50 protein-coding genes, 1 other RNA gene and 1 pseudogene (1 of these 52 running past the window's edge) are annotated in these 57,671 nt (G+C 41.6%); 37 read left to right on the top strand and 15 right to left on the bottom strand.

Going from position 1 to position 57,671, the window contains the following annotated elements; genetic code table 11:
- The 7 genes from hisA to D0T87_RS20300 all read left to right on the top strand — a co-directional run.
- On the top strand, window positions 1-581 hold the 3' portion of the coding sequence (gene hisA, locus D0T87_RS20330) for a 1-(5-phosphoribosyl)-5-[(5-phosphoribosylamino)methylideneamino]imidazole-4-carboxamide isomerase (protein WP_163177535.1). It extends 142 nt beyond the left edge of the window; 581 of the gene's 723 nt are visible here — the last part of the coding sequence; its start codon lies beyond the left edge, outside the window; its stop codon occupies window positions 579-581.
- Window positions 582-646: 65 nt separating this feature from the next.
- On the top strand, window positions 647-1,402 hold the full coding sequence (hisF, locus tag D0T87_RS20325) for an imidazole glycerol phosphate synthase subunit HisF (RefSeq protein ID WP_163177533.1): 756 nt from the start codon (window positions 647-649) through the stop codon (window positions 1,400-1,402).
- Window positions 1,403-1,429: 27 nt separating this feature from the next.
- Entirely contained in the window at window positions 1,430-2,044 is a 615-nt protein-coding gene (hisIE, locus tag D0T87_RS20320) for a bifunctional phosphoribosyl-AMP cyclohydrolase/phosphoribosyl-ATP diphosphatase HisIE (RefSeq protein WP_163177531.1), read from the top strand.
- Window positions 2,029-2,718: a cell division ATP-binding protein FtsE gene (locus tag D0T87_RS20315; protein WP_163177529.1), complete on the top strand. Its 690-nt coding sequence runs from the start codon at window positions 2,029-2,031 to the stop codon at window positions 2,716-2,718. Before hisIE ends, D0T87_RS20315 begins: the two co-directional genes overlap by 16 nt.
- A 31-nt stretch (window positions 2,719-2,749) precedes the next feature.
- Window positions 2,750-4,066, top strand: a complete 1,317-nt coding sequence (locus D0T87_RS20310) for an aspartate kinase (RefSeq protein WP_163177527.1) — start codon at window positions 2,750-2,752, stop codon at window positions 4,064-4,066.
- A 169-nt stretch (window positions 4,067-4,235) separates the two neighbouring features.
- Window positions 4,236-5,396, top strand: a complete 1,161-nt coding sequence (gene lysA / locus D0T87_RS20305; protein ID WP_163177525.1) for a diaminopimelate decarboxylase — start codon at window positions 4,236-4,238, stop codon at window positions 5,394-5,396.
- A 102-nt stretch (window positions 5,397-5,498) separates the two neighbouring features.
- Entirely contained in the window at window positions 5,499-5,981 is a 483-nt protein-coding gene (locus D0T87_RS20300) for a ferritin (protein WP_163177523.1), read from the top strand.
- Between the two features lie 81 nt (window positions 5,982-6,062).
- On the opposite strand, the gene D0T87_RS20295 is transcribed toward D0T87_RS20300, so the two are convergent.
- Both D0T87_RS20295 and kbl read right to left on the bottom strand, forming a co-directional pair.
- Complete coding sequence (locus D0T87_RS20295; protein ID WP_163177521.1) at window positions 6,063-6,479, bottom strand: DUF2721 domain-containing protein; 417 nt, start codon at window positions 6,477-6,479, stop codon at window positions 6,063-6,065.
- A 7-nt stretch (window positions 6,480-6,486) separates the two neighbouring features.
- Window positions 6,487-7,674: a glycine C-acetyltransferase gene (kbl, locus tag D0T87_RS20290; protein ID WP_163177519.1), complete on the bottom strand. Its 1,188-nt coding sequence runs from the start codon at window positions 7,672-7,674 to the stop codon at window positions 6,487-6,489.
- 204 nt (window positions 7,675-7,878) lie between these two features.
- Here kbl and D0T87_RS20285 point away from each other — a divergent pair, with 204 nt between their 5' ends.
- The 10 genes from D0T87_RS20285 to D0T87_RS20240 all read left to right on the top strand — a co-directional run bounded on the left by D0T87_RS20285 (window position 7,879) and on the right by D0T87_RS20240 (window position 22,288).
- Entirely contained in the window at window positions 7,879-8,733 is an 855-nt protein-coding gene (locus D0T87_RS20285; protein ID WP_163177517.1) for a DUF4348 domain-containing protein, read from the top strand.
- An 84-nt stretch (window positions 8,734-8,817) separates the two neighbouring features.
- Window positions 8,818-9,828 (top strand): UDP-N-acetylmuramate dehydrogenase, encoded by a 1,011-nt coding sequence (murB, locus tag D0T87_RS20280; RefSeq protein ID WP_163177515.1) that lies wholly within the window; start codon window positions 8,818-8,820, stop codon window positions 9,826-9,828.
- On the top strand, window positions 9,828-10,592 hold the full coding sequence (locus D0T87_RS20275; RefSeq protein ID WP_163177513.1) for an MBL fold metallo-hydrolase: 765 nt from the start codon (window positions 9,828-9,830) through the stop codon (window positions 10,590-10,592). The genes murB and D0T87_RS20275 overlap by 1 nt, the downstream gene beginning before the upstream one ends.
- 653 nt (window positions 10,593-11,245) lie before the next feature.
- Window positions 11,246-12,844, top strand: a complete 1,599-nt coding sequence (locus D0T87_RS20270) for a DUF3352 domain-containing protein (RefSeq protein WP_163177511.1) — start codon at window positions 11,246-11,248, stop codon at window positions 12,842-12,844.
- 141 nt (window positions 12,845-12,985) lie between these two features.
- The gene (locus D0T87_RS20265) at window positions 12,986-13,969 is read left to right on the top strand and encodes a site-specific integrase (protein WP_163177509.1); all 984 of its coding nucleotides are present in this window, start codon (window positions 12,986-12,988) and stop codon (window positions 13,967-13,969) included.
- A 563-nt stretch (window positions 13,970-14,532) separates the two neighbouring features.
- Window positions 14,533-15,954 (top strand): DUF3575 domain-containing protein, encoded by a 1,422-nt coding sequence (locus tag D0T87_RS20260; RefSeq protein WP_163177507.1) that lies wholly within the window; start codon window positions 14,533-14,535, stop codon window positions 15,952-15,954.
- Window positions 15,955-15,962: 8 nt separating this feature from the next.
- Entirely contained in the window at window positions 15,963-16,904 is a 942-nt protein-coding gene (locus D0T87_RS20255; RefSeq protein WP_163177505.1) for a DUF5119 domain-containing protein, read from the top strand.
- A 112-nt stretch (window positions 16,905-17,016) separates the two neighbouring features.
- Window positions 17,017-18,786, top strand: a complete 1,770-nt coding sequence (locus D0T87_RS20250) for an SUMF1/EgtB/PvdO family nonheme iron enzyme (RefSeq protein WP_163177503.1) — start codon at window positions 17,017-17,019, stop codon at window positions 18,784-18,786.
- A gap of 74 nt (window positions 18,787-18,860) precedes the next feature.
- Window positions 18,861-20,738 carry an SUMF1/EgtB/PvdO family nonheme iron enzyme gene (locus D0T87_RS20245; protein ID WP_163177501.1) on the top strand — a complete coding sequence of 626 codons (1,878 nt, stop codon included), beginning with the start codon at window positions 18,861-18,863 and terminating at the stop codon, window positions 20,736-20,738.
- Window positions 20,739-20,746: 8 nt separating this feature from the next.
- Entirely contained in the window at window positions 20,747-22,288 is a 1,542-nt protein-coding gene (locus D0T87_RS20240; protein ID WP_163177499.1) for a fimbrillin family protein, read from the top strand.
- 633 nt (window positions 22,289-22,921) lie between these two features.
- Here the strand turns inward: D0T87_RS20240 and D0T87_RS20235 are convergent.
- Entirely contained in the window at window positions 22,922-23,290 is a 369-nt protein-coding gene (locus tag D0T87_RS20235) for a DUF3127 domain-containing protein (protein ID WP_163177497.1), read from the bottom strand.
- 255 nt (window positions 23,291-23,545) lie between these two features.
- Between D0T87_RS20235 and dnaN the strand changes: the two genes are divergently transcribed.
- The 6 genes from dnaN to D0T87_RS20205 all read left to right on the top strand — a co-directional run bounded on the left by dnaN (window position 23,546) and on the right by D0T87_RS20205 (window position 31,036).
- Window positions 23,546-24,667, top strand: coding sequence for a DNA polymerase III subunit beta (dnaN, locus tag D0T87_RS20230; RefSeq protein WP_163177495.1), 1,122 nt, complete (start codon window positions 23,546-23,548; stop codon window positions 24,665-24,667).
- A gap of 139 nt (window positions 24,668-24,806) precedes the next feature.
- Window positions 24,807-25,601, top strand: coding sequence for a 3'-5' exonuclease (locus D0T87_RS20225; RefSeq protein ID WP_163177493.1), 795 nt, complete (start codon window positions 24,807-24,809; stop codon window positions 25,599-25,601).
- A gap of 2 nt (window positions 25,602-25,603) precedes the next feature.
- Window positions 25,604-26,806, top strand: a complete 1,203-nt coding sequence (gene coaBC, locus D0T87_RS20220; protein ID WP_163177491.1) for a bifunctional phosphopantothenoylcysteine decarboxylase/phosphopantothenate--cysteine ligase CoaBC — start codon at window positions 25,604-25,606, stop codon at window positions 26,804-26,806.
- Window positions 26,807-26,854: 48 nt separating this feature from the next.
- A complete protein-coding gene (recN, locus tag D0T87_RS20215; RefSeq protein WP_163177489.1) occupies window positions 26,855-28,525 on the top strand; it encodes a DNA repair protein RecN in 1,671 nt (556 codons plus the stop codon).
- A 62-nt stretch (window positions 28,526-28,587) separates the two neighbouring features.
- Complete coding sequence (gene rlmB, locus D0T87_RS20210) at window positions 28,588-29,328, top strand: 23S rRNA (guanosine(2251)-2'-O)-methyltransferase RlmB (protein WP_163177487.1); 741 nt, start codon at window positions 28,588-28,590, stop codon at window positions 29,326-29,328.
- 4 nt (window positions 29,329-29,332) lie between these two features.
- The gene (locus tag D0T87_RS20205) at window positions 29,333-31,036 is read left to right on the top strand and encodes a serine protease (protein WP_163177485.1); all 1,704 of its coding nucleotides are present in this window, start codon (window positions 29,333-29,335) and stop codon (window positions 31,034-31,036) included.
- Between the two features lie 86 nt (window positions 31,037-31,122).
- Here D0T87_RS20205 and D0T87_RS20200 read toward each other — a convergent pair whose 3' ends face one another.
- The gene (locus D0T87_RS20200) at window positions 31,123-31,407 is read right to left on the bottom strand and encodes a type II toxin-antitoxin system RelE/ParE family toxin (RefSeq protein ID WP_163177483.1); all 285 of its coding nucleotides are present in this window, start codon (window positions 31,405-31,407) and stop codon (window positions 31,123-31,125) included.
- Window positions 31,398-31,682 (bottom strand): hypothetical protein, encoded by a 285-nt coding sequence (locus tag D0T87_RS20195; protein ID WP_163177481.1) that lies wholly within the window; start codon window positions 31,680-31,682, stop codon window positions 31,398-31,400. Before D0T87_RS20195 ends, D0T87_RS20200 begins: the two co-directional genes overlap by 10 nt.
- A 444-nt stretch (window positions 31,683-32,126) precedes the next feature.
- Here D0T87_RS20195 and D0T87_RS20190 point away from each other — a divergent pair, with 444 nt between their 5' ends.
- Entirely contained in the window at window positions 32,127-32,501 is a 375-nt protein-coding gene (locus tag D0T87_RS20190; RefSeq protein ID WP_163177479.1) for a RidA family protein, read from the top strand.
- On the opposite strand, the gene D0T87_RS20185 is transcribed toward D0T87_RS20190, so the two are convergent.
- Window positions 32,469-33,770, bottom strand: coding sequence for a folylpolyglutamate synthase/dihydrofolate synthase family protein (locus tag D0T87_RS20185; RefSeq protein ID WP_163177477.1), 1,302 nt, complete (start codon window positions 33,768-33,770; stop codon window positions 32,469-32,471). The two genes, D0T87_RS20190 and D0T87_RS20185, sit on opposite strands and share 33 nt — an antisense overlap.
- A gap of 200 nt (window positions 33,771-33,970) precedes the next feature.
- Here D0T87_RS20185 and D0T87_RS20180 point away from each other — a divergent pair, with 200 nt between their 5' ends.
- Together D0T87_RS20180 and D0T87_RS20175 are read left to right on the top strand one after the other, a co-directional pair.
- Window positions 33,971-35,296 (top strand): PhoH family protein, encoded by a 1,326-nt coding sequence (locus D0T87_RS20180; protein WP_163177475.1) that lies wholly within the window; start codon window positions 33,971-33,973, stop codon window positions 35,294-35,296.
- A 223-nt stretch (window positions 35,297-35,519) separates the two neighbouring features.
- Window positions 35,520-37,418 (top strand): annotated as a pseudogene (locus D0T87_RS20175) (polysaccharide biosynthesis protein); the annotation flags it as partial.
- A 361-nt stretch (window positions 37,419-37,779) separates the two neighbouring features.
- Here D0T87_RS20175 and D0T87_RS20170 read toward each other — a convergent pair.
- From D0T87_RS20170 to D0T87_RS20160, 3 genes are all read right to left on the bottom strand, one after another.
- A complete protein-coding gene (locus tag D0T87_RS20170) occupies window positions 37,780-38,763 on the bottom strand; it encodes a dihydroorotate dehydrogenase-like protein (RefSeq protein WP_163177471.1) in 984 nt (327 codons plus the stop codon).
- Between the two features lie 70 nt (window positions 38,764-38,833).
- Window positions 38,834-39,529 (bottom strand): YggS family pyridoxal phosphate-dependent enzyme, encoded by a 696-nt coding sequence (locus D0T87_RS20165; RefSeq protein WP_163177469.1) that lies wholly within the window; start codon window positions 39,527-39,529, stop codon window positions 38,834-38,836.
- A gap of 18 nt (window positions 39,530-39,547) precedes the next feature.
- Window positions 39,548-40,009, bottom strand: coding sequence for a DUF4494 domain-containing protein (locus D0T87_RS20160; protein WP_370526942.1), 462 nt, complete (start codon window positions 40,007-40,009; stop codon window positions 39,548-39,550).
- A gap of 200 nt (window positions 40,010-40,209) precedes the next feature.
- Here D0T87_RS20160 and D0T87_RS20155 point away from each other — a divergent pair, with 200 nt between their 5' ends.
- The gene (locus D0T87_RS20155; RefSeq protein ID WP_163177465.1) at window positions 40,210-40,806 is read left to right on the top strand and encodes a master DNA invertase Mpi family serine-type recombinase; all 597 of its coding nucleotides are present in this window, start codon (window positions 40,210-40,212) and stop codon (window positions 40,804-40,806) included.
- Between the two features lie 68 nt (window positions 40,807-40,874).
- A complete protein-coding gene (gene tpx / locus D0T87_RS20150; protein WP_163177463.1) occupies window positions 40,875-41,375 on the top strand; it encodes a thiol peroxidase in 501 nt (166 codons plus the stop codon).
- 86 nt (window positions 41,376-41,461) lie between these two features.
- Here the strand turns inward: tpx and D0T87_RS20145 are convergent, their stop codons facing one another.
- From D0T87_RS20145 to D0T87_RS20135, 3 genes are all read right to left on the bottom strand, one after another.
- Window positions 41,462-42,112 carry a DedA family protein gene (locus D0T87_RS20145; RefSeq protein WP_163177461.1) on the bottom strand — a complete coding sequence of 217 codons (651 nt, stop codon included), beginning with the start codon at window positions 42,110-42,112 and terminating at the stop codon, window positions 41,462-41,464.
- 74 nt (window positions 42,113-42,186) lie between these two features.
- Window positions 42,187-43,683, bottom strand: a complete 1,497-nt coding sequence (locus D0T87_RS20140) for a lipopolysaccharide assembly protein LapB (protein WP_163177460.1) — start codon at window positions 43,681-43,683, stop codon at window positions 42,187-42,189.
- 3 nt (window positions 43,684-43,686) lie between these two features.
- Complete coding sequence (locus D0T87_RS20135; protein WP_163177458.1) at window positions 43,687-45,411, bottom strand: glutamine--tRNA ligase/YqeY domain fusion protein; 1,725 nt, start codon at window positions 45,409-45,411, stop codon at window positions 43,687-43,689.
- A gap of 293 nt (window positions 45,412-45,704) precedes the next feature.
- Here D0T87_RS20135 and phoU point away from each other — a divergent pair, with 293 nt between their 5' ends.
- The 4 genes from phoU (at window position 45,705) to D0T87_RS20115 (ending at window position 49,210) form a co-directional block, all read left to right on the top strand.
- The gene (gene phoU, locus D0T87_RS20130; RefSeq protein ID WP_163177456.1) at window positions 45,705-46,400 is read left to right on the top strand and encodes a phosphate signaling complex protein PhoU; all 696 of its coding nucleotides are present in this window, start codon (window positions 45,705-45,707) and stop codon (window positions 46,398-46,400) included.
- 409 nt (window positions 46,401-46,809) lie between these two features.
- Window positions 46,810-48,468, top strand: a complete 1,659-nt coding sequence (locus tag D0T87_RS20125; RefSeq protein ID WP_163177454.1) for a tyrosine-type recombinase/integrase — start codon at window positions 46,810-46,812, stop codon at window positions 48,466-48,468.
- A gap of 74 nt (window positions 48,469-48,542) precedes the next feature.
- Window positions 48,543-48,839: a type II toxin-antitoxin system HigB family toxin gene (locus D0T87_RS20120; RefSeq protein ID WP_163177452.1), complete on the top strand. Its 297-nt coding sequence runs from the start codon at window positions 48,543-48,545 to the stop codon at window positions 48,837-48,839.
- Window positions 48,840-48,844: 5 nt separating this feature from the next.
- Window positions 48,845-49,210, top strand: coding sequence for a type II toxin-antitoxin system HigA family antitoxin (locus tag D0T87_RS20115; protein WP_163177450.1), 366 nt, complete (start codon window positions 48,845-48,847; stop codon window positions 49,208-49,210).
- A gap of 14 nt (window positions 49,211-49,224) precedes the next feature.
- Here the strand turns inward: D0T87_RS20115 and D0T87_RS20110 are convergent, their stop codons facing one another.
- The gene (locus D0T87_RS20110) at window positions 49,225-49,377 is read right to left on the bottom strand and encodes a hypothetical protein (RefSeq protein WP_163177448.1); all 153 of its coding nucleotides are present in this window, start codon (window positions 49,375-49,377) and stop codon (window positions 49,225-49,227) included.
- A 734-nt stretch (window positions 49,378-50,111) separates the two neighbouring features.
- On the opposite strand from D0T87_RS20110, the gene D0T87_RS20105 reads away from it, so the two are divergent.
- The 3 genes from D0T87_RS20105 to D0T87_RS20095 all read left to right on the top strand — a co-directional run bounded on the left by D0T87_RS20105 (window position 50,112) and on the right by D0T87_RS20095 (window position 52,355).
- On the top strand, window positions 50,112-50,333 hold the full coding sequence (locus D0T87_RS20105; protein ID WP_163177446.1) for a helix-turn-helix domain-containing protein: 222 nt from the start codon (window positions 50,112-50,114) through the stop codon (window positions 50,331-50,333).
- 880 nt (window positions 50,334-51,213) lie between these two features.
- On the top strand, window positions 51,214-51,813 hold the full coding sequence (locus D0T87_RS20100; RefSeq protein ID WP_163177444.1) for a riboflavin synthase: 600 nt from the start codon (window positions 51,214-51,216) through the stop codon (window positions 51,811-51,813).
- A gap of 2 nt (window positions 51,814-51,815) precedes the next feature.
- A complete protein-coding gene (locus D0T87_RS20095) occupies window positions 51,816-52,355 on the top strand; it encodes a nitroreductase family protein (RefSeq protein WP_163177442.1) in 540 nt (179 codons plus the stop codon).
- A gap of 101 nt (window positions 52,356-52,456) precedes the next feature.
- On the opposite strand, the gene D0T87_RS20090 is transcribed toward D0T87_RS20095, so the two are convergent.
- Window positions 52,457-53,785 carry a YihY/virulence factor BrkB family protein gene (locus D0T87_RS20090; RefSeq protein ID WP_163177440.1) on the bottom strand — a complete coding sequence of 443 codons (1,329 nt, stop codon included), beginning with the start codon at window positions 53,783-53,785 and terminating at the stop codon, window positions 52,457-52,459.
- Between the two features lie 188 nt (window positions 53,786-53,973).
- Window positions 53,974-54,341, bottom strand: an RNA gene (rnpB, locus tag D0T87_RS20085) — RNase P RNA component class A.
- A 114-nt stretch (window positions 54,342-54,455) separates the two neighbouring features.
- Here rnpB and D0T87_RS20080 point away from each other — a divergent pair.
- Together D0T87_RS20080 and D0T87_RS20075 are read left to right on the top strand one after the other, a co-directional pair.
- Complete coding sequence (locus tag D0T87_RS20080) at window positions 54,456-55,286, top strand: lysophospholipid acyltransferase family protein (RefSeq protein ID WP_163177438.1); 831 nt, start codon at window positions 54,456-54,458, stop codon at window positions 55,284-55,286.
- Between the two features lie 84 nt (window positions 55,287-55,370).
- On the top strand, window positions 55,371-57,569 hold the full coding sequence (locus D0T87_RS20075) for a patatin-like phospholipase family protein (RefSeq protein WP_163177436.1): 2,199 nt from the start codon (window positions 55,371-55,373) through the stop codon (window positions 57,567-57,569).
- Window positions 57,570-57,671: the final 102 nt, after the last annotated feature.

Genomic DNA, 57,671 nt, shown 5'->3' with positions numbered 1-57,671 from the left:
TGCACGTGGTAGACCTTGACGGGGCGGCCTCGCACCACATTGTCAATTACCGCACGTTGGAGCAGATTGCTTCCCGCACTTCCCTGATCATTGACTTTGGTGGCGGGATCAAAAGCGATGAAGACCTTATCCTCGCTTTTGACAATGGAGCCGAAATGGTTACCGGAGGAAGCATCGCCGTGAAGAACCCCGAACTATTTACCCGCTGGTTAGACCGCTATGGAAGCGGGAAAATCATTTTGGGAGCCGATGTGAAAGACCGCATGATTGCAGTAAACGGGTGGAAAGATGAAACAGCCGTAGAGCTTTTCTCCTTCCTGGACGACTATATACATAAAGGCATCGAAAAAGTGATCTGCACGGATATTAGCCGGGATGGCATGCTGCAAGGCCCTTCTACGGAACTCTATAAGGGGATTCTGGAGAAACATTCCAACCTCTACCTAATGGCGAGCGGCGGCGTAAGCAGCATGGCAGATATCATTGCCCTTGATGAGGCCGGAGTACCCGGAGTCATTTTCGGCAAAGCCCTTTACGAAGGCCGTATCACCATGAAAGAACTCTATGATTTTAGTAGCTAGTAGTCAGTAGTCAGGCTTTGTGTTTTCAATCGTAAATAGTAAATCGTTAAATCGTAAATAAAATTGTGTTAGCAAAAAGAATCATTCCTTGCTTGGATATCAAAGACGGACAGACCGTAAAGGGAACAAACTTCGTCAATCTTCGCCAGGCCGGTGATCCGGTTGAGTTAGGACGTGCTTACAGTCAGCAAGGAGCTGACGAGTTGGTATTCCTGGATATTACCGCCAGCCATGAAGAACGTAAAACCTTCACCGAGCTGGTAACCCGCATTGCTGCCAATATCAACATACCCTTCACCGTAGGTGGTGGTATCAACGAATTGAGCGATGTAGACCGCTTGCTGAACGCCGGTGCCGATAAAGTATCTATCAATTCCTCGGCTATCCGTAACCCCGGGTTGATTGACGAAATAGCCAAACACTTCGGTTCCCAGGTTTGTGTACTGGCTGTAGACGCCAAGCAGACTTCCGATGGCTGGAAATGCTACCTTAATGGTGGTCGCATAGAAACAGATAAGGAGCTAATGAGCTGGACGCGCGAAGCCCAGGAACGTGGCGCCGGAGAAATTCTTTTCACCAGCATGAATCACGATGGAGTAAAGACCGGATATGCCAATGAAGCCTTGGCCGAACTTGCTACCGGTTTGTCAATTCCTATCATAGCCTCGGGCGGTGCAGGAAAGAAGGAAGATTTCCGTGATGTCTTTATCCAGGGAAAAGCGGATGCTGCGCTGGCAGCCAGCGTTTTTCACTTTGGAGAGATTAAAATTCCCGAATTAAAATCGTATCTTTGCAGTCAGGGTATAACTGTAAGATTATAACCAACAATAAAAACAGATAAAAACGAGATGAATATAGACTTTGATAAAATGAACGGGCTTGTTCCGGCTATCATACAAGATAATACCACGTTCAAGGTTTTAATGTTAGGCTATATGAATAAAGAAGCTTATGATAAAACCCTTGAAACAGGAAAAGTAACCTTCTTTAGCCGTACGAAAAACCGTTTGTGGACCAAAGGAGAAGAAAGCGGAAATTTCCTTAACGTTGTATCTATAAAAGAAGACTGTGATCAGGATACGTTGCTGATTATGGCGGATCCGGTTGGCCCGGTTTGTCATACAGGAACAGACACCTGTTGGGGCGAGAAGAACGAGATAAACGATATCATGTTCCTCAAACACCTGCAAGACTTTATTGATAAACGTCACCAGGAGATGCCCGAAGGATCATATACCACCAGTTTGTTCCAATCCGGTATAAACCGTATGGCGCAGAAAGTGGGTGAAGAAGCGGTAGAAATGATTATCGAAGCAACCAACGGAAGCGATGACCGCATGGTTTACGAAGGTTCCGATATGATTTATCACCTGATTGTATTATTGACATCCAAAGGTTATCGTATTGAAGACCTTGTGCGTGAACTGAAAGAAAGGCACAGTGATACATGGAAGAAGCATTAATTCACTATACAAATGTAGATATACATCAACAAGACCTCTGTGTACTCAATGAAGTAAACCTGAAACTACACAAAGGTGAATTTGTGTACCTGATCGGCAAAGTCGGAACAGGTAAAACAAGTCTGTTGAAAACCATCTATGGTGAATTAGATATAAAAAGCGGTGAAGCGCAGGTCTTAGGTCATTCTATGGCAAAGATCAAGCGTAAGCACATCCCGCAACTCAGGCGTAAACTGGGTATTGTTTTTCAGGACTTCCAACTCCTGACGGACCGTACCGTTTATGACAATCTGGAATTTGTTCTCCGGGCTACCGGTTGGAAGAGCAAACAACAAATTAAAAATCGTATTGAAGAAGTGCTCCTGCAGGTTGGCATGGAGAACAAAGGATATAAAATGCCGAATGAACTGTCGGGTGGGGAACAGCAACGTATTGTGATTGCGCGTGCTATCCTGAACTCACCCGAAATCATCCTGGCAGATGAGCCTACCGGAAACCTCGATGTGGAAACCGGTAGAGCCATAGTAGAATTGTTACACTCTATTTGTCGGTCAGGTTCGGCTATCATTATGACCACACACAATATACGCTTTCTGGAAGAATTTCCGGGCATTGTGTATCGTTGCGACGGCCATCAGATAACAGATGTAACCCGTGAGTTTGTAGAAAAGTAGGTTTAGACTAACAATTAACACAGTATCGAAAATGAAAGTATTAAAGTTTGGAGGAACTTCTGTTGGTTCTGCGCAAAGAATGAAAGAAGTGGCCAAATTGATTACCGATGGCGAAAGAAAGATAGTTGTTCTTTCGGCTATGTCCGGCACAACCAACGCCTTGGTAGAAATTTCGGATTATCTGTACAAAAAGAATCCGGATGGTGCGAATGAAATCATCAATAAGCTGGAGGCTAAATATAAACAGCACGTTGATGAGCTTTATGCTACCGCTGAATATAAACAGAAAGGACTTGAAGTCGTAAAATCTCATTTCGATTATATCCGTACGTTTACCAAAGACCTATTTACTCTATTTGAAGAAAAAGTAGTATTGGCTCAGGGTGAGTTAATCTCTACTGCTATGGTAAACTACTACCTGCAGGAATGCGGCGTAAAATCTGTATTGCTTCCTGCATTGGAATTTATGCGTACCGATAAGAACGCCGAACCCGATCCTATATATATAAAGGAGAAAATACACGTGCAACTGGAACTTCATCCGGATGCCGAAATCTATATTACACAAGGATTCATCTGCCGCAATGCTTACGGTGAGATCGACAATCTGCAACGTGGCGGTAGCGATTATACTGCTTCTTTGATTGGTGCTGCTGTAAACGCATCCGAAATCCAAATCTGGACGGACATTGATGGTATGCACAATAACGATCCGCGTATTGTCGACAAGACGGCTCCTGTTCGTCAGCTTCACTTTGAAGAAGCGGCAGAGTTGGCTTACTTCGGTGCCAAGATCCTTCACCCCACTTGTATCCAACCGGCTAAGTATGCAAATATTCCGGTTCGTTTGTTGAATACTATGGACCCTACCGCTCCTGGAACATTGATATCCAACGATACGGAGAAGGGTAAGATCAAAGCTGTAGCAGCTAAAGAAAACATTACGGCTATTAAAATCAAATCAAGCCGCATGTTGCTGGCTCACGGATTCCTTCGCAAGGTATTCGAAATCTTCGAAAGCTACCAGACATCTATCGACATGATTTGTACTTCCGAGGTTGGTGTATCTGTTTCTATTGATAACACCCGCCATCTGAATGAAATCCTTGACGATTTGAAGAAGTATGGTACCGTAACCATAGATTCGAACATGTGTATTGTTTGTGTGGTAGGCGACCTGGAATGGGAAAACGTTGGTTTCGAAGCCAAAGCATTGGATGCAATGAAAGACATACCGGTACGTATGATCTCGTTCGGTGGTAGTAACTACAACATATCCTTCCTTATCCGGGAATGTGATAAAAAAGCGGCGCTTCAATCTTTAAGCGACATACTGTTTAACGAATAACTCAAATTTTAATAAATGGAGCTATCTCAAAACTCCTCCCCCTGGCCCCCTCCAAAGGGGGATAGGCTGCGCTGTATAGCGTTTCCGCAAGGTATCCCCCTTTGGAGGGGGTAGGGGGAGGAGTTCTGAGATAGTTCTTTTTTACTAACTAAACAAAGAAGAACCTGGTATGAAAGGTACATTTCCAATCAATAAATTCCGTGAATTAGAAACACCCTTTTATTATTATGATACCCAAGTATTGCGCGACACGCTGGCAGCCGTAAACCGTGAGGTTGCTAAATATGAAAAGTTTGTTGTGCACTATGCCGTAAAAGCCAATGCTAACCACAAAGTACTGAGCATCATTCGCGAAGGCGGACTCGGAGCCGACTGTGTGAGCGGTGGTGAAATCCGCGCAGCAATTAAAGCAGGCGTGCCTTCCAATAAGATCGTATTTGCAGGTGTAGGTAAATCCGATTGGGAAATTAATCTGGGATTGGATCACAATATTTTCTGTTTCAACGTAGAGTCCATTCCTGAACTCGAAGTGATCAACGAATTGGCAGCAGCAAAAGGTAAAATTGCTAATGTAGCTTTCCGTATCAATCCTAATGTAGGTGCCCATACCCACAAAAACATCACTACCGGTCTGGCCGAAAACAAATTTGGTATCAGTCTGGAAGATATGGACAATGTGATTGATGTGGCTCTTACCATGCAAAACGTGAAGTTTGTAGGTATTCATTTCCATATCGGTTCTCAGATACTGGATATGGGCGACTTTGTGGCGCTGTGTAACCGTGTCAACGAACTACAGGAAAAGCTATATGCCCGTCAGATTATTGTGGAACATATCAACGTAGGTGGTGGCTTGGGCATTGACTACGCACACCCTAACCGTCAGCCGATTCCTGATTTTGCTGCTTACTTTGCTACATATGCACAGCATCTTAAACTGCGTCCGCAACAAACATTGCACTTTGAACTTGGGCGTGCTATTACCGGTCAGTGTGGAAGTCTGATTAGCAAAGTATTATATGTAAAACAAGGAACTAATAAACAATTCGCAATACTTGATGCCGGTATGACAGACTTGATTCGTCCGGCGTTGTATCAGGCTTACCATAAAATAGAAAACATCACTTCCGAAGAGCCGATGGAAGCCTACGATGTTGTAGGTCCTATCTGCGAATCATCCGATGTGTTTGGTAAGGCTATCGACTTGAACAAGGTGTATCGTGGTGATCTGATTGCACTTCGCTCCGCCGGTGCTTATGGAGAAATTATGGCTTCGGGCTATAATTGTCGTGAGATTCCTAAGGCATATACATCCGACGAGTTGGTTTGATCTTATTCCTTAATTTTAAGGAAAAAACCGTTAACGTTGAACAAATTTAGAGAATGCTTGTTATCTTAGTAAAGGCTTTAATAAACTAAAATACATACTACTATGATTTCAAAGAAACTTCAAGATGCGTTTAACAAACAGATCAATGCTGAGATGTGGTCAGCTAATCTTTATCTTTCAATGTCCTACTACTTTGCAAAAGAAGGTTTTGAAGGATTTGCTCATTGGATGAAGAAGCAATATGGCGAAGAGATGGAACATGCCTGCAAATTGGCCGATTATCTTATCGTACGTGAAGGTACCGTATTACTTGATAAACTGGATGTTGTTCCAACCGGCTGGGGAAGTCCGCTGGAAGTATTCGAACATACTTTTGATCACGAGAAGCGCGTTTCTAAAATGATCGACGAACTTGTTGAACTGGCCGTTGAAGAGAAAGATAAAGCAACCGAAGATTTTCTAAGCTGGTTCGTTAGCGAACAGGTGGAAGAAGAAGCTACAGCCCGTAGTATTATTAAGAAGATTAAGATTGCCGGCACAACAGGTGGAATTTACCTGATTGATAATCAGTTAGGAGAACGATAGTTCATATAAAATAAAGAAGGCCTCGGAAGTATTTATTATACTGTTCGAGGCCTTTTTGTATTATGGCACAATATGCCGCTTTTACTTCTTCTTCTTGCTATCTTTCAGTATATCTTCCATTGTTCCCAGATAAATCTCCAATGAATGGGTAGATATATATGTTTCCTGTATGGATACTCCCAGCGATGCAATCAGTAACACTAGCGCTACTCCGAAAACATAGACCGACAGCAAATTAAGTCCGATATAAACCAGGAACATACTCACTACGCATAGAAATAAGCTGCTGATCCCTAGTACCTGCATGGTCCGGGTCAGATATAAACGTTTGCGCAGATTTACAATCTGTGCTGCGGTAATATCCGAGGGATCTTCCATATACTTGTCTTTCAATGTACGCACCAGTTGTGCATACGATAGAAACCGGTTGGTGTATGCCAGCATAATCAGCGATATGGCCGAAAATAGTAGGGCAGGGGTAGTGAGGTCTAGTTCCATATATTTATCATTTTAGTACGTTTAATTCCTTGCCAACTTTAATAAAGGCGGCAATACATTGGTCCAGATGCTCCCTCTCATGTCCGGCGGATAGTTGTACGCGAATACGCGCCTGATCTTTAGGTACTACCGGATAGTAGAATCCTGTAACATAGATGCCTTCTTCCTGCATCTTAGCAGCAAATACCTGTGATAGTTTCGCATCATACAGCATCACCGCACAGATGGCACTTTGTGTAGGTTTAATATCAAAACCTGCTGCCAGCATCTTATCACGGAAGTAGTTCACGTTCTCTACCAATTTGTCGTGTAGCGTATTGCTTTCTTTCAACATGCGGAATACCTCAATGCTTGCGCCGATAATTCCGGGAGCCAGCGAGTTGGAGAACAGGTATGGGCGGCTCCGTTGGCGAAGTAAATCAATGATTTCTTTGCGTCCGGTAGTAAATCCGCCGAGTGCACCGCCAAATGCTTTACCCAGTGTACCGGTATAAATATCTACTCTGTCATATGTATTATATAATTCACTCACTCCGTGTCCGGTAGCGCCAACCACACCCGCCGAGTGCGATTCGTCTACCATTACCAGTGCGTCATATTTTTCTGCCAGATCGCATATCTTATCCATTGGAGCCACATTGCCATCCATTGAGAATACACCATCTGTTACGACGATTCGGAAGCGTTGCGCCTGAGCCTCTTGCAGACATTTTTCCAGTTCTTCCATATTTGCATTCGCATAACGATATCTTTTCGCTTTGCACAGGCGTACCCCGTCGATAATAGATGCATGGTTCAGCGAATCGGAGATGATTGCGTCCTCTTCGGTAAAGAGCGGTTCGAATACTCCGCCGTTCGCGTCAAAACAAGCAGCGTACAGAATGGTGTCTTCTGTTTTAAAGTAACCCGAGATAGCTGCTTCCAGCGTTTTATGTATATCTTGTGTACCACAAATGAAACGTACGGACGACATACCATATCCTCGTTCATCCATCATTTTCTGTGATGCAGATATCAGATTCGGGTGGTTGGAAAGCCCCAGGTAGTTATTGGCACAAAAGTTCAGTACTTCTTTGCCATTCACTTTGATTGATGCTTTCTGGGGGCTTTCGGTCAATCGTTCTTCCTTATAAAGTCCTGCTTCTTTAATCTCAGCAATCGTATCGCTCAGATACTTCTTCATTTTCCCGTACATGATTTAAGTTTTTAAGTATTTAAGTTTTTGAGTCTTTAAGTTTACTGCCGCATGGAAACCTGGGAGCGGCACCTTGCCGCCGTCCGCATGGAAATCTGGCAGTCCCGCCTCGGGACCTTGCTGCTGCAAAGGACATTATTTTTCTTGGAATAAACAACAAGTTATTGCTATATTAGAGAAAAAAAATTGCTTACCTTTGCCGTGATGTTAAGAAGGATATGTATCTCTGCTGTCGTATTTCTCTTTCTTTTTTCGTGCGAAAACAAGAAGAGAATGGTTGAGCCTGCTGTCGTTATAGAAGATACGGTAGATTCTATTGATTTTGTGGAAGATACAATCTTTTTGATAGATCCGGAAGAGCCTTCTTTACCCACTACTGGCGATGAATCTTTCGATGATTTTATTTACGTTTTTGCCGGCGATACAGCTTTCCAGCGTAGTCGCATTGTTTTCCCGTTGCCTTATTATGAAGAAGATACTCCTTTGAAAATTGAAAAGGATGATTGGGTGCACGATGCTTTGTTCGTAAAACAGAGTTATTATACACTATTGCTGGATGGTGAAGAAGAACTTGACCATCCGCACGATGATTCTCAGACCTCCGTTCAGATTGAGTGGATCTTTATGAAGGATCGTATGGTGAAGAAATACTATTTTGAGCGCGTTGATGGTCGTTGGATGCTTGAAGCCATCAACCGGCGTCCCATCGTGAAAAAGAAGCGCGCCGAATTTGTCGATTTCTTTGTTCGTTTTGTAGCAGATAGCTTATATCAGCTTAAACATATCCGTGAGCCTCTGGAATTTATCACAACCGACCCTGACGATGATTTCAGTATCATCGAAACTACTCTGGATACCGAACAATGGTTTGCTTTCAAGCCCATATTGCCCGATGATAAACTATCTAATATCATTTACGGGCAAGAGGTTCTGAACGAATCGCCCTATAAAATCATGCAGTTTAAAGGTATAGGCAATGGTTTTCTGAATACGCTATTCTTCAGGCAGAAGGCGAACGGTAAATGGGAACTATATAAATTTGAAGATACGAGTAATTAAATAAGTTGAAAGTTGAAAGTTGAAAATTAGCCATGCGGCATTGTAACTTTCAATTTTCAATTTTCAACTTTCAACTAAACAATTATGATTACTGAAAAGAAAGATTTCTCACTTTTGCATTACAATACATTTGGGATAGATGTCACTACCTCGCGTTTCATTGAGTACGATACCATCGATGAACTTAAAGAACTGATTTCCGGCTCTTATCTTTCAGAACCTTTTTTGCATATTGGCGGTGGGAGCAACCTGCTTTTCCTGAACAATTACGAAGGTACAGTGTTACATTCTTGTATAAAAACCATTGAGGTGGTGGATGAAACCCCCGATGCTGTTTGGCTGAAAGTCGGTTCCGGTGTGGTGTGGGATGATTTCGTGGACTATTGCGTGAAACATAATCTATATGGTGCGGAAAATCTTTCTATCATTCCCGGTGAAGTAGGTGCCAGTGCCGTGCAAAATGTCGGTGCTTATGGTGTTGAGGCCAAAGACCTGATTACGGAAGTACATACCATCAATCCGGAAGGCGAGGAGCGTATCTACTCCAATGCAGATTGTAAGTTTGCTTATCGGTATAGTATCTTCAAAGAACCATCCGGTAAGAAAGTCATAGTAACCCATGTCTGCTTCCGGCTGAGTAAACAAGAATCTTATACGCTTGATTATGGTACGATACGTAAGGAGTTGGAGAAATATCCTGCTGTTACGCTTGAAACTGTGCGCGAGATTATCATCCGTATCCGGGAAAGTAAACTTCCCGATCCGGCAGTCCTGGGAAACGCTGGTAGCTTCTTTATGAATCCTGTGGTTTCTGAATCGAAGTTTGAAGAGATACAGCGTGATTATCCTTCTATGCCTTTCTATGTAATGGGAGAAGGTCGTATGAAAATCCCTGCTGCTTGGCTGATCGAGCAAAGCGGATGGAAAGGAAGGTCATTAGGTCCTGCTGCTGTACACGATAAGCAGGCATTGGTGTTGGTCAATAAAGGAGGCGCCACAGGACGCGATATTATCGCATTGTCCGATGCTGTCCGTTTATCTGTCAGAGAAAAGTTTGGGATTGACATCCACCCCGAAGTTAAAACTATAAACTGATGAAGATTAAGATATTAGGAAGTGGAACGTCTACCGGTGTACCCGAAATCGGATGCACTTGTCCGGTTTGTACCTCTATAGATCCTCGCGACAACCGATTAAGAACCTCGGCACTCGTCTATACGGATGATACCACGATACTCATCGATTGCGGTCCTGATTTCAGGCAGCAAATGTTGAGTACCTCTTTTGAGAGAATAGATGGTGTACTTATCAGCCATGAACACTATGATCATGTTGGTGGGTTGGATGATTTGCGTCCGTTCTGTCGTTTTGGCGAGATTCCCGTTTTTGCCGAAACCTATACTGCCGAGCGTCTCCGCACCCGTTTACCTTACTGTTTTGCAGAGAATAAATACCCCGGCGTACCTAATATCCTTCTGCATGATATTGAAGCTGGTTATCCGTTTTATATCAACAATACGGAAATCATACCCTTGCGTGTAATGCATGGCAAACTTCCCATTCTGGGCTATCGTATAGGTAAGCTGGCATATATTACAGATATGCTGACCATGCCGGAAGAATCTTATGAACAGTTAAAAGGTATAGAAGTGTTAATTTTGAATGCCCTGCGTTTGGATCAACACATTACCCATCAGAATCTTGCCGAGGCTTTAGAAACCGCTCGTCGTATTGATGCCCGGGAAACGTACTTCATTCATATGAGCCATCAAATGGGATTGCACGCCGATATAGCCAAGCGTTTGCCTCCTCATGTACATCTGGCTTACGACGGATTGGAGATTATTTGTTCTAAGTAATTCCACTCCGCTACTTAACTTATGGCAAAAAGGGTCGGACCATCGACTATAAATCATCCTACCCTTTACTATAAATCGTCCGATGTTTTTTATCAAAGGTCCGGGGGATAATTTTCTGACCATCCTTGGGTTGATTTCATCTTCTTCTTTTTCTTTATATCTTCTCATGTCACTCTCCAGGTTTTATTTTGCTTGCTTGGTATAATTGTGATGCCTAAGGCATACCACTGTGATCCCCCAGGCATCACAGTGGTATGCCCTAGACCTTTTTTCTCCCTTTGCTCGAGTCGTTTTGACAAGAGATCGTTATACAGAGTTTCGTTCTTTTAGATACCTGTTTTGGTCGTTTTTTTAGGGTTTCCAGTTGTGTGGCAATAAGTCGAATGCTTACAAGTTATTTATCTAATTAGTGTAGAGTAGTATATAACTACCATGCCTAAAATGGTATTTATTGGAGAGAAAGGCTTGTATATTTCGGGGAACAATCCTTTTAGTGAGTCTTTTGATGAAAATAAGCTTGTGTTCAGTTGCTTTGTGCCAATGCGTGGAAAGTAGATTGAATTTCTTTACCGGTCTTAAAACTTTTTATAATAAATTTCATTTTATTTGCGAAATTTGTTATTTTTGCTTTTGATTGTTTATCAACCAGGATAATGAAGCTTCGCACAACACTCAAAATAGCTACTGCAACCTCTGTCATCTTGCTTTGTCTGGGGTTTGCTTTCTCTCTCTATTTCCGGATGAGTGTTACGGAGCGTGCCGAAGATTTTGACCTTTACACACTTGTTCCTGCCGATAGTAAGGTTATTGTGGATACGGACAATATGGTTAGTCTGATGCAAAGTATCAATGAACTCAATTGTAGTAAAGATCAACGTTTCCTTTATTTCTCCCGTTTTTTTGTATATCTGAAAGACCATATTAACACCCTGTTGGAACATACTCCACATGGATTAAGCAAGCAGATGAATAAAATGCTTATTAGCTTTCATGAACCCAACGGTGACCGTGACCAACTCTTTTATTGCCGTTTGGGTGCTGGTGATTATGAATTTATAGAGCAATTTATCCATAAATACTTTGCCAGTTCTTTTCCCTCCCGATTCTTTGATTATAAAGGCGAAGAGATTCGTATCTATCCCATGCCCGATGACACTTTCCTGGCTTGTTATGTGACCACCGAATTTCTAGTGGTCAGTTATCAGAAAAAACTGATTGAACAAGTAATTGATGCCCGTCTGAATAAACAATCTATTCTGGCTGATAAGAATTTTTCTAAAATCCGGGAAGCACGCCGTATGGTAACTCCTGCAACAATCTATGTCGATATGCATACTGTCGATATGGGGAAAGAAAGCGATGCACTTCGCTACCAGTCCAGTATTGGAGGGTGGACGGAGTTTAACGTAAACCTGAATGGTGATGCTATTTATTTGTCGGGTATTAACTATGATGCCGATTCTTGTAACACCTTTATGAATACCTTGCGTACGATGAAGCCGGTTGAGGAATTTCCGGGTGATATATTGCCGGCATCTACCTTCTTCTTTACTAAAGGTTCTGTTTCCAATCTGGATAGCGTATTGAATTTCACCTCTGTACATTCATATACCCAGGCTACTTATTCTGACGCCATAATGGATGGTGATAAAGCTGTGTATGAATTTATGAAAGAATGTGTAGGCGATGCTGCAATAACCTGCATGTTTCAAGCCGGAGACTCTCTGGCTCAATCTTCATATATAGTATGGAGCACCCTCCTGAATAATGTATCGAAAGCTAAACAGGCCTTGGCTAATCTTTGTAATTTAACTCCCCGGCATGAGGGAGTGATTTCCCTCTATACTTTGCCACGCAATACACTTTTTGCCCAGTTGACCGGAATTACTGATTCTTCTTTGCAGACTTATGCTTGTATCCACAAAAAGCAGCTATTGATATCTTCGGATGCAGCTGCCCTTCATGCTTATGTTGAAGTTCTGGAGAAAGAGAATTCCGTTCTTGAAGGTACACCGGCTTATGAAGATATGGTTGCTTCTTTGTCGCAGTCTTACAACTTCGTGATGATGGGCGACATGGAAGAAATCCTTGATCAGCCAGAGGGTTACGTACGCTTTATTCCCAATCTGTTTTTCCGCTATGGCAAATTCTTTCGCCATTTTACGCTTACTACACAGTTTACCTGTATAGACAATATCGTCTACCCTAATCTCATTCTGACTTATAAAGGTGTGCAACCTGTTGAGAATTGAATTACCTTTTAGAAATTTTGTTCTGTATTTCCTTTCTATTCTTCTACTTCGGAAGAGTTACTTGTTCTCGGTTTTAAATGTCGTATTTGTTTTTAATTTTGGTATTTTTCACCTATTAATTAATTAAAAACAGAACAAACTATGAACTTTGTCGCTTTTATGGAGGTGCTATCACGAGAGCTATCGCAGCAAGGGCGTATGGGTACGCGCTTATCTTACATCTCTACTTGCCGTAGTGTATCCTCATTTGCCAAAAACACATCAATTAATCTAAAGGAGGTCTTTTCAAAGGAATTCCTATATCGTTACCAACACTACCTATTATATAAGGGATGTTGTTATAATACAGTCTCTTCTTATATGCGTGTACTGCGTTCAGTTCGTAATAAAGCTGTGAAGCGTGGTTTGATACATACAGATTCTGATCTTTTCGATCATGTTTATACCGGTAGTGAGCCGACGCAAAAAAGAGCTATCTCTCCTAAAACGATTCTGGCTTTACATAGTGCCGATCTGTCCGCCTATCCATTATTAAAACTCAGCCGCGATTTATTTATGTTGTCTTTTCATTTGCAGGGTATGTCTTTTGTCGATCTGGCTCATCTTCGTAAAGCTGATCTGAAAGGGAATATGATTATCTATCATCGGCGTAAGACGGGTGGTCTTATTGCTGTTCCTATATTGGCACCGGCCCGCGATCTGCTCAATCGTTATCGGAATAAAGATAAATCGTCTCCTTATTTATTATCTATTCTTTCTTGTGCCGATAGCAAGTTGAAGATACAGTATAGTAGCGTATTGCGTACATATAACCGGCGTTTGAAGAAATTATCTGAGGTGCTGGGGCTTTCCGAAAACATAACGTCGTATGTCTCCCGCCACTCCTGGGCTACAGCTGCTTACCATATCGGAGTACCAACTACGTTGATAGGTGAAGCTCTGGGTCATCGTACGGAAGAAGTTACACGAGTTTATCTTGCTTCTTTCGATACGAAGATGTTGGCTTATGCTAATAAGAAAGTGTTGAACTCGCTATTTAAAATGCGGACATTGAATAATAAAAATGTCCGACTCCTAGGAGGAGACGGACATAAAGTAAAACGCAGGTCTAAATTCGATGGATAAAGGATAGTTTATCTGAATTCAAATTAAAAAGGAGACTTTTTTTACTCGAAAGCAATCGTAGAAGGGAAGATTTTCGGGATAATATAATGCTGTAATATCTGTTCACTATTGAAGTAGATAATGCAGTTCCCATTGCAGTCTGCTTTTTTCCTTCATTCCTTGTTTTACAAAAAAGAAATATCAGAAGCATAATTCAATCTAGCCACATGTTGTTAAATTGCAAATGCAGCTTATTTAAAGTACCAGCAGGAAATGATCGCGGGTTAAACTTTCTAATAAAATGTTAAATATACAAAGCGTCATTTGGAGAGATTGTATATATTAATATCAATATAATTACTATATACATATAAACGAGGCTTATTTTTCTGTTCGGTTTTATTCCCCTTATATACCAAACAACAAAAGCCTGTTAGATGAGAGAAGTATTGTGTATTTAAAGGAAATTTCCTATGTTTACATTGACTTTATGTCCGTCTCCTCCTAGGAGTCGGACAGCGATACGACAAATAACAACTTGTAGTTCAGGCTTTTAGTGTGCTAACAAAAGTTTATAAAAAAACATGACACAGCTAATCGAAAATAGTAGCTATTCCCTTTTATTTCGAATAAGAGGCTTATTCTTGCATCTTCTTCTTGTGATTACTCTTGCTTTTATATTCACATCAACAGCAAGGGGGGCAAATCGTGATAATCCTTCCGATTTGCGTATGAGTTGCTACTTTACCTATCCCTCCAATAGTTCTGTTGTCCATCCGGATTTAGGCAATAATGTTTTGGAGTTGGAGCGACTGGATCAATTTATCCGAGATGTGTTGCAAACAGATTCTATTTCTATCCGTCGCATTCGTTTGACGGGTTATTGTTCGATTGAAGGCGATTCTGAACACAATATAACTTTGTCTCGCGAACGTGTAGAAGGTTTCCATGATTATTTATATCGTGTTTATCCTGCTCTTTATCGTTATCCTGTAGATTTGGCCTGGGTAGGAGAGGACTGGACCAACTTTTCAACCATGTTGAGTCGTTCTACCCTTTCCGCAAAGACAGAGGCTCTTGCTATTATTCATCGTCATTCTAACCCGTCGGATCGTAAGCGTCTTCTTTATCGCTTGAATGGCGGGGTATTTTATAAACAAATAGAACAGCGGTTTTTCCCCCTGCTTCGCCGTGTAGAGATAACCGTGGAGTACGCCTCCGATCCGACACAACCAAAGAATCTCATATCTTCTCAAGACCCTATGATTTACAATGTATTGGGTAAACGTTCGGATGCTCTTGTTCCCGATTCTTCCCGTGTTTGGGAGGCTGCCCGTGTTCTGGAGGTAGATCGGATATCTTCCGATAGTACGGTGGTCACCTTTACTACTTCTTCTTTGCGTAATGACCTGGGACTTGTTTCGGTAAACCGTATTAATAAGCGTTCTGCCACTGAGGGTATATGGGTTTACCCTCGTTTTGCAATTAAGAGCAATCTGTTGTATTGGGCGGGAATTACCCCCGATGCCGACCGTACTACTTGGACCTATAATCTTTCCGTAGAATATTTCCTGTCCCACTGTTGGTCTGTAGAAGCGGGTTTTCGCTATGGTAATCGCTCTTATAACGGAGGTCGTGAGTATCAGGGAGTTTCTGGTTATTACATTGAGCCTCGTTATAACTGGCGTTTTCCTTCTTTCAGTGCAGTGAGTCTGTATTTGGGCGTTTATGGTCGTTTTGGCGATTATGATGTTCGGCGTTTGGAAGATGATGCCAATGCTTCGTCCAATTATACGGGTAAATACTGGGACGCCGGTCTTTCCAGTGGTATTCATTTCCGGCTGTACCGCGGCTGGGGGCTTGAGGCGGGTTGCCGTTCTGGATATGTTCATAGCCGTTCCATGGTTTACAAACTGCATGATGGTCACAACTGTTTTGAGCGTTATGAACCTTACGATAAGGTAGTGGTTACGGACTTAATATTGAATCTGGTATATCGGTTTTAAGCAAATATATGGCACTTTATATACATACATATCAAAATACATGGACCGGGATAAGGCTCTTATTCTGTTTTATGTTGATTTCCTGCACCGAAGGCTCTGTCGTTTATTGTCCTGCCAGCGGTTCGGGGCACCTCTCCATCTATCCAGACCAAAGCACCTATACTCTGCCTTCCATGCGCTACTATTTTTATGACATGAGCGAGTACAGCGCTCCTTTAGTCTATCCCTGCGATGGTAATGGTAATTTCGAAGGTGACCTTCCTGCGGGCATTTACCGTGTCATTGCTGTTAACCCCGATGCTGAATATGTCTCTTTTTCCGGCATGGATCGCGAGACTACCGCCTGGGTTACTGCCGATCTCGCTTTCGAAGCCTCCCGTATTTCAGTGCTTCTTGCTCAACCCGGTAAGGTTTATGCTTTTAATCTAGGTGCCTTTATCCTCTCTTCCGGCGATGAACTCAGCTTCGAACCCGTCCCTGAATTATTGCTCCGCCGTGTTCGCATCCGTATGGAATTGTCCGAATCACTTCGGGGGCATGTTGTTGGTATTGACGGCGTTTTGTGTGGTGTTTACCCTTCTGTCCGCTTGTTTGGTTTTGAGCCTGTGATAGCAGATTTATCCGATATCGCCGGTAGCCAGGTTCGTTTTCGTGCTACTGCCGAAGACGCTCGTTGGGTGGCTTACCTTGATGTTTTTGGTCTGTGCGATCCGGATTATGGTCGTGTTTATGAAAACCTGCTTGATTTGGTCCTTACCCTGAACGATGGTCGCCAAGCCAATGTTCAGGCCGATCTGACCGGTCAGCTTTCCGATATAATCAAACAGTCGGGTGGAACGATTCCCCTGACCCTCTCTCTTGAATTAACAATTGAAGCCGATGAGGCTGACTTCTCCGTCAGCATCCTTCCCTGGGACCCTGATGGAGGCGATGATATTGATCTGCGGTAGGATACCGTTACCTTGGTTGAAGATTGACGAAACTAATTATGAACAAACAATTAGAGAATCAATACTGATGAAAATGGTCGCGGCCCTTGCCGCAAACTTAAAATTGAGAAAGATGAAATTGCAAACAAAACAATGGAAGTTAATCGCAGTCTTTGCCTTATTGGCTTGCTGCTTATTTCTTGGGTCGTGTTCGAGCGAACCTGATGGTGTACCTCCAATTGATGGAGACCCTATTGTTGCGGCCTTTAATGCCGGTATTGCTGCTCCTGCCACCCGTGCCAGTGGCACGAGTTGGGAGTTGAATGATGAGATTGGTATCTTTATGTTGAAATCCGGTGGATCGTTGACTGTCGGTAGTGATGTACTGGCTGTGAATAAGCAATATTATATTACTGAAATTACACAGCCCATAGAAGATGCCAAGGATAATCTTAAACCCAAAACCGAAGCTGAAACAATCTATCTTCAGCCGGGTGTTCCTTTTGATTTTATAGCTTATTACCCCTGGCAGGCCACTGCCAATCTGTCGGGTGGTGTTAATTTCCCGATTTCTCTGGCCAACCAGATGTCCGGATCTGCTTCTCACGATTTACTTTATACAACCACCAGCCGTACGAATGTGAAGAGTAATGCCATCAGTATGGTGTTTAGTCATAAGTTGGCTAATATCACTATTCAGGTTGAGCGTGCTAAGGGAGTGAATGCTACTGCCTATGTTAACAAACAGGCGGTGTTAAGTGGTATGCCTACTGTTGCTTCTTTCAATCTGGCGGATGGTACTACCTTTTCTGGTGTGGGTACTGTGGCGGATATTACTTCTTCGCGTGCCGATGATAATGGCAATTTATACGAAGTGATTGTCATTCCTCAGGCTGCGGGTGCTTATCCGAACCGTATGATTACTTTCTCGGGTTTAGGCAAGGATTACCGTTGGTCTATTCCGAATGGTTTTGCTTTTGAATCGGGCAAGCGTTACACTTATCGCTTCACGATTACAGATTCTGGTTTGGAACAGGATGGTGATGTGATAATTGAAGCCTGGACGGAGATTGATTTGGGTAGTACCGGTAGCTGGGGTAGTGGCATTGCTGATATTCTGGATATTGAAACGGTGGATATACAGCCTGGAACGTTTATGATGGGGCAGGCTGATATACCAATTGCAAGCCCCGTTCATCAGGTAACGTTGACAAAAGGATTTAAGATGAGCAAGTATGAGATTACCAACGCTCAATATTGTGAGTTTTTGAATATTTTGGGTGTTGAAGGTATAGAATGTAAAGTTGATGCTACTTTATTCAGTTTTTATGATGTTGATGGTAATGAGTGGGTTCGTTCTACCAATGGTACAACTGCTGATTGGGGGCTTCATTGGGATGGTAAGAAGTGGACTCCTGCTCCAGGGCGTGATGAACATCCGATTACCCATGTGTCATGGTATGGTGCTGTAGCTTTCTGTGATTTTGTAAAGGGTAGCTTGCCAACTGAGGCTCAATGGGAATATGCTTGTAGAGCAGGTACTACTACTATCTACTATTTTGGTGATAGTGATACTAATTTGGAAGATTATGGTTGGTATCAAGTAAATGCTCCAAATGGGCCTAAAACTATTGGGCAAAAGATACCTAATCCATGGGGACTATATGATATAATTGGTAATGTTTGGGAGTGGTGTGTTGATTTGTATAATCCAAACTATTATGGAAGTGCCCCGGTAACAGATCCGGTAAATCTGGATAATCCGGATGTTACTATCAGTCGTTCACTTCGTGGAGGTCGACATGGTAATGGGTCTGTGGCGCTCCGCTCTGCAGGCCGTGATAAAAATGTACCTGCTTCTATTCATGTTGGCATAGGTATCCGTCCTATCTTTCCTCTTTAACTCAAATCGGAAGAGGGTATGAATATATACTTTTTGCCTATAGTAGTAATAAATAAAACTGATAAACAATAAACATGAAAAATATATATCAAAACACTTCAATCGCCCTCATTTTCCTGTTGGCAGCTATCCTGCCGACCTCTTGTACTGAAAGTGAGCTTGTAGCAGGCCATCCCAACACTTCTGTGCTTGTGGAGTTGTCTGCTCAGATTGGCCCAGACAAAACTGATTCCCGCGCACTTACTCGTGTGGTGGGTAATCAGTGGGAAATGAATGATATGGTTGGCATCTACATGGTCAGTGATAACGGCGTTATTCCTGCTGATATCATAAAAGATTCCAATAATAAGCCATATGATAATATGCGCTATAAAGTGGCTCCGGGTACAGGTAGTAGTGGTTTTAAATTGATTCCTGCTGCCCAGGCAGATGCTATGTACTATCCCGAAAACGGTAATACAGTTAATTTTATATCCTATTTCCCTTACCGTTCGGATATTACCGGTTATACTTATCCATTGAATATAAAGAAGCAAAATGCAGATGCTTTATATTCATTTCTGTATAGCACCAAAGCTATGGGGACCGGTATCAATACCGGTAGTATAAACTCCGCCAATGGACATATGACTTTCAAACATCAATTATCCAAACTGGTGGTTAAACTAAAACCTAAACAAAGCACGCTCGACCTTTCGAGTATGATTGCTAAGGTTACCGACTTACCTGTAACGGCTGACTTTAGCCTGATTGATGGCTCCTTCTCCAATCGGGTTTCCGGTAATATTGATTTGACGGGCAATCGTCAGGAGGCTCTTGATAACGGCGATGGTACTACTACTATCTTAACCTGTTTCGATTTCGTTTTTATCCCTCATGCCGGTATGGCCAATCGTAAGCTGAATTTCTATACAGCTACAAAGAATTATCATTGGACTCTTCCCGATAACCTGGAATTTACGGGCGGTAATGAATACACTGCAACTTTCGAGGTTGATGGCGATAAGCTAGTATCTTCCGGCGTAACGATTACACCTTGGGGGGATGTAAGTGAAACATTGAGTATTCCTACAGTGAAGATCCCTGCAGGAAAGTACTGGATGGGCAGCCCGGATGGACAAACTGAGATAACTTTTGAAGGTAGGACATTTACGCCGGATGCAGACCCACTGAGGTCTGGAACACGTGAAGGACCTATGCATGAGGTTACAATCAGTAAAGACTTTTATATGAGCAAATATGAAATAACTAATGCTCAGTATTGTGTGTTCTTAAATGCTAACCTAGATAAGTTTACTTCTAGTGCTACTGATGTTAAAGCAACTTTGACGGGTGTAGATCGTTTCAACCAGACTTATGATTATACGGATGTTCCTTTGCTTACAGCAAGTGCCACAACTGTTGCATATGATAATGGTAAGTGGTCTCCTGTTAGTGGTTATGAAAATCATCCTATTTGTCAAGTTTCATGGTATGGCGCTTTTGCTTTCTGCGATTGGGTTGGTGGTCGTTTGCCGACTGAAGCTGAATGGGAATATGCTTGTCGTGGAGGAGAGTATTTTCGCGGTACTACTCCTTATTGTTGGATTAGTTTTGATCAAAAAACATTGAATGATTACGCTTGGTATGGTGTAAATAACACTCCCGAAACGGGTGATGGATATCCCACTGGTACTAAACCTGTTGGATTGAAAATGCCAAATGCCTGGGGACTATATGATATCTCAGGAAATGTTTGGGAATGGTGTTACGACTGGTTTTTTGGTTATACTAGTTCTGCTGAAACGGATCCGGTGAAAAATGATAATTTGGGTAGTACAACTACACACGTACTTCGAGGAGGAGCATTCGGATATAACGTTGGACAGTGTAGAATAGCTATGCGTGGCGCTAATGTACCTGAGATATGTCATCCTGTTCATGGTTTCCGCCCTGTTTTCCCTATTGACTAATTAACCTCATGCCTCAACCTTCAACCCATACCCGCAATAAATTGCTACAGCTGGCTCTGCCAGCTGTAGCAACCCTGCTGCTCGCTTCGTGCTCCGGGATTTCTACAAGTACCCTGGCAATCGATCGCGTGCCCGTAGATTTATCCTTGCGAATTGGCACTGTTTCCACCCGGGCAAATGGTACGATATGGAATATGGGTGATGCTGTTGGTGTTTTTATGATAAAAAAGGGGAATATATTACATCCCGATCACATTCTCGACAATGCTAATAATCTCCGCTACCTCACAACCTCTTCCGGAGAGGTGGTCAATCTGATTCCGGCAGCCGCCGACCAGGTAATGTATTACCCGGTCGACGCTTCTGTTGTCGATTTCATAGCCTACTACCCCTACCGGGATACCGGTACAGGGGCAGGGCTATTGAATAATTACATTTACCCTGTTCGTGTGGATGATCAGTCGGACTTCTCTACCATCGACCTGCTTTACAGTACGGGTAGTGGTAATAAATCTGATAAAACAGTTTCGCTTTTGTTCTCCCATCAGTTGAGCAAATTCCGGGTGGCTCTTCGCAAGTCCGCTGGGTTACCTTTCCTCGATCTGGCCGGTACGCGCGTTGATCTGCTTGGTATGCCTCTTGCTTCGGGTTTCTCGCTTGCCGATCAGACGTTCAATTACCTGACTCCGTCGGGCGGTGAGGAGATTGGCCTTATCGCGCTGCAACCCATTACTGATGGTGCGTTGTACGAAGCGCTTATCCTTCCACAACCTTCCGGCCGCTTCCGGGGGCGTGGTGTTGGTCTTACGTTGCCTGCGACCAATCCCGATGTCGCGCCCTATGTGTACCAATGGCCCATTCCCGACGGTACTGCTTTCCGTTCCGGGAAGGAGTACACCTATACCTTTACCTTGCATGGTGATGGTGTGGAGTTTGGAGGCATACAAATCAACGATTGGGAGGATTGCAGCTTCGAGGGTGCTGTTGTCGAAATGATTGATGTTCCTGGTGGAACTTTCCTGATGGGGAGTTCTTGCCAGGCGGATGAAACGATTTACCAAGTCACGCTAACTGACTTTATGGTCAGCCGCTATCCGATTACCAATGCTCAATATGCTGCTTACCTGAATGCGACTCGGGTGGCTGCTGACGGTGTATTGGGGGGTAATCGGTTGCTGGCTGCTCCCCATCCGGTATTAACTTACACCTCTGGGCCTACGAGTGATGGTCAAGCCTTTCCCCGCTGGCAGGTGTCCGAAGGTAAAGATGATTATCCGGTCACTTCCGTCACCTGGTTTGGAGCGAATGCTTTCGCCCTTTGGCAGGGAGGGAGTCTGCCCACTGAAGCTCAGTGGGAATATGCTTGTCGTTTGTGTGATATACATAGTAACATTTGGGAATGGTGTCTGGATTCTTCCGGTGGAAAGTGTATTCTTCGTAGTGGAACTCTTAATGGCTCTACCGTGAATGATTGTTTCACTGGATGTAATAAAGATGTGCCCGATAAATGCGATTCGGGCTATGGCTTTCGAATAGTGATTGTGCGATAGGTTTTTATAAGAAAAACGGATTGGAAATGAATTAATTCTATACTACGCCAAATCCACCCCCTGCCCCCGCCAGCGGGGGATACCTTGCGGAGACACTGTGTAGCGCAGCCTATCCCCCGCTGGCGGGGGCAGGGGGTGGATGGTTGAAATAACGTAAAACCAACCCCAAATACTCAAAACCCTACAAAAAAGAATAAAACCCTACAGAGATTAACTTTAAATATGGGCTATTTTAATTCAAAAATATGTCAATTTTAAGTTAGCCGCTTGCAACCGGCTCATTAGCTGCTTGCAACCAGCTAATGAGCCGGTTGTAACCAGCCAATGAGCTGCTTATAACCGGCTAAGTAATTTTGTGCAATAAAAATAGTTGTTTTGTGTGAATTGAAAACTTATTCTACGCAGGTTTAAGATTTACTTGAAGCTGAATAAAGAATGAGTGATTGTGTTAGGAAGGTGTTCGTGATGTGATATCATGCACCCTTATAAGTTGTTTCGTAGACTCCCCGGAAGCCAAGCGAGGTGGAAGGGGAGTTTTATCTGGCTTTTATGTATAAAAAAACAGGAGTTCAAAAAGTCAACCCAATGTTAAACTTTCTGAACCCCTGATAATATCTTATAAATGCGCCTTATTTAGAAAGGCAAATCATCCTTAGCATCTCCCGGAATAAACTCAGGAGCAGCGGTAGGAGGAGGAACCGGCGATCCGGCACCCATCGGAGCACCAGCAGCAACGCGCTCTACCTTCCATGCGCGGATACTGTTGAACCATCTGTCTTGCCATTGACGGGCATCAATGTCGAAAGATACATTCAGCTCTTCGCCCATCTGGATGGCAAATTGATCTATTTTGTCGGCTCCAAATACCTCAAAACACATTTTCTTAGGGTATTGGTCATGGTTTTCAATTACATACTCTTGTGCTTTCCACTCGTTTCCGGTGGCTTTTGCTACTCCACTTTTGGGAGTGAGAATGGCGATAATCTTTCCGCTAAATTCCATTTTTTAAATTATATTTTAAGTTCTAATTAATAAGCCTGGTTGTCTTACGGCATCGAAACCTAGGTGCAGCCACTCGCTGCCTTCGGGACTGCGAAGGTAGTGCTTTTTGTTTGATTGACCGAATAAAGATTGGAATTTCTTATAACGTATTGCAAGTACAGATATTTTTTTTGTAACTTTGTCCGATTCGGAAGTTAGGAGTTAGTAGCTTTATAAACTCAGAAACTATAAACTTAAAAACTTAAAAAATAAAATATGAAATTTATCGTTTCCAGTACCGCATTATTTAGTCATCTACAGGCTGTTAGCCGGGTGATAAACTCAAAAAACACGCTGCCAATTCTGGATTGTTTCTTGTTTGACCTTCAGGATGGCACATTGTCAATCACCGTATCTGATACTGAAACCACAATGGTTACTTCGGTTGAAGTGAACGAAAGCGATAAGAACGGAAGATTCGCAGTAGTGGCCAAAACACTGCTCGATGCGTTAAAAGAGATTCCGGAACAACCGATCACGTTCGATATCAATGATACATTAGAAATCACGGTACAGTACCAAAACGGTAAATACAGCCTGATGGGGCAGAATGCAGATGAATTTCCTCAATCGGCCGCATTGGGCGATAATGCTGTACGTGTCGAAATGGGAGCAGATATTCTGCTAAGCGGCATCAACCGTGCCATCTTCGCTACAGCCGACGATGAATTACGCCCCGTAATGAACGGTATTTACTTTGATATTACTACCGACGACATTACGATGGTAGCATCGGATGGTCATAAGTTGGTGAGATATAAAACCCTGGTGGCCCGTGGCAATGAGCGTGCTGCATTTATCCTGCCCAAGAAGCCGGCCAACCTGATGAAGAACCTGTTGGGCAAAGAACAAGGCAATGTGGTGATTGAATTCGATGAGCGTAATGCCGTATTCACCATGGAAAGATACCGCATGGTATGCCGTTTGATTGAAGGACGTTACCCGAACTACAACTCGGTAATTCCACAAAACAACCCGCATAAGGTAACGGTAGACCGTCAGATGCTTGTAGGCGCTTTGCGTCGTGTATCTATTTTCTCTTCACAATCGAGCAGCTTGATCAAGCTACGCATGCAGGAAAATATGATCGTGATTTCGGCACAAGACATCGACTTCTCCACATCAGCAGAAGAAACACAGGTTTGTCAGTACTCAGGAAATGCAATGAGCATTGGTTTTAAATCAACCTTCCTGATTGATATCCTGAATAATATGTCGGCTTCGGAAGTGGTGATCGAGTTGGCCGACCCATCACGCGCAGGGGTTATCGTTCCTGTTGAACAGGAAGAAAACGAAGATATCCTGATGCTGCTGATGCCGATGATGTTGAATGACTAAATTCATTTACAATTTACCATTTACGATTTACGATTTACCATGCGGGTGGCATAAACCAAATATTTAGTGGTTTTGCATGCTTACAATGGTGAATAGTAAATCGTAAATGGTAAATTGTATATGGTAAATCTAAATACAAATGGCAAAATTAAACCTGAAGAATCCTATTGTTTTCTTTGATCTTGAAACGACGGGTACAAATATAAATTCCGACCGTATTGTGGAGATCAGTTACCTGAAGATATTGCCTAACGGTAATGAAGAATCCAAAACAATGCGTATAAATCCGGAAATGCCTATCCCGGCCGAATCATCAGCGATACACGGGATATATGATGAGGATATAGCCAATAGCCCCACGTTTAAAGAAGTAGCAAAGTCGGTAGCCCGTGACATTGAAGGCTGTGACCTGGCCGGATTTAATTCCAATCGCTTCGATATCCCCGTATTGGCCGAGGAATTCCTGCGTGCCGGAGTAGATATTGATATGTCGCGCCGTAAGTTTGTGGATGTTCAGGTGATCTTCCATAAGATGGAGCAGCGTACACTGTCTGCTGCTTATAAATTCTATTGCGATAAAACGCTCGAAGATGCCCATACGGCAGAAGCAGATACCCGTGCCACCTATGAGGTGTTGAAGTCGCAACTGGATCGCTATCCGGACTTGCAGAACGATATGGCCTATCTGGCAGAGTTTTCCAGCTTTAACCGTAATGTAGACTTTGCCGGACGGATGGTATACGATGAAAATGACGTAGAGGTATTCAACTTTGGGAAATATAAAGGTATGCCCGTAGAAGAAGTACTGGAAAAAGATCCGGGCTACTACGGCTGGATACTAGGCAATGACTTTACACTGAACACCAAAGCCATGCTTACCAAAATCCGCCTACGCAGCGCCAACGTGGCGCAGCGAGGTTCTAAAAGTAAATAATTATGCTACAGGGGAAAAAGATAATACTCGGAATTACAGGCAGTATCGCCGCTTATAAAGCCTGCTACATCATTCGTGGACTGATAAAGAAAGGTGCCGAGGTGCAGGTCGTAATCACTCCGGCAGGAAAGGAGTTTATTACCCCGATCACCCTTTCGGCATTAACCAGTAAACCGGTAATCAGTGAATTCTTTGCCCAGCGCGATGGAACATGGAACAGCCATGTCGACCTGGGACTGTGGGCGGATGCTATGGTCATCGCCCCCGCTACGGCAGCTACGATAGGGAAAATGGCAAATGGAATAGCAGATAATATGTTGATCACAACATACCTGTCGGCTAAAGCACCCGTGTTTGTGGCTCCGGCTATGGACCTGGATATGTTTGCTCATCCATCGACAAAGCGCAACCTGAATACCCTGCGTTCGTGGGGAAATCATATTATAGAACCAGCTGTGGGCGAGTTGGCAAGCCACCTGGTGGGCAAAGGCAGAATGGAGGAGCCGGATAAGATAGTAGAGATACTCGAAGAGTTCTTTGCATCGCGCTCCGAACTGTCGGGTAAGAAAATCCTGATCACTGCCGGGCCAACCTACGAACGCATCGACCCCGTACGCTTTATCGGCAACTACTCTTCGGGAAAAATGGGCTTTGCCCTGGCCGAGGAATGTGCAAAGCGGGGAGCAGATGTAACACTAATCGCCGGACCGGTACAACAAGCCATACATCATTCGAACATCAAACGCATTGATGTGGAATCGGCCATTGAAATGTATGAAGAGTCTATGCGGATTTATCCGGAAATGGATGCCGGCATTCTTTGTGCAGCAGTAGCCGACTTTACCCCTGATACGGTGGCCGAGAAGAAGATGAAACGTGGAGATGATAACCTGACGCTGAATCTGAAACCAACACATGACATCGCCGCCACACTTGGGAAAATGAAGAAACCGGGACAGCTCTTGGTAGGCTTCGCGCTGGAAACAGACAATGAAAATCAAAATGCACAGAGCAAACTGAAACGTAAGAATTTTGATTTCATCGTACTGAACTCACTGAACGATATGGGAGCAGGCTTCCGTTTCGATACCAACCGGATCAGCATTATAGATGCTAACGGGCATATGGATTACAACCTGAAACCCAAATCCGAAGTTGCAAAAGACATCATCGACAGGTTAGTCGGAGAGTTGAGTGAAAACTGACCGCATGGCAAATTGTAAATTGTAAATCGTCTAATTGTAAATGTAATTATGTTACGTTCACTATACATACAAAACTATGCATTGATTGAAAAGTTGGATATCACTTTTGATACGGGCTTTTCTGTGATTACCGGAGAAACCGGTGCCGGTAAATCAATCATATTGGGTGCTATCGGACTTTTGTTAGGTCAGCGGGCAGATACAAAGTCGATCCGCCAGGGAGCATCGAAGTGTGTGATTGAGGCCCGGTTCGATATCTCTGCCTATAACATGCGCCCGTTTTTTGAGGAAAACGAGTTGGAGTATGAAGAGGAATCGATTCTGCGTCGTGAGGTACATGCTTCGGGCAAAAGCCGTGCGTTTATCAACGATACTCCCGTTTCGCTTGCACAAATGAAAGAACTGGGCGAACAACTGATTGACGTACACTCGCAGCACCAAAACCTGCTACTAAATAAAGAAGATTTCCAATTGAATGTATTGGATGTGTTGGCCTCTAACGATAAAGAACTCGCTACATACCGCGAAGCCTATACGAAATGGAAACATTCGGAAAAAGCATTGAAGGAACTGATTGCTCAGGCAGAACAGAGCAAAACAGACGAAGACTACCTTCGTTTTCAGTTGGAACAACTCGAAGAGGCAAAACTAAGCGAGGGTGAACAACTTGAACTGGAACAAGAAGCAGAAACCCTGACCCATGCCGAAGAGATAAAAGCCGGACTGTATAAAGTAGAGCAACTCTTTATCTCGGACGAGATGGGATTATTACCCTCTTTGAAAGAAGCACTGAATACACTGATCAGTGTGCAAAAGGTGTACCAATCGGCCGAAGAACTGGCAGAACGGGTAGAAAGTACCTATATAGAACTAAAAGATATTACCCAGGAAATCAGTGGCAGGGTAGACGATGTTGAGTTTAACCCTGATCGTCTGGATGAGGTGAACGAGCGGTTGAACCAACTGTATTCCCTTCAACAGAAACACCGCGTGCAATCAGTTGAAGAACTGATTCAACTGACTGGGGAATACCGAACCAAACTGTCTGTCATCACCTCTTACGATGAACAAATCGGCCAGCTTACCGCCGAAACGGAAGTGCAGTTCCGTACAGTGAAGAAACTGGCGGCAGCGTTGACCGCAAAACGTAAGAAATCGGCGCGCGAAGTTGAAAAGCAGATGGTAGAACATTTAATACCACTGGGTATGCCCAATATCCGCTTTCAGGTGGATATGGGAGTACGCAAAGAACCGGGCCTTTCGGGTGAAGACACGGTGGCATTCCTGTTCTCTGCAAATAAGAACGGTACCTTGCAACAAATCTCGTCTGTGGCATCGGGTGGAGAAATTGCACGTGTAATGTTGTCTATCAAGGCAATGATTGCCGGAGTAGTGAAACTGCCAACCATTGTTTTTGATGAGATTGACACCGGAGTGTCGGGCGAGATAGCCGACCGGATGGCAGATATCATGCACAAAATGGGCGAACAGAAACGGCAGGTAATCAGCATAACCCATCTGCCGCAGATTGCTGCCCGCGGGCGGGCACACTATCTGGTGTATAAACGAGATAACGATAAAGAAACGAACAGCCATATCCGTCGCCTGACTGAAGAGGAGAGGGTAGCCGAAATAGCACAGATGTTAAGCGGTGCCAAATTGACGGAAGCGGCATTGAATAATGCAAAAGAATTGTTGAAATCAGGAGCTAGAAGCTAGTAGCCGGGCCATGTATAAAACCTAACTACTAACTACTAACTTCTAACTACTAATTATAAATAATGACAGATAAAAGCGAGATGATATTTGGCGTTCGCGCCGTGATAGAAGCTATTCAGGCAGGTAAAGAGATAGATAAGATCTTGGTGAAGAAAGATATTCAAAGCGACCTGTCCAAGGAACTCTTTGCTGTATTGAAAGGCACACTTATCCCCGTGCAACGGGTTCCGGTGGAGCGTATCAATAAGTTTACCCGCAAGAACCATCAAGGAGTTATTGCTTTTATTTCTTCTGTAACTTATCAGAAGGTAGAAGAACAAGTACCTTTCTTTTTCGAGCAAGGCAAAAATCCTTTTTTTATTATGCTCGACGGAATAACCGATGTGCGTAACTTCGGAGCCATAGCTCGCACCTGCGATTGCGCAGGGGTAGACGCTATTATTATCCCGGCAAAAGGAAGTGTTTCGGTAAACGCTGATGCGATGAAAACATCTGCCGGAGCGTTGCACACCTTGCCGGTGTGTCGCGAGAAGAATCTGAAAGACACATTACAATACCTTAAAAACAGCGGATTCAGAATTATAGCCGCTACGGAAAAGGGTGATTATGAATATACCAAAGCCGATTATACCGGACCGCTTTGCGTGATCATGGGAGCGGAAGATACCGGGGTTTCGTACGAGAACCTGGCTTTGTGTGACGAATGGGTAAAGATCCCTATTATGGGAACAATCGAGTCGCTGAATGTATCTGTGGCTGCCGGTGTTCTGATGTATGAAGCTTTAAAACAACGAATCGATTAATACAATGAAGAAAAACTGTTTTTTACTTATCCTGTTTAGTCTGATTGCTCAATGGAGTTTGGCACAAGCTCCTAAGTGGCTGGATAAATCACGTCGTGCCGTATTCTCTGTGATAACCTACGATAATGATGATAAGATATTGAGTACCGGAAATGGATTCTTTATATCCGAAGATGGTATGGCACTGTCGGACTATAGTCTGTTTAAGGGGGCACAACGTGCTGTGGTTGTCGATTCTGATGGAAAACAATTACAGGTAGCCACTATCCAGGGAGCCAACTCCATGTATGATATCGTGAAATTCAGAGTAGCTACGGCAGGTAAGAAAGTAACAGCACTACCTGTTGCTACAGCTCCTGCTGAAACGGATGCAACGGTATATCTGATGCCTTATTCTACACAGAAAGCTGCGACATTCACTATTGGTAAAGTAAAGGAGGCATCTTCTATCGGTGATAACCAATACTATTACAGTCTGGCTATGAAGCTGGATGATAAAATGGTAAGCTGCCCGGTAATGAATGCGGGTGGACAGGTGATTGGGATGGTGCAGAAATCTTCCGGAAAGGATGCAGATCAGGTTTGCTATGCGGTAGGGGTTTCGTTTGGTCAGGCATTAACGATCTCACCTTTATCTGTTAGTGATTTGAACCTGAAAAGTATAGGTATAAAGAAAGGGTTGCCCGAAACAGAAGAGCAGGCATTGGTTTATCTTTATATGTCTTCCGGCTCTTTATCTGCCGATGATTATAAGGCGTTACTTGACGAATTTATTACCCTCTATCCGAATAGTGCAGATGGATATATGCGTCGTGCTAACAATACGATGTTCCACTCTACAGATGATGCTTCAATGGATCAGGCGGTTGCAGATATGGAACGTGCGTTGGGTGTGACTCAAAAGAAGGATGACGTACACTACAATCTGGCAAAGATGATTTATTCTTATCAGCTTACTGCTCCTGAAAAAGTGTACAAGGATTGGACATACGATAAAGCATTGAGCGAGGTTCGTACAGCAATCGGTATAGACCCGCTTCCTATATATACACAACTCGAAGGTGATATTCTTTATGCCAAGCAAGACTATGCAGGGGCATTTGCAAGCTATGAGAAGGTAACAAAGACCAATCTGGTTTCACCGGCTACTTTCTTTAGTGCGGCTAAAGCCAAAGAAATGGCCCAGGCTGACCTGAATGAGGTGATCGCTTTAATGGATAGTTGTATTGCATATTGTACCACTCCAATGACATCGGATAATGCTCCTTTTTTGCTGGAACGTGCCCGTGTATATATGGACGCAAAACAATACCGCCAGGCCATGTTGGATTACGATGCTTATTATGATGCTGTGAAAGGAAATGTAAATGATATGTTTTATTATTACCGCGAACAAGCTTCTTTCCAGGCAAAACAATTCCAACGTGCTTTGGATGATATAAATAAAGCGATCGAATTAAATCCGGGTGATGTAACTTACCGTGCTGAACTGGCTGTGGTAAATATTCGCGTAGGCCGCTATGAAGATGCTGTAAATGCGTTGAAGGAAGCTATTGGCTTAGATGCGGAATATTCGGAAGCATATCGGCTGATGGGGATTGCGCAGATACAACTGAAACAGAAAAGTAATGCTTGCGCCAGTTTTGCTAAAGCAAAGGAATTAGGTGATCCGAATGTGGATGCGCTTATAGAGAAGCACTGCAAATAGAGCGGGATGCCATAAAAAGTTCCTCCCCTTATACTCTCCAAGAAGATGTATAGGGGGAGGAACTTTTATTTTAACTCAGAACTATTTTAGTTGTCCCAGAAATCAATGATATACATTGTGTCATTCTCGGTATAATACAATATTTTGAGTTGTCTGCTGGTGATGTAATGTGAGAATATTTTTTGTGGTTGGCCCATCATAGAAGCCTCAATATATCCAAGGTAAGGGCGTTTCCTTAAAGACTCTACGTCTCTGGTAATTTCATCTATAATTCTGTCTGCAACTTTTTTTCCCTGGCGATGGTATAATGCGATAATATCCTTCAGATTGTTCAGAGCATCTTCTCTCCAATAGATTTTTGTTATTTCCATGTCTCAATCATTTTATGAAGTTCTTGTAGTGCTTCTTCGTTTGTTACATTGTTTGTAGATTGCAGAGAGGTTATGCTGGGTACTCTCGTTCTGGAATAAAAAGAATGCACCATAACAGAGCTTGCTTTTTGAGCTTTTCTGGCTTTGGCAGCCTTTTTTGCCATTATCTTATTAAATTGATTGATCAATGCATCCAGTTCTCTTCCTTCTGAAATTTTCGTTCTGATATCATTTATCAGAGCCTCTTTTTGTTTCTCGAATTCGGTTGTAGGCATATTCCTTTTCTTATTTTTATATTTATTCCGAACAAAGGTAATGAATTATTTCTATTACTTCAAAGGTGAAAGTTCTATTATTTTAATAGTTTCTGCTGTGTGTGCAGTGCTCTTATGTTATATTAGGCTTTATTAAATTTTGATTTTATTAAATGAATGTTTATTAACATCAAGGGTTGTTGTTCCGTTAACTCTTATGGAAATAGGATTATAGAGGAAAAACTTTTCAATTAAAAAAGGAAAGATATACGGGGGAGTTGTATATTCTTTCCTCTTCTCAATTAAAGTTTAGGTTAGTAAGGGTTAAAGTTAGTTTGGTTATAAATACTATCTATAATATAAATGCAAGGTGGACAAATATATTGCATGAAGAAATCTATTTTTTTCTTATCTTCGTTCATCTATTTCAGAAGAGAGGAAATAATAACTTAAATAAAATGGATTATGAAGAAAGTAATAGTTTGTGAAAAGGCTCCCGGAGCAATAGGCCCATATAGCCAGGCTATTGAGGCAAACGGAATGGTATTTGTGTCGGGGCAGTTGCCGATAGATGCAGCTACAGGAAATATGGCAGTAAGTATCGAAGATCAGACACGTCAATCTCTTGAGAATATAAAGTATATTCTGGATGCCGCAGGATTGACAATGGAGCATATTGTCAAAACCACCGTATTCCTTAATGATATGTCTGCATTTGCCGAAATGAATAAAGTATACACGACTTATTTCGACGGAAGTTATCCGGCCCGTTCGGCATTTGCAGTGAAAGAACTTCCTAAGGGTGCATCAGTAGAGATTGAGTGTATCGCGGTTCGATAACAGGTCGGCTACAATGAAACTACTGCCTCCTACGAAGATCAGGTCTTCCGGGAGGCTTTCTTTTTGGGCTGCTTTTACAGCAGATACAACATCAGGATAGGCCTCTCCCTGTAGCCCAATGGTATTGGCTTGTTTCTTTAGTTCATTCTCAGGCAAGGCACGCTTAACGGTGGCTTTAGTGAAATAATAAGTTGCGTTGGTTGGTAAAAGAGTTAATACTCCATGGATGTCTTTATCATCTACCATACCAATAATCATGTGCAAGCGTTTATAATCCAGGTGTTTAAGCTGTTCGACGATGAATGAGATTCCCGCTACATTATGTCCGGTGTCACAGATGAGGGTGGGGTGGTTCTGTAGCTTTTGCCAGCGTCCCATAAGTCTGGTTAGCTCGCTTACCTCGCCAAATCCCTTACGTACATCTTTTTCTTTGATCGGATATCCAATCTGAATGAGATGGTATATAACTGATAGTAGAGTATTGGTATTGGGGAGTTGATACAAACCATGTAATTCTCCGCGTAAATTAGGATAAGCTTCTGATTGGTAGATCCAATCGTATTGATCGTCTACCGTTGCACTTTGTAAAAAGCGTTCTTCTTGTGCAAAATAGATAGGAGCCTCTTTTTCTTTTGCTTGTTTTATAAAAACAGGAATGGTTTCGGGAGTTGCTTCACCGATGACAACGGGAACTCCTGTTTTAATAATTCCGGCTTTCTCAAAGGCGATTTTACTTAATGTATCTCCCAATAGCTGGGTATGGTCCAGACTAATATTGGTAATCAGGGACAAATCGGGTTGGATAATGTTAGTACAATCTAACCGTCCCCCCAATCCGGTTTCAATCACTGCGATGTCTACTTTAGCTTCGGAAAAATAAAGAAAAGCCATTGCGGTGGTTAGTTCGAAAAAAGAGGGGTATAAGGGTTCGAAAAATACACGATGATCTTTTACGAACTGCACCACGTATTCCTTAGGTATTGGTTCACCATTGACCCGGATACGTTCGCGGAAATCTACTAGGTGGGGTGAGGTGTACAGCCCTACTTTATATCCCGCACTTTGAAGAATGGCGGCTAGTGTATGCGAACAGGTTCCTTTTCCGTTGGTGCCTGCTATATGGATGGTTTTATAATTCCGGTGTGGATGATTGAAGTGTTCGTCCAAAGCGTAAGTATTTTCCAATCCTTCTTTATATGCCTTACTACCAATCTGTTGGAACATAGGCATGCTGTTATATAAATAATCCAGTGTTTGTAGATAATCCATCTTTGTAAAATTTAACTAAAAAATAAATTTTAGATCACCCTTTATTTGTTATATTAGTCAGTAGTTAGAAGTTAGTAGTCAGGGATTGTGTTTTCGTGGTTCAACTTATACAACATCATTTAGCTGACCTGGATACTTACTACTGACTTCTGACTTCTGAAAAGGAATTGCAAATATCAACATTTTAAATCTAAGAAACCATGGGAGCGAAGAAGAATTTTGTACTCGATACCAATGTTATCCTTCATGATTATGATTGTTTGAAGAATTTCGAAGAAAATGATATTTATCTGCCAATCGTAGTACTGGAGGAGTTGGATAAATTTAAAAAGGGAAATGAACAGATTAACTTCAACGCTCGTGAATTTCTGCGGGAGTTGGACCTGATCACAGATGACGATCTGTTTAGCAAAGGAGCTAAACTGGGCGAGGGCTTGGGCAGGTTGTTTATTATGGCTGGTAGGATACACTCTGATGCAGTGAGTCAATCTTTTCCGGAGCCTAAACCGGATCACCTGATTCTGGCAGCGGCAGATGCTTTAAAGAATAAGTATCCGAAGATGAAAACGATCCTGGTATCAAAGGATGTGAATCTGCGCATGAAAGCGCGTTCGATAGGTATCCTCTGCGAGGATTATATCAATGATAAAGTCGTGAATATTGATATCTTCGAGAAATCGAATGAAGTATTTGAAGGTGTGGCACCCGAGTTGATTGACCGGATTTATTCGTCAAAGGAGGGTCTGGATATCAATGAATTTGAGTTTAAAGCTGCTATACGTCCGAATGAATGCTTTATATTGAAGAGTGACCGCAGTAGTGTATTGGCACGGTATAATCCGTTTACTCATGCTATACATAAGGTAAATAAAACCCGGAATTATGGAATTGAACCTCGCAATGCGGAGCAGAGTTTTGCTTTTGAGGTGTTGAATGATCCAAATATAAAACTAATTGCATTGACCGGTAAGGCAGGGACGGGTAAAACATTACTGGCGCTAGCGGCTGCATTGGCAAATATCAATAGCTATAAACAGATCCTATTGGCACGTCCGATAGTGGCTTTGTCGAATAAGGATATCGGTTTCTTACCAGGTGATGCTCAGGAGAAGGTGGCGCCGTATATGCAACCATTGTTTGATAATCTGAATGTAATAAAGCGGCAATTCCAGACAAACTCGCAGGAGTACAAGCGTTTGGAAGATATGCAGAAAAGTGAACAGTTGGTTATTGAGGCTTTGGCCTTTATTCGTGGACGAAGTCTGAGCGAAACTTATTGTATTATTGATGAAGCACAAAACCTGACCCCACATGAAATAAAGACAATCATCACCCGTGCAGGAGAAGGTACTAAGATGATATTTACCGGAGATATTCAGCAAATAGACCAACCTTATCTGGATAGTCAATCGAATGGTTTAGTTTATATGATCGACCGGATGAAGGAGCAAAACCTGTTCGCTCATATCAACCTCATCAAAGGCGAACGAAGTGAACTCAGCGAACTCGCCAGCAACCTGATGTAGGCAGGCGGCAAGGTGTCGCGAGATTGTTATACCGTATGGAAACCTGGGGGCAGCACCTCGCTGCCCACCTACGGAAAACCGGACAAGGCAATCGTTTTATTACTATTGATTAAAAGGTTATCTGGGTTATCTGGTTGTCTGTGGTTAATAATCATTTGGAAAAGTCTTTTGAATTGACAGAAATATGTATCTTTGCATCGCCTAAATACAAAGTTGTATATACATGAGACGAAACTTTTTTCATCGGTACCTTTCTGCTAAGGTATTGCCGATATGGACAATATTGTTAATAGATGTATTTATTATTGTCATTTCTTGTTTTTTGGCTTACGGTCTTCGTTATGATTTCCAAAGTATTTTTGATGAAACTTCATCATTAGCGAGGACAATCTTGTGGGCTATATTTGTCAATTTAATCTTTTTTAGAGTCTTCCGGACATATTCCAATGTGCTTCGCTTTTCCTCATTCGTAGATATCATGCGGATTTTCGTGTCACTTTCCGTATCATATGGAATATTGACCGTAGCAAGTGTGTTGCTGGATATAACATTTCATTTGCGTATAGGAAGTGTTAGTGTGCTTCTTATGGCATATGTGATTAATATTGCAATCATGTCTTGTTCGCGTGTAGTCGTAAAGATGTTCTATGAGGTAATCAACTTCGATGGTCGTCATAGCGCTAATGTATTTATCTATGGAGCTAAAGAAGCCGGAGTGAATATTGCTAAATCCCTCCGTGTTAATCTGAGGAATCATTACCGCTTGCGTGGGTTTATTGCCGATGAGCCGGAACTTATTAATAAGGTAATGATGGGGGTGCATGTTTTCCCTAACGATGAAACCATTTTTGATAAGATGGATGAGCGCGATGTACATACCCTGATCGTTTCTCCTTTGAAGATGGATGCCTTGAAGCGGAGTGATATGACAGATAAATTGTTGGCACATAATATCCGCTTGTTGACTGCTCCACCATTAAGTGAGTGGGGAGGGAATACGCTAAAACCTGTACAACTAAAAGAGATACAGATTGAGGATCTGCTGGAACGTGAAACCATTCAGGTTGATATTCATAAGATCGCTTCCCATTTGGAAGGAAAACGTGTGTTGATTACGGGTGCTGCCGGTTCTATTGGCAGTGAGATTATGCGGCAAGTTGCCTCCTTTAATCCATATAAATTGATATTAGTAGATCAAGCCGAGACTCCGCTTCATGATATACGTTTGGAACTTCAGGATCGTTGGAGGGCTATTGATGCGGAAACAATTGTGGCCGATATCTCTAATCCAACCCGTATGGCGATTATATTTAAGGAGTTCAGACCTCAGTATATATTCCATGCAGCTGCATACAAGCATGTACCGATGATGGAAGATAACGTCTCGGAATCTATTCAGGTTAATGTAGCCGGTACGCGTATTCTGGCAGATTTAGCAGTGAAATACAATGCCGAAAAATTTGTAATGATCTCTACGGATAAGGCTGTGAACCCCACCAATGTAATGGGATGCTCTAAACGTTTAGCCGAGATCTATGTACAATCGTTAGCGAAGAAGCTGCAAGAGACAGGAGGATCGACCGTGAAATTCATTACTACACGTTTTGGTAATGTATTAGGTTCGAATGGTTCGGTTATTCCTCGTTTCAGAGATCAGATACAACGTGGTGGACCGGTAACGGTGACTCATCCAGAAATTATACGTTACTTTATGACTATACCTGAAGCCTGCCGGTTGGTACTTGAAGCCGGAAGTATGGGCAATGGGGGAGAGATTTATATCTTTGATATGGGAGATCCTGTGAAGATTGTTGATCTGGCCAAACGTATGATCAGTCTTTCGGGACGTACGAATATAAAAATCGAATTTACCGGCCTGCGTCATGGAGAGAAACTATATGAAGAGCTATTGAATGCAAAAGAGTTGACTAAACCAACATATCATGAAAAGATTATGATCGCCAACGTGCGTGAATATGATTATGATGAGGTAAAGGAACGTATAGAAGATCTGGTCAAGGTAAGCTACACTTACAACCAAATGAGTATCGTAAAAGCAATGAAAGATATTGTTCCTGAATTTATCAGCAAAAATTCCTGTTTTGAAGAATTGGATGCTAAAGGAGGTGAGGTGCCGCCGTTAAATATTGATGAAAAGGTAGAAGTAGATCTCCACATGGAAGAACTTCCTCAAAAGTAAAGTAAGCATTTGGGTTGTTACGGTATTGTGCGCTCATTCCGTTACTCATAGTAAAAAAAGGTCCGGATGATTTAACGTAAATCATCCGGACCTTTACTATAAATCATCCGATGTTTTTTATCAAAGGTCCAGGTATAGTTTTCTGGTCATACCTGGGTTGATTTCTTCCTCTCTTTTAGCCCTAAAAAAGGTCGGTGCCATCCCACTGAGATGCCCTAGGCAAACCATTGGGATGCCTGGGGCATCCCAACCACATGGTAACTATACAATAACAACAACTTATTTACCACCCCTCGTGGTTTCCGTAATACTTTAAGAATTGGGTACGTTCGAAAGTGTTGATACCTCGTGGCTCTTTTGTATTAAGTAGACCTTTAAACTGGTGGATATATTCATATCCTTTATCGTTCATCCATTTACTAATGAAGTTCAGCATTGGTTTGATGCTTTCATTTCCTCCTCTGTAGATTGCGCTACATATTTCCACTGCGGACGCTCCGGCTAAGATAGACTTGATTACATCTTGTGGCTTGTGTACACCACCCGATGCTGCATAATCAATCTGGTTTACAACCGATGAAGCAATGCCTACCCAGCGAAGTGTATTGGCAAGGTCTGTATTGCTACTGAACACCTGTCCTACACTTTGTTTCACCTTATCAATGTCGATATCCGGCTGATAGAAGCGGTTGAATAATACAACGGCCGCCGCACCATTAGCATATAATTGATTGATTAAAGCTACCGGATTAGTCAGGTTGTTTCCCAGTTTCATAATAACAGGGATATTGATATGCTGTTTTACATGCTTCAGGATATTGATGTGGCGTTGCTCAAAAGTTCCCCACTCGTAAAGTTCTTCTGTTTGCAAGGATAAGATGTTGATTTCAAGTGCATCAGCACCGGCTTTTTCTATTTCGGTGGCAAAGTTTGTCCACTCACTATCCGAGAAACAATTAATGCTTGCAATGATAGGTATCCGGCAAGATTCTTTGCTTTCCTTTATCAGTCGAAGATATTCAGATAACTTATGATCACGAAGTGCTTCAACCAGATAATCTCCACCTTCCGGATAGTAGACCGAATTCTGCATTTGTGCAGCTTCGAGGGCGATCTGCTCTTCAAAAAGCGATTTTAGTACAATAGCACCTGCTCCGGCTTCCTCAAGTTGTTTGTTCTTGATTGCGCTATTTGTAAGACCGGAACTGCTAATGATAATGGGATTTTTAAGTTTCAATCCCGCAAAGGTTGTTTTTAGATCGGACATAATGATTCTATTTACAATTTACAATTTTACCATTTACTATTTTACTTCCCGCATGGAACTAACGACCAGCTTAAGCTAAACCTGGGTGCAGCACCTCGCTGCCGGCTCGCTGCCCGAAGATACGGCTTCCTACTCTTATTAATGTACTACCTGTGGCTATGGCCAGCGGGTAATCATCCGACATGCCCATAGATAGTTCATTGAATGTGGGTTGCGAAGCAAAGTGTGTATTCTTTAGTTCCACGAAGAACTCATATAAAGAACAAAATTCTTTCTTGATTTGTTCCTCATTATCCGTATTGCTTGCCATACCCATAAGTCCACGTATACGTACATTCTCCAATGCTTGCCAGTTTTCGTCTTTTAATATATTGCGGCATTCATCGAAACTAAATCCAAATTTAGTATCTTCCTGAGCTATATGCATCTGTAATAAGCAGTCTACTACCCGTCCTGCTTTTTGTGCATGTTTATTGACTTCTACTAATAGTTTGTATGAGTCAATGCCATGTATCATGGCTACGTATGGAATGATATACTTTATTTTATTCGTTTGTAAAGTTCCGATAAAGTGCCATTCAATATCATCTGGCAAAGTTTCGTGTTTAGCCTTTAGCTCCTGGGCGCGGCTTTCTCCAAAGATTCGCTGGCCTTCACGGTATGCTTCTTCAATAGCTTCATTCGGGTGAAACTTAGAAATAGCAACAAGCCTTACCCCTTGAGGCAGGCTGTTTAGAACTTCGTGTAGACGGGTTGCGATACTCATTTCAACAACTAATATGGTTTATACTTCTGGTTTATCATCTACTTCGCCATAGCGGAAAACATCCATGATAGGTGTTTCTGCCACCGAACCGATCTGATAATCAGCCATTGTGCCTTTCATACCTTCATCCAGCTTCTTAACAGCGTCGCGTAGGTCTTCTGCCTGTACAAGTACATTGGTTGCTGTTCTTTTCTCAGCTCCACTTTTCTCATCTAAAGTAATAAAGATGAGTTTGCATCTGAACCAACGGTCAGAAGATTCTTCATCGCTGAAGAACAGTTCACTGTAATTGGCGCGTTTGATATCTGATACGGTAAATTCTCCGGTGATATATGGGGTAATTTCTTCTATAATTCTTTTTTCGGCTTCCGTGAAGCTCAGGGCATCTACCAAATAAGGTTCTGTAACTTTTTTGTTCATCCCGTTTTCCATCATCTTTTCGTAGCGTATCTTACACTCGAACCATGTATGCATCATAATTTTCTTTTTTATATTTTGATTAATAATATATAGCAAAGGTAATAAAATGAAGGTAATTCCGGTATTTTTTTATTGTTTATAAAAGCTAAACTGAAAAAAACGTACCCTATATTCTGTTCAATATGTATAAATTCGGAAGTTAAACACACCTTTCCTGTGAAAAAGCAAGACTATTATTAACACTAAAAAACGAATTCATTATGGTAATTGCCTATCTAAGAGTTAGTACGGAGAAACAGTTCCTGGAAAATCAGAGAGATGAAATTTTACGATTTGCCCATAAGAACAATCTCGAAATTGATAAATGGTATAAAGAAACAGTCAGTGGAACGGTCAGTACGAAAGAACGTAAACTAGCTAAACTTTTAAGAAAGATGAAGCCTGGTGATTCATTAATTGTTACAGAAATCTCACGTTTGAGCAGAACGCTTCTGGATATTATGCACATCTTAAATCTATGCATTCAAAAGAAAGTTGTATTATATAGTACAAAAGAAGGTTATGTGTTTCAGGATAATATTAATAGTAAAGTATTGGGATTTGCTTTTGGTTTGGTTGCCGAAATTGAAAGGAATCTGATCTCTATACGTACTAAAGAGGCATTGGCCCGGCGGAAGCAGGAAGGTAAGCCTTTGGGGAGGAGGAAGGGGAGCATTACCAAGATGAAAATCCTGCATGAGAATAGATTGATGATTGTGAAGCATCTGGAGGAAGGCATGTCGCAGGAGTCGATGGCGCAACAGTTAGGTGTATCGCGCTCGACGGTATCCCGTTATATTAAATCTGAACTAAATTAACTTTAATTTGTTTAATATAAAAGAGCTTCTTATATTAAATAACGAAATAATCATAAAACAAACTAATTATGGCATTAACCGCATTTAAAGGTAGCCCTGTGAAACTCATAGGTGAGTTTATCTCTGTAGGGAAAGTGGCTCCTGATTTTCAGTTGACAAAGACCGATTTGTCTACTTTTTCATTAAGTGAATTGAATGGAAAGCATGTAGTATTGAACATCTTTCCTAGTCTTGATACATCTGTATGTGCGACTTCTGTACGTAAGTTTAATAAGTTGGCAACCGGATTAGAGGATACAATGGTATTGGCTATATCGAAGGATCTTCCTTTTGCACATGCTCGTTTCTGTACAACAGAGGGCATTGATAATGTAATTCCATTGTCGGATTTCCGTTTATCGGATTTTGATGATAATTATGGCGTGAGAATGGCAGATGGACCACTTGCCGGACTGCTGGCCAGGGCTGTGGTGGTTATAGGAAAAGATGGTAAGATTGTGTATACTGAATTGGTGCCCGAGATAACTCAGGAGCCGGACTATGACAAAGCGCTGGCGGCGATTAGATAAGTAGTTAGAAGCTAGTAGTTAGTCGTCAGGTTTTATACATGCATTGTATATACAGAGCCTTGCTACTAACTACTAACTTCTGACTCCTAATTAACTACTTTCTTTTTCTTCATTCCTTTATACACAAGAAAGCCTACGGCAAACACAACCAGTCCGGTAATGATATATCCGATCTCTTTGCTATATACGGTAACTTGGGCAATAAGTTGCTCTTCTGTTTCAATACCTGGTACGGTAGATAAGTAATAGCCTATGGCTGCAAGTATGCAATTCCATATTCCGGCTCCTAGTGTTGTATAGAGTAGGAAAGGGCCTAGCTTCATGCGGGCAAGCCCGGCAGGAATGGAAATGAGTTGGCGTATTCCGGGAATTAACCGGCCAATGAATGTGGATATGGAACCATGCTTGTCAAAATAAGCCTCGGCTTTTCTTACTTTCTCTTCGTCAATTAGACACATATGCCCGAAGCGGCTGTTGGCAAACTTATAAACGATAGGACGTCCCAACCATTTAGCCAGATAATAGTTGATCAGTGCTCCCAGGTTGGCGCCGATGGTTGCGAAGAGTACTACCAGATAGATGTTCATTTCATCGTTTACCGCAGCTTTGTAAGCCGCAGGGGGAACAACTATTTCTGAGGGGAAAGGGATGAAAGAACTCTCAATTGTCATTAAAATCATGATTGTCCAGTAATTGAGGTTGTTCAAACAAAACTCTATAAAAGCTACAGATTCCATTCTCTATTTATTTTTTTTGGTTTTTATGCTAAACTCACAATCATCTTCCTTTTTCTTTGGAAAGGTGAGGCTGTTTATTCTGTTTCGTCTTCTTCCTGATCTATGTCGAAGTTTTCCAGCAGGTCATTTAGTTGCTCTAATGCTGCGACCATTTCGGAAATCTCGCTTTCGCTTCTTCCTTCTAACCTGGCTTGCTGAATGAAACCTTCTATATCAAAACTTTCCGGCCGTTCCATACCGCTCTCGACCAAACCTCTGAGTCGTTCTTTGAGCATTTTACTGTTTAGTGTCAGCTCCTTATCGTCAATCAGTTTGTTGATGACAAAAGCCATATTATTGGGTAGATCTTCATATTCCGGATCAAGCTCTTCTACATGGTCGAATGCATCCTTTGCCAACTCATAATCTCCACAACTCATTGCCCATACGGCTATCTGGTTCCATGTATCGGCTGTAGAACTGATGGTTATGGCTTTTTCGAAATTCTCGATGGCTTTATCGCGCTTACCTTCTTTCAGGTAATAGTTTCCATTGTATATGTAGACAAGTACATTATCGGGGAAGCGTTCCTGTGCGAATTCCAGTGTGCTATGTGCCTCTTCGTTTTTGTTCATGTTGAACAGGCAACGGGAAGAATTTATCAGAAGATCGGGGAATACGGGCGAATATTCGTTTGTTCTTGCAATTGCCTTTTTGATGTATTCATAAGCATTGTCCCATTCTTCCATTCCGATGTAGCTGAATGCGATAAACATAGGGGCAAACTCTGTTTCCAAAGTTCCCAGGCGCCATGCTTCTTTATATGCTTCAATAGATTCCTGATAATTTTCCAGTTGATAGTAGGAGTGTCCTTTGATGGTGTATGCTTCTCCGGATTTTTCATCACTGACCAAAGCAAAGTCGCAGGCTTCAATTGCTTTGTCGAACTGGTTCATATAGAAATATGACTTGCCCAATCCTGACCAGTATTCGGCTGAATAGGGGTCTTTGTCAATGAGTTTGTTATATAGTGCTATTGTTTTATGATATTGCCCTAAGCCTTGGTAGCAACCGCAGATGTTTGCAATAGCCTCTTCGTTTTCGGAGTTAAGGTCCAGGCATTTCTTGAACCAATGTATAGCTTTCTCATAAAAACCGACGTCATAGCATAGTATGCCGATGTCCAGACAATCTATTTCGTCCATATTGTCGTTCTCAAAGGAGTCGAGTATTTCTTTGGCCTCTTCTTCTTTTTCTTCTAGAATAAGTAGTTCGGCGTGGATGAGGCGTACATGAAAAGAGTTATCGTTTAATATCGGGTTGATTGTTTCGCGTGCTTCTTTTATTTTTTCTTCGTCTATGTATAGTGCTACCCGTGTAGCAACCAGCCCGCTATTGTCCGGATGTATCTGAAGTGCTGTTTCAACAACCTCTGTTGCTTTAGGGAAGTTTTTATCAAAAATATAGTATTCAATGATATCTTCGTATTGTTCCGCATCGAGATAAAGGATTTTTCCTTCATCCTTCATCTCTTCGAAACGTTTTATCATTGCCAGTAATTCTTTGTCTTGTGATGGCTTTTTTTGATTCATTCTTTATTTTTGAGTATTACTGATTTTACTCCATGTATCCTTTAAACCTACGGTTCGGTTGAATATCAGTTTATCGGGTGTGGAGTCTCTATCAATATTAAAGTATCCAATACGTTGGAACTGTAAGTATGATAATGCCGGTAGTTGGGCGGTATATTTTTCTACAAAACAGTTTGTGATAACTTTTAATGAATCCGGGTTTAATAAATCGCGGAAGTCGGCATTTTGTTCTGCTCCCGGATTTTCAACCTTGAACAGGCGGTCGTATAAGCGAACTTCGGCAGGCAGGCAATGTGCCGCGCTTAACCAGTGCAGCGTGCCCTTCACCTTGCGTCCGCTATCTGGCATTCCGCTCTTGGTTTTTGGATCGTATTCACAATATACTTCGACCACTTCGCCGGCTTCGTTCTTCTTGCATCCGGTACACTTAACGATGTATGCGTTTTTCAGCCGCACTTCCTGTCCGGGAGTCATGCGGAAGAACTTCTTGGGAGCATCTTCCATGAAGTCATCGCGTTCCATCCAAAGTTCACGGCTGAATTGGATGGTGTGTTTGCCGGCTGTTTCATCTTCCGGATTATTGATTGCTTCCATCTCTTCTACCATGTCTTCAGGGTAGTTGGTGACGATGAGTTTAACCGGATCGAGAACTGCCGAAACACGGGTTGCCCGTTTGTTGAGGTCTTCGCGTACAGCGGCTTCGAGCAATGAAATGTCGTTCAATGCTTCGTATTTGGTGTAGCCGATCATGTCGATAAACTTACGGATTGCTTCGGGGGAGTAACCACGGCGGCGGAATCCACAGATGGTCGGCATACGGGGGTCATCCCAATTGTTTACGAGGTTTTCCTTTACCAGAGTCAGAAGTTTACGCTTGCTCATGACGGTGTAGGTGAGGTTCAGACGGTTAAATTCCATCTGGCGGGGGCGGTAGTTCTTTTCTGTGGCGAGTTCGGGAACCGCGATAAGCTCGTCAATAAAGTAGTCGTATAGCGGACGGTGTACTTCGAATTCTAATGTACAAAGCGAGTGGGTTACTCCTTCTACATAGTCACTTTGTCCATGTGCGAAGTCGTACATCGGATACGCCTTCCATGCATCTCCCGTACGGTGGTGCGGGTGCTTGATGACACGATAAATGATCGGATCGCGGAAGTGCATATTTGAATGCGTCATATCAATTTTAGCACGGAGTACCATGGCGCCTTCTTCTATTTCGCCGGAGTTCATCTTATGGAATAGTTCCAGATTCTCGTCGATGGGGCGATCGCGGTATGGGCTGTTTATGCCCGGCTCGGTTGGGGTGCCTTTTTGTTTGGCAATCTCCTCGGCCGATTGTTCGTCGATGTATGCTTTCCCTTCTTTGATGAGTGCAACGGCAAAATCCCATAAGTATTGGAAGTAGTCTGAAGCATAATAAACGTTTTTCCATTGAAATCCTAACCATTGGATGTCTTCCATGATAGAATCTACGTATTCGGTATCTTCTTTTACCGGATTTGTGTCATCAAAACGCAGATTGCATATGCCATTATGTCTTTCTGCCATGCCGAAATCCATACAAATTGCTTTGGCGTGTCCGATGTGCAGATAGCCGTTTGGCTCGGGTGGAAAACGGGTTTGTACTCTTCCTCCGTTTTTACCTTCTTTTATGTCATTTTCTACGGCCAGCTCTATGAAGTTGAGGCTTTTCTTTTCTGTCACTTCCTCGTTTTTGTTCTCTATCATAATGGTTAAGTATTTGCTGAGAATTATAAATTTACAGATTCCGAATCAGCCTACAAAAGTATAATAAATAATTGAGAATTATGAATTCTGAATTATGAATTATGGATATGCACAGGGAATTGGGGGTTATGGATTAGGAATTAGAATGTGACTCTTGCATATTTAATACAAATGTAACAGGTGTTGTATATGGTAATTCATATCTTTGCTGTGATGAACGAATTATAAGATGTGAATATTGGAATAGTTCATTTATAATTCATAATTCATAATTCATAATTTAAAATTTGTTTATGGTAAAGTTTATAGAGTCTGAATTGGAACTTCTAAAGAAGGAAGTTAGTGAAATGTGGACATTGGTTTATAACCAGTTGGATAGGGCAGGGGAAGCGGTTCTTACGTTCGACAGGGAACTGGCGGGCCAGGTAAAGGTGCGTGAGAGAAGAGTGAACGCTTTTGAACTTAAGATTGATAGCGATATAGAGGATGTTATTGCTTTATATAATCCTGTGGGCATTGATCTGCGCTTTGTATTGGCTATGTTGAAAATCAACTCTAATCTGGAGCGTTTGGGCGACTTTGCCGAGGGAATTGTCCGTTTTGTATTAGACTCGGAGGAGCCTGTATTGGATTCTGAATTGTTAAAGCGCCTGCGACTGGAGGAAATGGTGGCCGAGGTGTTGTCTATGCTCGAGGTGACTAAACGCGCATTAAATGAGGAGAGTATGGAGTTGGCTACTTCGGTCTTTACCAAAGATAATCTGGTGGATGAAATAAATGCGAATGTGACTCCCGTGCTTGCAGAATACCTGAAGGAGCATCCCGATAGTTTGCTGGTATGCTTAAACTTAGTGAGCGTATTTCGTAAGCTGGAACGTGCGGGCGACCATATTACGAATATTGCAGAAGAGATCGTTTTCTTTATCGATGCGAAGGTGCTTAAGCATAGCGGAAAGACGGATGATGGGTATCCAACGAGCAGAAAATGATGTTTTTTGCAAATAATTAGTGGACTTTTAGAAATAAAGAATATATTTGCTTTTAGATAGCGTTTGCAATGTCCGGATTGCTTTTGAAATGATAATAAAACCAAAGAAATCTCAAAAATATGTTATAAGACATGTTTTATTATTTGGGCAATAGTGGAAAAATCGGCTATATTTGCACCGTTATCCTGAAAACAATCTTTTTACCTTAAAAAAACTAATACCTATTGAAAACTGAAAAATGGGACTTTGTGAAAAGTCCCATTTTTTTTTTTTCTTTACAATTTGAGAAAACTAAATCCTTAAAAATCAGCACTGTAAATCAATGACTTAGCTTCGGAAATCTTCGAAAAAGCACTTCCTAGTACCAAAAATAGAACCAAAATTAAGAACCAATTTTAAGTACAAGGACATGGAAGAACAAGTCTTTTTAAATTTCGATGTTAGGTTTAATCTTCGAAAAAAGAAAGATAATAAGCCTTCAATAGTATATGCTGTTGTTTGTTTTAAGGGTAGGCAATGGAAAATAAATAGTGGTGTAAAGGTGTGTCCGCACCACTGGAATCCAAGCAAGCAAATGGCTCTCTGCGGAACTGGTTTAACCAGTTTGGATATACATAACAATAGTATTGCGAACAACAAGCTGAAAGAAATTCTACTTGCTTCCGAAGAGATGAAGATGTATCTTTGTGAACATATTGAAGAAATAGACAATACTTATAATATTCTGAGAAACTACATTAACCCTAAAATGAAACATAAAGCAATGAGTAAGAAAGAAATACACTTGTTAGCAGCGTTGCGAAAAATCGTGGTTAAAAAAGATAATACCGAAAGTTCAAAGAGGATAGATCTTGGTCATATTAATGTTTTTGAGAAGTTTCTGAAAGAAAAGAAAATACCTCTTATACTAGATAATCTTAATCTAGATACTATTGAAGATTTTCAAGAATACTTAGTCGAAAAAAATAAGAACCAAAATACAATTAATCAGACTACTAGTAAAATAATTGCACTTGCGAAGTTGATTAGTAGTGATAGAGAATATAGAGATGCTTATGATTGGCACGCAAAGGATATACATAAGTTTGTCCCTCTGAAATCAAAATTAACTAAAACTCAAAAAAAATCAAAACAAGTAATCTTAACTGAAAGCGAAATTGAACAACTCTATGCATTTGATGATTTGACGGATGGCGAAAGAGAAGCAAGGGACTTGTTTATACTGCAATGTTACGTTGGTCAACGAATAGGCGATATGGAAAAGGTGCATACTGATAGCATAATTGAACAAGTTGACGGCATGGATGTGATAACTATCAATTCGCAACAAAAGACCAATGCAAGTGCTTATATCCCATTATTGCCAATTGCAAAAGAAATTTTGGAAAAATATGAAGGTAAGTTAATAAAAATTAACTGGTATAATAATAATCAGTTGAGAAGGGTAGGGGAAAAGGCTAACTTGAGTCGAAGTGTCACATATTTTGAACCGCTTGGAAAAACAATCAAGGAATACACTAAACCTCTATATGAAATGCTACACACACATACCGCACGTCATACCTTCATTACAATGATGTGTAGAATGGGTGTCCCTAAAGATTCAGTCATTATTGCGACTGGCCATACAGATACTAAGATGATTGATGATGTTTATTTGCATTTTTCGCCAGAAGATCAAAAGAGGAAGATTGTTGCTGATGTTAGTAGAGTTTTGGGGGGTAATGCTACAACGGCACAACCAAAACTTATACCCAATGACAATAAAGCGGTTGTGGTTGAAACAATTGCGGAGTCAAATGACGATAAGATTTTTCGAGAAAATATAGATGTTATGATATTTCTTGGGGTACCAGCGCTCGATATTAAAGAAGCTGATAATGTTGAAAAACAGTATAGGATAATTATTCGCTATGAAAGTAAATTGCTTGATATGGTCGATAATGAAATTGATTTTCAGACTATTAAGAGAATGTTCAACCAAGGTGAGAAATCACTTCGAGAAAGACATGATGAATTATTTGCTTTGATTGAAAAATTGAAACAAAATAAACAAGGGGTGAATTAATTCTATTTTTGAAATTCAATATACTTTTTTGAAATTCAAAAAATAAATTATATCTTTGAATTAAAATAATCGAAATGAGAATTATAGCATATAGTCATATATCAGAATTTTCAAAAACACATTCTGACGCAAAAGTGGCATTAGATGAGTGGTATAATAAAGTAGAAGAAGCTGAATGGAGTTGTTTCGCCGATATAAAGAAAATGTTTAATAGTGTTGATTCAGTTGGTGGGAAGCGATATGTGTTTAATATTAAAGGGAACTCATATAGATTAATTGCTTTAATCTTATTTGTCCCCAAGATTATTTATATTCGATATATTGGGACACATGGTGATTATGATAAAATAGATGATTGTTCAAAAATATAGGAATTATGAAAAGAATAAGTAATGAAATTGAATACAAAGCCATTATGTCACGGATAGATGAGCTTGTTGAGATTGTAGATGATAATACTCCTACAACAAGTAAGGAGTATATAGAACTTGATATTCTTACTGATTTGGTAGTTGGCTATGAAAAAGAATATTATAAAATCGAAAAACCATCATTGGTTGATGTGATTAAGTTAAGAATGTTTGAAATGGGATTGAGTCAAAATAAACTTTCTGAAATTATAGGTGTTAGTCCCTCTCGCATTAGTGACTATCTGACTGGCAGAAGTGAACCAACATTGAAAACAGCAAGAGAAATTAGTAAAAAATTAAACATTGATGCTAATATTGTACTTGGTGTGTAGATTTAAGGGGTGAATTAACGCCCCTTACTTCTCACATACTCAACCAATTCCTCATTCGTACCCCTTCTGTATCTATCGTCCTCATAAATGTAATAAACAAAATGATGAGAAGGAATGAAGTATCGCCATCCCCAATAAGGCACTCCACGCTTAGGTTCAATAAACATCCATCTCTTATTTAACTTAGTTTCGTCAATATTTCGCAAATTAGTCACAATTACATGATCAGCAGAATCATACATGAAATTGATGTAGTATTGAGTTGTTGAAGATATGACAAAACAATAGATGATACTGATTACACCTTGTTATCAGCATATTTTAAGTCAAAGAAGAATTGGTTGTATAAGATTCCAGTTCGGCTTGATAGAACAGAAATAGAAGAAATAACCCCTACGACGCTGTACGAGATGAATCATGGTACGGTGTGGCAGCGAGTTGATTTTTTCAAAAAAGAGGATGGTGACCCATCTTCAATAAGTTGGAAGGAGTATATGACAATGTGTTTCGGTGGCTCGTACAATGTAAATGATGTTAATTCTTATTTGCTTAAATTGAATAATGACGACATTCAAATTTTCAAGGGTGGGTACTTCATTATGAACTTGACTTATCGAATGTCACAAGACAGATATGCGCATGATGTCTTTAAAACTGGTGATGTCAAATTTGAGAACAACAAATACACAAGCGGCTTCACAGACACTATGATTCCTTGTCGGCTATCAATATAATAGTATTTGAATGATTACTCTGATTATTTCTCTTCACTTATAATGTCGATTGAAATAATCCCTACCTAAATTTTACCTTTTATAATCTCGCTTGTAGTTATCATATATGATAACCGATTTGCAAATATAACACCTTTTCTTTGTTTATCACAAATGATAACCAAAAAATGAAAAAAGAAGGTGTATTAAAGAAAATTGGAATGAGAATCAAGCTACTTCGTGAAGAACGAAAAATCACTCAACAAGTGCTTGCTGCTGAATGTAACTTTGAAAAAAGTAATATGAGTAGAATTGAGAGTGGAGGTAGTAATTTTACGATTGCCACATTGCTAAAGATATGTGAGGTTTTAAAAGTGAAGTTATCAGATATAGTCGAAGGGGTAGACTAGGGTGCGTAAAAGTGGGTGCGCAAAAAGGACTGCGCAAAAGTGGGTGCGTAAAAAATGAAGCTGTTGGAAATAATGATTGTATTGAACTTGGTAATTTAACAAAATATATCTATATTTGTATCATTAGAGAATTGCTCTGAGAACGGATTTTAGAACCATATGTGTTAAGTTGTTGGTTTACAGTATAGGTAAGAAAAGTCCCATTTTTTTTGTACGCCCAGAGCATGGGCATACGCTCTAGGGTGGAAGGGGTCAAGCAGAGAAAAGTATCACTCGTTTCATTCTAACCCTTTATTCATAAGGTATACAAGAATGGGACTTTGTGTTTTTTTTGCTAGCACTCGCTGAGCACTACTATTACACTTGCGACTAATGCAATTGGACAGGCTTCTCCTTAATGATTTCTAAGGTTTCAATTGGCAGTTTCATTTCGCTTTCTCCACCTAGGTGGGGAAGCCTGCCCGACGTACATGGGGATGAATTTCCCACCTAGGTGGAGAAAGTAAAGTGAACCCGGAGTTTGAAATTACTACAAGTAGAACTTCAAATTCAATCAAACCTCTACCCAATAGTTTGATGCTAGCAGTGCCACTAGAGTGCTAGCAGAAAAAAGACAAAGTCCCATCCTTGTATACCCTATGAATAAAGGGCTTGAATGAAACGAGTGATACTTTTTCCTGTTTTTTAAATTTCTATAGTGCAAATAAAGATCGGAAATATATAGAGTATGCACATTAAATAATCACTCACCCCCCCCCCATGGAAGATAGTAATTATACAATTATTAGCAACCTACTCTGTCAATTGATCCTGAATAATCCTTATCTTTGAACTCACGAATTCGGCATAAGCCGATCGTAAACTTAAAATCTTAATTATTATGTTCTCGGGAATAGTAGAAGAATACGCAAAAGTCGTTGCGCTGGAAAAAGACCAGGAAAATGTACACCTGACATTGGCTTGCTCATTTGTCGGGGAATTGAAGATAGATCAAAGCGTCTCGCACAATGGTGTGTGTTTAACTGTGGTAAAGCTGACTGAAGACACATATACCGTAACAGCAATGAAGGAGACATTGGAACGTTCGAATATCGGGTTACTAAAGGTTGGCGATAAAGTGAACGTAGAACGTAGTATGATGATGAATGGCCGCCTGGATGGGCATATCGTACAAGGACATGTTGACCAGACGGCTGTATGTACCGGGATTCGCGATGCAGAGGGAAGCTGGTATTTTACTTTCAAATATAAGTTCGACAGGGAAATGGCTAAACGTGGATATATCACTGTCGATAAAGGTTCGGTTACAGTAAATGGCGTCAGCCTTACCGTGTGTAACCCTACGGACGATACATTTGAAGTTGCTATAATTCCCTATACATACGAGCACACCAACTTCCATACCTTTACCGTTGGTAGTGTGGTGAATATTGAGTTTGATATTATCGGCAAGTATATCAGTCGAATAGCATCCATCTAAATATGAAAGACTTTCTGGAATTAGTTATGGCACGACAAAGCGACCGTGCTTATGACAATACTCGTGAGGTGGAACCCGAAAAGCTGGAACGTATTCTTGAAGCTGCCCGTTTAGCTCCATCGGCATGTAATGCGCAGCCTTGGAAGTTCGTGGTTATTACCGATAAAGAATTGTCTGTAAAGATTGGCAAGGCTACAGCTAGCCTGGGTATGAATAAGTTTGCAAAAGATGCTCCTGTGCATATTTTAGTTATCGAAGAATCGGCGAACATAACTTCACTGCTGGGTAGCAAAGTAAAGAACAAGCACTTTCCTCTGATTGATTTGGGAATTGCCACTGCCCATATTTCCCTGGCTGCCGAAAGCGAAGGCTTAGGCTCTTGTATTCTGGGATGGTTTGATGAAAAAGAAATCAAACAACTCACCGGTATTCCTTCGTCTAAGCGTTTGCTGCTGGACATAACGATTGGTTATCCCGCTAAAGATAAACGCAAGAAGATACGTAAGCCGAAGGAAAAGGTGATTTCGTATAATAAATATTGAGAGATTTACGATTTGACTATTTACGATTTACGATTGAAGTTACTATGCCTTATGTGAATTAGTAACTTCAATCGTAAATAGTAAATCGTCAAATCGTAAATCTAAAGGTCTTTAAGCAACACCGTACTTGCCTTCTTGTAATAATCCTCTTTGATTTTGACTACGGTTTTCCATTCATCGAGAAACTCCTCGTCCCGGTCTACCTTGAAGTTTTCCGAACCATAACAATCCAGCCGTTCCAGCAATACAGCCAATGTTAATTGATTGATATCCATCGAAGGTTGATAAGTTATATCGTCGCTCTTTTCATCCGTCATAACCTCGTGTATCAATTTGATCTCCTGCAACTGGTACAATACCTTGTTAGTCAGATTGATCGGGATGCGGTGTGTCTCTGATAATTCTTCTGCCGTGTACGGTTTCTCGTTGTTACTGAAGCGTTTGATAATAAGCGATAGAATCAGAATCGTTACGAAATCCCGGTAACGCCTGCTGATATTGCGCGTATCTTTATCGAAACTGTACGTGTGTACGTTTTGGCTGGCATAAGACAATTCAACGCCGAAAAGACAAATAGTCCACGACATTTGTAACCAGAGCAACAACAACGGTATCGCAGCGAAGCTACCATAAATGGCATTATATTTCGTAACCCACAACTGGCTACTGATATAAAGCATCTGGAATGCCTGAAAGACAGTTCCTGCCAGTATTCCCGCTATCAGGGCAGGCTTAAATTTAACTTTAGTATTCGGCATGAAGAGATACAATGCCGTAAACATCCCCCAGGTAAAAACAAACGGAATCAAGCGTACAAGAAACTTAAGGAAAGGAGCAAGCATGATAAAATTCTCCATCTCTTTGAGGAACGTAGACATGAAGATATTAAGACCCGCAGATACCACTATAAGTATAGGAAGTAGCAGAAACATCGAAAAATAATCCGTGATCTTGCGGTACATGCTACGTTGCTTATTTACTTGCCATATCTTATTGAACGCATATTCAATGTTGCTGGTCAGATTTAATACCGTCCAAAGCAACATAACCAAACCAACACCGATAAAAACACCGCTTTTGGCCTGCGCCAGATAAGAATCAACAAACTGGAGGATTGTCTCCGTAGTTTCGTTAACTCCACCAAATATACCACGTAGTTGATGCTCTACAAGGTTGGCGAATCCAAATCCGCGGGCAATAGCAAAAAGGATAGCCAGAATAGGGACAATAGCCAACAGCGTACTGTAGGTTAATGCCGACGCCCGGTTCACAAGATTGTCTTTGGTAAATCGGTCTACCGTCAGGTATACGGTTTTGATAATCGTATACAGCGTATATTTTAATTTGGTTACCTCACTATCCGTAATGCGCCAGATGTCATTGGTGAGGAACCGCCAGTAATACATTAATTTATCAATCAACTTTTTCATAGTTATGATGTAAAATATTAAAATAGCTCCCACCACCTCCCCCCTTCGGGGTACTCCTCCTCGGGCAGGAGGAGAATCGATGCCGCAGGAACTCTCCTCCTGCCCGAGGAGGAGTACCCCGAAGGGGGGAGGTGGTGGGAGCTATTAATACACTCATTATATCTCAAGTTTGAGTGCTTTATTAAAAGAAAAACAGTTAACCTGTAAGCCGGGTTCTGTTCCCCGATTCTTTTCAGGAATCAGAGCGTTTGTCATTTATCTACATGGCACGTCACCGAACCACTCTAGCGGTCTACCCTCCGACGTGGGGCGAGCAACCCTCATAATGCCGGTATACATGACCTTACAACTCCTAAGACGTACAGCTCGACGTGTCACCACGCGACTGGTGAGCTCTTACCTCACCTTCTCACCCTTACCCGTTTCCGGAGAAACAGGCGGTTCTTTTCTTCTACGTTACTCTACCCTCGCGGATAGCTTTCTGTTAGGAAGTAGGATGCTCTATGTTGCCCGGACTTTCCTCTTGCCCAGGGCAAGCGACAAACCGGTTAACTGTTTCATTATGCAAAAGTAAATAAAATTTTAGAAAAAAAAGGGCTTCATTTGTAAATGCCTGCCGCTTTATGAAATTAAGTTGTATCTTCGCTTTCGGATTTAACCTAACAAATGGATGCGAAAGACCCTAGTCGATATTGAGGAATTACAGCAGGCAGAGCCCTTTTTTAGAAGTCGTTTTGGAACCTATGCGGCCAAGAAACTAATGAAATGGGTATGTATGAATAAGGTAAACCAAGTGTATAGCCATTCTTGTCATTTGAGTGGTGCAGAGTTTACTTCCTCCTTGTTGAAAGACCCTTTAATCGATATCCGATATGAGATCCATAACCGGGAAATCCTGAATGATCTGCCCGAGGACGCTTTCATTACAGTGTCCAACCATCCGGTAGGATCTATTGACGGGGTAATCCTGATTGATATATTTGCCGCCTTGCGTTCCGACTTTAAGGTGATGGTAAATGGCGTATTGGCCAGGATAGAAGCGATGGAAGAGCATTTTATCTCTGTTCAGCCCGACTCAAACCACCAAGGGGCTAATATGAAGAATGTGAACGGATTGCGTGATGCCTTCCGTCGTATATACGAAGGGCATCCTATGGGTTTTTTCCCGGCAGGAGCCATATCATCCTATCATAAAGATATAAAAGCGATATGTGATTTGCCTTGGGTGCAAAGTGTAATGCGGTTGATCCGTAAAACGAAGGTTCCGGTATATCCGGTGTTTTTTGACTTCTATAACTCACGTTTCTTTTACTGGTTGAGTTCAATCAGTTGGAAGATACGCTCTCTCCGCATTCCGGCTGAGATATTTAATAAACGCGGGCAGGTTCTGGATGTTTATATCGGCGAGCCTATCTCCCCACAAACAATTCAGAGAATAGAAGACGATGAACAGTTGGCTGATTTTTTATTGAAGAAAACTTATGAGGCTAAAAAAAGCTGATATTTTAATCCTATCCTGAAACAAATCTCTTTGTTTTATAGTTATTTATAATAAGTAAAACGACTTTAATTTGATGCAACATATATGAAGAAGTTCGTAGTTGTGATTATGCTATTATGCGTAGTCTTTTCTGTCGGTGCGCAACAACGTAAGAAAGTAGGCGTGGTCCTTAGTGGTGGCGGTGCCAAGGGGGTTGCCCATATCGGTGCTTTAAAGGTTATCGAAGAAGCCGGTATACCTATTGATATTGTCGTAGGAACAAGTATGGGGTCCATTGTCGGAGGGCTTTACGCTATAGGATATACTTCCCATCAATTGGATAGTATGGTCAGAAAGCAAGACTGGACTTTTTTGCTGACCGACCGGATGGAACGTAAACAGAAGACTTTCCTGGAAAAAGTAGAATCGGAAAAATATGTATTATCCATTCCTTTCGGCCGGAAAAGGGGGCCAAGAATACCAGATGGTATTGTCAGAGGTACAAACCTGAACGAGTTGTTTACCGATCTGACCATCGGCTATCATGATTCTATCGACTTTAATAAGTTGCCGATTCCGTTTGCCTGTGTAGCAGTAGATTTGATGGCAGGTAATGAAGTCGTGTTTCACAACGGCAATCTGATGGAAGCTATGCGGGCAAGTATGGCAATCCCGGCAGCTTTTACTCCGGTGCGTAGAGACAGCCTGGTATTGGTAGATGGCGGACTGTTGAATAACTTCCCTGTAGATGTAGCGCGTGCAATGGGTGCCGAAGTTATTATCGGGGTTGATGTGCAGTCTGGTCCCGAAGAAAAAGATAAGCTGGTGACGCTGGTAGATATGGTTAACAAGTTGACCGATATGACTGGTAAAGAGAAATATGCACAAAATGTAGAAGATACGGATGTATATATTAAGGTAGATGTGAAAGGTTATAATGCGGCAAGTTTTGATGCGGCATCTCTCGATACATTAACAAGAAGAGGAGAAGAAGCTGCACGCACTTCATGGGATAACTTACTGGCTTCTAAAAAAATGATTGGCATATCCGATAAGTTTACCCCCGACGCACATGGCCCATATACGTTTCTTACTGATGAGAATCCGGTATTAATCCGTAATATATCATTTAATGGGGTAAGTCAGAAAGATGGTAACCGACTGCTGGAGAAAGCAAAACTGTTCGAAAACAACTACGCCACAATGGGAATGCTAAAGAAGGCGGTCGATAATCTTTATTCCCTTCAGTCTTATACCAACATAACCTATAATCTGATGGAGGTTCCTGGCGGTTATGATCTGGAATTTACGGTGGAAGATCATACACCAAACCACATCAATTTGGGTGTTCGCTTCGACTCCGAAGAGATCGCAGCAGTGCAACTCGGCGCAGTATATCGGCTTAAAACAACGATTCCTACTCAGGTGGCTTTTTCTGCCCGGTTAGGTAAACGTGCTAATGCGCGTCTGGACTATCAGATATTGCCCAGTCGATTACGTTTTGTGAATCTCTCCTATATGTTTCAGTATAGTGATATTAATATTTACCGCAAAGGAGATCGTGAATATAATACAACTTATCGATATCATTTGGCCGAATTAGGATATACAAATATTCTTAATCGCAATATGAAATATGGCTTGGGACTGCGTTATGAGTATTACGATTACAGCACCTTCCTGTTTAATAGTACAGAGAATATAATGACCGTAAAGCCGGAAGGTTTCTTTAGCTATTATGCTTTAATGCAATACGATACAAAAGATAAAAAGTCATATCCCAGCAAGGGAATGTCATTGCAGGCCGAGGTATCTGTATATACAGATAATCTGTCATCTTATGACGGACATACCCCCTTCGGTGCCGCCAGCGCCTGGTGGGAAGGGGTATATTCTATCACTAATCGTTTCTCGATGATTCCTTCATTCTATGGTCGTGTCTTGTTTGGGCAAGACAGCCCATATCCGTTTATGAACGTTTTGGGAGGCGAAGCACCAGGTCGTTATATGTCGCAGCAGATTCCTTTTACCGGGATCAGCTATATGGAAGTGTTTGACAATTCAGTTGTAGTAGCCCGCCTGGAACTCCGGCAACGAATGGGAAAGAGGAATTATCTTTCCCTGACAACAAACTATGGACTTACCGACAATAACTTTGGTGATATACTGAAGGGGAAGCAACTTTTTGGTATCGGTCTGGGATATGGCTATGATAGTCTTATAGGACCTATTGAGGCTTCATTAAGTATCTCCAATCGCACTAATAAAGTGGGACTTTATGGTAGTGTAGGGTTTGTGTTTTAAATGATAAGTAACTTTTCATAATTAAGCAGCATTATGCGCATAGTTAATTCTCAGCCCTTTCCCTATTGCGGCCAACACCCTGTTGGTTGCGTAGAAGAGCGT

Origin of the sequence: Bacteroides sp. 51 (assembly GCF_010500965.1) — a bacterium.
In the GTDB taxonomy this organism is placed as follows: Bacteria; Bacteroidota; Bacteroidia; order Bacteroidales; family Bacteroidaceae; genus Bacteroides.
Note: the sequence above shows the minus strand (reverse complement) of the source record. Positions and strands in the feature narration are given on the sequence as shown.

Bases quoted from the DNA above. Each gene is read 5' to 3' on its own strand.
- D0T87_RS20080 (WP_163177438.1), top strand. From the start codon at position 54,456: ATGCGAAAGACCCTAGTCGATATTGAGGAATTACAGCAGGCAGAGCCC.
- D0T87_RS20095 (WP_163177442.1), top strand. From the start codon at position 51,816: ATGAAAGACTTTCTGGAATTAGTTATGGCACGACAAAGCGACCGTGCT.
- D0T87_RS20300 (WP_163177523.1), top strand. From the start codon at position 5,499: ATGATTTCAAAGAAACTTCAAGATGCGTTTAACAAACAGATCAATGCT.
- dnaN (WP_163177495.1), top strand. From the start codon at position 23,546: ATGAAATTTATCGTTTCCAGTACCGCATTATTTAGTCATCTACAGGCT.
- D0T87_RS20295 (WP_163177521.1), bottom strand. From the start codon at position 6,479: ATGGAACTAGACCTCACTACCCCTGCCCTACTATTTTCGGCCATATCG.
- D0T87_RS20120 (WP_163177452.1), top strand. From the start codon at position 48,543: ATGAGAATTATAGCATATAGTCATATATCAGAATTTTCAAAAACACAT.
- D0T87_RS20185 (WP_163177477.1), bottom strand. From the start codon at position 33,770: ATGGATTATCTACAAACACTGGATTATTTATATAACAGCATGCCTATG.
- D0T87_RS20110 (WP_163177448.1), bottom strand. From the start codon at position 49,377: ATGTTTATTGAACCTAAGCGTGGAGTGCCTTATTGGGGATGGCGATAC.
- D0T87_RS20235 (WP_163177497.1), bottom strand. From the start codon at position 23,290: ATGGAATTTAGCGGAAAGATTATCGCCATTCTCACTCCCAAAAGTGGA.
- D0T87_RS20225 (WP_163177493.1), top strand. From the start codon at position 24,807: ATGGCAAAATTAAACCTGAAGAATCCTATTGTTTTCTTTGATCTTGAA.
- D0T87_RS20310 (WP_163177527.1), top strand. From the start codon at position 2,750: ATGAAAGTATTAAAGTTTGGAGGAACTTCTGTTGGTTCTGCGCAAAGA.
- D0T87_RS20170 (WP_163177471.1), bottom strand. From the start codon at position 38,763: ATGTCCGATCTAAAAACAACCTTTGCGGGATTGAAACTTAAAAATCCC.
- D0T87_RS20140 (WP_163177460.1), bottom strand. From the start codon at position 43,683: ATGAATCAAAAAAAGCCATCACAAGACAAAGAATTACTGGCAATGATA.
- D0T87_RS20195 (WP_163177481.1), bottom strand. From the start codon at position 31,682: ATGCCTACAACCGAATTCGAGAAACAAAAAGAGGCTCTGATAAATGAT.
- hisIE (WP_163177531.1), top strand. From the start codon at position 1,430: ATGAATATAGACTTTGATAAAATGAACGGGCTTGTTCCGGCTATCATA.
- D0T87_RS20075 (WP_163177436.1), top strand. From the start codon at position 55,371: ATGAAGAAGTTCGTAGTTGTGATTATGCTATTATGCGTAGTCTTTTCT.
- tpx (WP_163177463.1), top strand. From the start codon at position 40,875: ATGGCATTAACCGCATTTAAAGGTAGCCCTGTGAAACTCATAGGTGAG.
- D0T87_RS20115 (WP_163177450.1), top strand. From the start codon at position 48,845: ATGAAAAGAATAAGTAATGAAATTGAATACAAAGCCATTATGTCACGG.
- D0T87_RS20190 (WP_163177479.1), top strand. From the start codon at position 32,127: ATGAAGAAAGTAATAGTTTGTGAAAAGGCTCCCGGAGCAATAGGCCCA.
- D0T87_RS20260 (WP_163177507.1), top strand. From the start codon at position 14,533: ATGACACAGCTAATCGAAAATAGTAGCTATTCCCTTTTATTTCGAATA.
- rlmB (WP_163177487.1), top strand. From the start codon at position 28,588: ATGACAGATAAAAGCGAGATGATATTTGGCGTTCGCGCCGTGATAGAA.
- D0T87_RS20240 (WP_163177499.1), top strand. From the start codon at position 20,747: ATGCCTCAACCTTCAACCCATACCCGCAATAAATTGCTACAGCTGGCT.
- D0T87_RS20245 (WP_163177501.1), top strand. From the start codon at position 18,861: ATGAAAAATATATATCAAAACACTTCAATCGCCCTCATTTTCCTGTTG.
- D0T87_RS20200 (WP_163177483.1), bottom strand. From the start codon at position 31,407: ATGGAAATAACAAAAATCTATTGGAGAGAAGATGCTCTGAACAATCTG.
- D0T87_RS20275 (WP_163177513.1), top strand. From the start codon at position 9,828: ATGAAGATTAAGATATTAGGAAGTGGAACGTCTACCGGTGTACCCGAA.
- D0T87_RS20090 (WP_163177440.1), bottom strand. From the start codon at position 53,785: ATGAAAAAGTTGATTGATAAATTAATGTATTACTGGCGGTTCCTCACC.
- D0T87_RS20105 (WP_163177446.1), top strand. From the start codon at position 50,112: ATGAAAAAAGAAGGTGTATTAAAGAAAATTGGAATGAGAATCAAGCTA.
- coaBC (WP_163177491.1), top strand. From the start codon at position 25,604: ATGCTACAGGGGAAAAAGATAATACTCGGAATTACAGGCAGTATCGCC.
- D0T87_RS20145 (WP_163177461.1), bottom strand. From the start codon at position 42,112: ATGGAATCTGTAGCTTTTATAGAGTTTTGTTTGAACAACCTCAATTAC.
- lysA (WP_163177525.1), top strand. From the start codon at position 4,236: ATGAAAGGTACATTTCCAATCAATAAATTCCGTGAATTAGAAACACCC.
- D0T87_RS20285 (WP_163177517.1), top strand. From the start codon at position 7,879: ATGTTAAGAAGGATATGTATCTCTGCTGTCGTATTTCTCTTTCTTTTT.
- phoU (WP_163177456.1), top strand. From the start codon at position 45,705: ATGGTAAAGTTTATAGAGTCTGAATTGGAACTTCTAAAGAAGGAAGTT.
- D0T87_RS20125 (WP_163177454.1), top strand. From the start codon at position 46,810: ATGGAAGAACAAGTCTTTTTAAATTTCGATGTTAGGTTTAATCTTCGA.
- D0T87_RS20265 (WP_163177509.1), top strand. From the start codon at position 12,986: ATGAACTTTGTCGCTTTTATGGAGGTGCTATCACGAGAGCTATCGCAG.
- D0T87_RS20135 (WP_163177458.1), bottom strand. From the start codon at position 45,411: ATGATAGAGAACAAAAACGAGGAAGTGACAGAAAAGAAAAGCCTCAAC.
- D0T87_RS20315 (WP_163177529.1), top strand. From the start codon at position 2,029: ATGGAAGAAGCATTAATTCACTATACAAATGTAGATATACATCAACAA.
- D0T87_RS20205 (WP_163177485.1), top strand. From the start codon at position 29,333: ATGAAGAAAAACTGTTTTTTACTTATCCTGTTTAGTCTGATTGCTCAA.
- kbl (WP_163177519.1), bottom strand. From the start codon at position 7,674: ATGTACGGGAAAATGAAGAAGTATCTGAGCGATACGATTGCTGAGATT.
- D0T87_RS20155 (WP_163177465.1), top strand. From the start codon at position 40,210: ATGGTAATTGCCTATCTAAGAGTTAGTACGGAGAAACAGTTCCTGGAA.
- D0T87_RS20165 (WP_163177469.1), bottom strand. From the start codon at position 39,529: ATGAGTATCGCAACCCGTCTACACGAAGTTCTAAACAGCCTGCCTCAA.
- D0T87_RS20255 (WP_163177505.1), top strand. From the start codon at position 15,963: ATGGCACTTTATATACATACATATCAAAATACATGGACCGGGATAAGG.
- D0T87_RS20180 (WP_163177475.1), top strand. From the start codon at position 33,971: ATGGGAGCGAAGAAGAATTTTGTACTCGATACCAATGTTATCCTTCAT.
- murB (WP_163177515.1), top strand. From the start codon at position 8,818: ATGATTACTGAAAAGAAAGATTTCTCACTTTTGCATTACAATACATTT.
- D0T87_RS20100 (WP_163177444.1), top strand. From the start codon at position 51,214: ATGTTCTCGGGAATAGTAGAAGAATACGCAAAAGTCGTTGCGCTGGAA.
- recN (WP_163177489.1), top strand. From the start codon at position 26,855: ATGTTACGTTCACTATACATACAAAACTATGCATTGATTGAAAAGTTG.
- D0T87_RS20250 (WP_163177503.1), top strand. From the start codon at position 17,017: ATGAAATTGCAAACAAAACAATGGAAGTTAATCGCAGTCTTTGCCTTA.
- D0T87_RS20270 (WP_163177511.1), top strand. From the start codon at position 11,246: ATGAAGCTTCGCACAACACTCAAAATAGCTACTGCAACCTCTGTCATC.